The following is a 56909-nucleotide window of genomic DNA, read 5'->3' on the forward strand; positions in this document are numbered from 1 at the left end:
TCTCGGCCGCGGCTCGCTGACCGTGGACTACGTCGAGGGCGGCGTGGGCATCCCGCACCCCGAGACGGGCGCGATGGAGAGCCCGGAGGCCGAGGTCGCGCGCATCGTGACGCTCGTGGTGGAGCACGCGGTGCACCGCCCCACCGAGTCGCTCATGGTCGTCACGGCCAGCCGCACGCACGCCGAGCGGGTCTTCGCCGCGGTGTCGATCGCCTTCGCGGGCCGCAGCGACGTGGCCGAGTTCGTCGGCAGGGACACGCAGGAGCCCTTCGTCGTGCTGACGCTCGAGGAGGCGGCGGCCGAGAGCCGCGATCGCGTGATCTTCTCGCTCGGCTACGGCGTCACCAAGCACGGCCGCGTGCTCAGCGACTTCGGCGACCTGTCCTCTCCCGACGGAGACCGCCTGCTCACGATCGGCATGACCAGAGCGCGCCGCTCGATGGTGATCGTCTCGTCGATCCGCCCGTCGTCGTTCGACGAGGGGCGCCTGGATCACGGTGCGGCCACGCTCATGTCGATCCTCGGCGATCTCGCCGGGCATGTGCGCGAGGAGCGCGCGGAGGATCAGGCGGATCCGCTGACCCTCGCTCTCGCCCGAGAACTGCGCCGCATCGGCGTCTCGGTCGACGTGGACTACCGGGGACTGCTGCCGCTCGTGGCGCAGCACGCCGGCAAGGCGGTCGTGATCGAGCCGGATCCGGAGTCGCGAGCCGAATCGCTCCGGGAGACACTACGGCTCCGCCCCCAGGTGCTGCGGCGTCTGGGGTGGCACTACATCCGCGTGCACGCCTTCGATCTGTACAGCGATCCTGCCGGGGTGGCGCGCCGCATCGGCGAGGTGCTCGGCGTGCCCCTCGACGCGCCGCGCGTGGACGGCGACACGCAGCCGCTCGACGTGGACGATGCCTGACGACGAACCTCCCGTGTCGCCGGAACCGGCCGAGGCGACTTCCGGTGACTCCGGATCCCGGCAGCGCATCGTGCGCGTTCGAGGGGCGCGCCGTGCGCGTCTGACGCCCGCGCCCGGCACGCACGCGGAACCCGACGAGCGCGATCGCGCGTCCGGCGGGGAGCACAGGGGCGCCTCCGGCCCGAACGACGCGGCGCTGCGCCGTGAGATCCCGCCGCACTACTGAGGCGGCGGACCGCGCAGACGACGACGCCCCGGTCGCCACGAGGGCGCCGGGGCGTCGGTGCTTGGTCTTGTCGCTGCGTTCCGCGCTCAGCAACCCGTCGGATCAGGCGGACTTCTGCTTCTCGAGCAGGTCGCGAATCTGGATCAGCAGCTCCTGCTCGGTGGGCAGGGCCTCGGGTGCTTCCGTGGCGCCTGCATTCGCCTTCGCAGCCTGGCGCTCCTTGAACTTGTTCATCGGCATCACGAAGGCGAAGTAGACGATCAGCGCGATTGCGAGGAATTTGATGACGGCGCCGATCACGGCGCCGATGCCGAAAACGCCGATCTTGAACGCGTTGAGGTCGTCTGCGTTGAACAGCAGACCGATGAGCGGATTGATCAGGTTGTCGACGATGGTGGTGACGATTGCCGAGAACGCTGCGCCGATGACCACTGCGACGGCGAGGTCGATGACGTTGCCCTGCGCGATGAAATCTCTGAAGCCCTTGATCATGCTTTCTCCCCTGAAGTGTTCGGCCTCAGGATCCCGAGGCCGGTGCGGAGGCGGGCGCGGGTGCGGCGCTCGCCGTCGATTCCGACTTCGATGATGCCCCTGTCGAGGAGGAAACCCCCGATCCCGCGCGCGAGTCGGTGCGATAGAAGCCCGAGCCGTTGAAGGTCACGCCGATCGATCCGTACTCCTTGCGCAGGCGGCCCTGGCATTCGGGGCACTCGGTGAGAGCGCTGTCGGAGAACGACTGCACGGCGTCGAAGCGGTGCCCGCAGGCGGTGCAGGCGTAGGAGTAGGTGGGCATGGGGCCTCGCAGGTCTCGGTTCGGAGGGTCAGGTCAGGGGGAAGACGACGGTGCGCAGCGGCGTGACGGCACCGGTGACCGGCTGATCGTGCACATCGTGGGGCACGTCGTCGAGGATCTCGGAGTCGTAGACGACGGCGTACACGGGCGGGCACTTCTGCATCGAGCCGAGCGTGCGGTCGAAGTAGCCGCGTCCCCAGCCCATCCGCATCCCGGTGCGGTCGACGGCGGCTGCCGGGATGAGCAGCAGATCCACCTCGTCCAGAGCCATCGGGTTGAGGATCTCGCCGGTCGGCTCCGGCAGTCCGTGCAGACCCGTCGTGATCTCCTCGTCGGATCCGGCCACTGCCCAGTCGAGCAGGCCGTCCTCGCGGGTGATCGGCAGCAGGACCCGGATGCCCCGGGCGAGCGCGGCGCGGATGAAGGCCCGCGTGCCCGGCTCTGTCGTGGTGGAGAGGAAGCAGGAGATCGAACGAGCGCCCGTCGTGGCGATCAGCTCGTCGAGTCGTGCGGTGAGGGCGGTCTCGGCGGCGGCGCGCTGCTGATCGGACAGCAGGCTGCGGCGCTCGCGCAGATCGGCGCGCAGCGCGCGCTTCGCATGGTCGATGTCGCCCGGCATGGCCTCGATTCTACCGGGGAGCCGCGGAGCCCGCTCCGGCCCGAAAAGGCTCCGCGCCCGTAAGCTGAGCAGATGACGAAGGCACGTATCAAGGCGGTCATCCCCGCGGCCGGCCTGGGCACGCGCTTCCTGCCCGCGACGAAGGCGATGCCGAAGGAGATGCTCCCCGTCGTCGACAAGCCCGCGATCCAGTACGTGGTCGAGGAGGCCGTGGCCGCGGGCATCGACGACATCCTCGTCATCATCGGACGCAACAAGAACGCGATCTCCGATCATTTCGACCAGATGCCGGAGCTCGAGGGCAAGCTGACGCAGAAGGGCGACCACCGCCGGCTCGCCCGCGTCGTCGCATCCAGCGACATGGCCGACATCCATTACCTGCGCCAGGGCGAGCCCAAGGGCCTCGGGCATGCGGTGCTCCGCGCCCGCACGCATGTCGGGGACAGCTCCTTCGCGGTCCTGCTCGGCGACGACCTCATGGATGAGCGCGACCCGCTGCTGTCTGCGATGATCGCCGAGCACGAGCGGAGCGGCGCGGCGGTGATCGCGCTCATGGAGGTGGATCCCGACCAGATCCACCTGTACGGAACGGCAGACCCCGACGGCATCCCGGAGGGAGCGTCGGACGACGTCCGTCGCGTGACCGGGCTGGTCGAGAAGCCCGCGCGCGAGGAGGCGCCGTCGAACCTCGCTGTCATCGGCCGCTACGTGCTGCCGCCCTCGATCTTCGAGATCCTCGAGCGCACCCCGCCGGGCAAGGGCGGGGAGATCCAGCTCACCGACGCGCTGCAGGAGTTCGCCGCGGATCCCGACGGCCCCGGCGTGCACGGCGTGATCTTCCGCGGGCGGCGCTATGACACCGGCGACCGGCTGGAGTACATCAAGGCGATCGTGCAGCTCGCGGCGGACCGCGACGACCTCGGGCCGGACCTGCGGGTCTGGCTCAAGGAGTACGCGGAGAGGATCTGAACGGAACGTGGACGTCTCGGCACCGATGCGGCACGGACCGGTCGAGCTGCGGCTCATCCGGCCCAAGGACGCGCGCTCGCTGCAGCACGAGCTGCTCACCAACCGGAGCTGGCTGCAGCCGTGGGAGGCCACGCTGCCCGGTCTGCAGACCGGCATCGACATGCGGGTGAGCATCCGGCGGCTGCTGCAGCAGTACCGCGACGGCACCGGCTATCCGTTCGTGATGGAGTACGACGGCAAGATCGCCGGCCAGCTCAACATCTGGGGCGTCATGCGCGGATCCCTGTGCTCCGCGACGATCGGCTACTGGGTGAGCGAGCGCTTCGCGGGGCACGGGATCACCCCCGCCGCCGTCGCGATGGCGACCGATCTCGCGTTCAACGACCTGGGCTTGCATCGGATCGAGATCTGCCTTCGTCCGGAGAACCGGCCGAGCCTGCGGGTCGTGCAGAAGCTCGGCTTCCGCTATGAGGGGGTGCGCCGTCGGTTCATCCACATCGATGGCGACTGGCGCGACCACCTCGCGTTCTCCCTCGTGCGCGAGGACGTGCCGGAGGGCGTGCTGAACCGCTGGGCGATGGGGCGCGTCCCCGCGGACTGGGCGGCCGTGCCGGCGTCGGATCTGCCTTCGACCGCGGCGCCGGGCGATGCCGGGCTGCCGGGCGACGCCGGGCTGCATCGTCCGCACGGGATTCAGGGCTGACGACGGCTCGCACGAGCTTCGGATGCGTCGGCGCCCCCTCGCAGTGTCCGCGCCCCTCCGTATGGACGCGTGTACGAGGGGGCGTGGGCGCTGCGAGGGGGCCTCGACGTAAGTGGGCGCGGCGTGCCGGACGGGGGATCAGCCCTCGGCGGGCTCGGGCACGGCCTCGGGGACGGGACGGCGGATCCCGATCCACGACACGATCCCACCGATCGTGAAGAGCGCGGCCGTGACCCAGGTGGCGCTGTGGAAGCCGGCGAGGTTCAGGGTTCCGCCGACGATCGTGGAGAGCATCGCGACCACGAGCAGCCCGGCCACACGGGAGACGGCGTTGTTGACCGCGGAGGCGATCCCGGACCGGCTCTCCTCGATGGATCCGAGGATCGCCGACGTGAGCGGGGCCACGGTCAGCGAGAGGCCGATGCCGAGGACGATCATCGCCGGCAGCACCTGCCACCAGTAGTCGAAGTGCTCCGAGACCAGGAGCAGCAGGAGCGCGCCCGCGGCCATGACCAGCGGGCCGGCCGTCATGAACAGCCGGGGCCCGAGCCTGCCCGCCAGCCGGCCGACGCGCGAACTGAGCAGGATCATCAGGATCGTGATCGGCAGGCTCGCGAGGCCCGCCTCCGTGGCCTTGAGCCCGGCGCCCTGCTGCAGGTAGACGCCGATGACGAAGCCGTTCAGCGACAGCGCCGCGTAGACGAAAAGCGTCGACAGGTTGCCCCAGCCGAAGTTGCGCACGCGGAACAGGGACAGCGGCATGAGCGGGTGCGGGCGGCGCTGGCGCAGCAGGAAGAAGATCAGCAGCGCGGCGCCGCCGATCGCGGTGATGAGGATCACGGGGGAGGCCCACCCCTGATGCGGCTGCTCGATGAGCGCGTAGACGACGCCGCCGAGGCCGACGGCGCAGAGCGCTCCGCTGAGCCAGTCCACCTGAGTGGTGCGCACGTGTTCCGGAAGGTGGAGCCGGCCGAGGAGCACGAGCGTGACGGCGATCGGAAGCACGTTGATCAGGAAGACGAAACGCCACGAGAGCAGATCCACGAACAGTCCGCCGAGCAACGGTCCGACCAGCTGCGCGGCCGTGGTGAAGGCCGTCCACACCCCGATCGCCCTGGACTGCACCTCGCCGCGCATCACCGCGGTGATCAGCGCGAGCGAGCTCGGCACGAGCAGCGCACCGGCAGCGCCCTGCGCGGCGCGCGCGATGATCAGCACCAGGGGAGTGGGCGCGACCGCGACGGCGACCGAGGCGATCCCGAACGCGATCAGCCCGATCCGCATCACCAGCACGCGCCCGTAGGCGTCGGAGACGGATCCGGCGAGCAGGATCAGGGCGCTGAGCGTGATCAGGTAGGCGTCGACCGCCCACTGCTGGGTGGTGATGCCACCGCCCAGCTCACGGCTGATCGCGGGCAGGGCGACCGTGACCACGGTGCCGTCGAGGAACGTGACGAACGACGCGAGCACGGCGACAGAGATGACGAGCCGCTGCAGAGGGGTGAACGAGGCCACGAGCCCGACCCTACTCGCCGACGGGGGCATCGGGGCCGATGCGGGGTTCGCGGCGGGGCTGCATGGGGTCGGCGTGCGCGTGTCGGCACGGTCGCGGGCGGCCTGTCGCATACCGTGGAGGGCATGAACGGGCCGGTGCTGAGCGGGGGCGTGATCGTCCTGGTCGCGGCGCTGCTGTGGCTGCTCTATTTCCTGCCTTCGTGGCGGGGGCAGCATCAGTACGACGCCGCCGAGCGCAATGCGCTGCGCCTGAACCGCGCCCTGCGCGTGCTCGCGGAGACGAGCGAGGCGCCCCGTGAGGTGCAGCTCGAGCTGAACGCCCGCACCGCGCTCGCGCAGCAGAAACTCGCCAAGCGACTGCAGACGGACCGCGAGCAGGCCGATCTGCAGCGGCTGCGCGAGCAGCTCGCGGCCACGCACGCCGATCCCGCCTTCCGTCGCGCCCGGGCGCGACGTCGCACCCGGCTCACGGCCACGGTGCTCTTCGTCCTCGCTCTGGGGGTCGTGGGCCTCGGCGTCTGGCAGCTGATGGCCGCCGGATCCTCCGTCCTGCTCTGGGCAGGCGGCGCCGTCGCACTGCTTGCCCTGCTGATGCTGCAGCGGATGGCGGCGGTCGCCCGTCGTGCCGTCCGCCGTGTCGCGCGCGCCGTGGCGCAGCCCGAGGCGGTGGACGTGCCGTCCAGAGAGGCCGAGCTGCATGACCAGGGTCCGCGCACCTGGACGCCGCGGACGCTGCCCGAGCCGCTTGTCTCCGTCGCAGGATCCCGCGCGCACGCGGCCCGCGCCACGATCGACGCCCAGACCCTCGCCCGTGAGGCCGCCCGCGCCGCCGAGCTGCAGCGCAAGGCCGACGAGCTCGCCCCGCCGGCGCCGGCGGAGCTGCCCGCTCCCGCCGCAGCGGAGGAGTCGCCGTATGCGCGGATGGGCTACGTCGACGATGCCGAGATCGAGGCGCACGTGCGCCAGCTGCTCGCTCAGCGCGCCGCGGGCTGAGCGGATCCGACACGCCCGGCGGGTGCGATGACCGCCGTCGATGACGAGCCCGCCCGTATGCCCGTGCTAGGCTGATCTGGTTCACGGGCCCATGGCGCAGTTGGTAGCGCGCTTCGTTCGCAATGAAGAGGTCGGGGGTTCGAATCCCCCTGGGTCCACCGGAACAGAAGGCCCCGAGCAGTCGCTCGGGGCCTTCGTCGTGTTGTCTGCACCTCCGTTGGCGTCGAGGCGAAGCGAGCTGATGGCGGCCCGGGACGCGGCGCTGTGCTCGACTCTCGTCTCGTGATTGAATTGGTTAGCCTTACCTAACCAAGGAGATCACCATGTCTTTCGATGATGCCGTCGTCACCGCGGTGACCGCCCACATGAATGGCGACCACGCCGACGACAACGTACTGATCGCGCGTGCCTTCGGGCACCCCGCCGCCGCATCGGCGTCGATGATCGGGCTCGACGCCGATGCGGGGCGCTGGCGGGTCGCGGATGCCGACGGCGAGCATGAGCTCGTCGTGCCGTGGCCGGGCGCTCCGCTCGCCGAGCGATCCCAGATCCGCCGTGCCGCGGTGATGCTCTATCGCGCGGCCTGCGAGCGACTCGGCGTACCTGCGCGCGAAGAGCATGCGCCGGCGCCGCACGGGCACGGCGGCCCGGAGGGTGTTCCGGACGGTTTCGCCCGCCGGCTCCGCGAGGCGACGTGGAGTGATCATGGGGACAGCGAGGGCGCCACGTTCATGAGCGACATCATGCGTGGCCGGAGCGGCCTGCGCGAGTATGCGGAGCTGGCCGCTCAGCACTGGTTCCTCTATGAGGCGCTCGACGACGCCGCGCGCCTGCTCGCCGCCGACCCGCTCCTCGCGGCGCTGCACCCGGAGGGGCTCGGACGCGTGGGCGCGCTCGAGCGCGATCTCGCCCACCTGCTCGGCGCGGACTGGCGCGCCGGGATCAGGCCGGTTCCGGCGACGGCGGCGTACGCCGGGCGGATCCGTGATCTTGCGGGCGAGGGCTGGCTTGCGGGCGTCGTCGCCCATCACTACACCCGCTATCTCGGCGACCTATCCGGCGGTCAGGCGATCGCGCGTCGCGTGGCCGGACGGTTCGGTCTCGACGGCGACGGGATCGCGTTCTACGACTTCGCCGCCGTGGGGGATCCGGCCGTGTTCAAGAACTCGTACCGGCGCGTGCTGGACGAGCTGGGGGAGCGCCTCGACGCCGACGAGCAGCGGCGGATGCTTGACGAGGTGCGTGCGGCGTACCGATTCAACACGGACGTGTTCCTCGACCTCGGAGCAGCGCAGCTGTCCCCGTGACGCGGACCCGACTCGCGCTCCTCCACGAAGCCCCCGGCCCTGCGGTCGGGGGTTTCGTGGTTTGCGCCATTTGATTAGGTGAGGCTAACCTAACTAAAGGTTGAGAATCTGCTGAACCTCCATCCGCCCACTCTGAGATCGACCTCCTGTGAGGAGAACAGTCCGTCGTGAACACCATCAGTCCCGTGCGAAGGCCGAGAGCCTTGCTCACCCTCGTCACCTCTGCGGCACTCGCCGTCGGCGCGCTGCTGGCCCCCGTGGCCGCCGCTGCGGCACCCACCGACAGCACCGTGTCCGAAGCCACTCTGGACTGGGGGGTGAAGTCCTCGTTCGTCGGCTACGTGAAAAGCCCGATCGCCCACGGCCAGGTGCAGACCGTCGGGTCCACCGGTGCCGGTTTCCACTGGGCGGGCGGCAGCGGCAGCGCCTCCGCTGACCTGGCCGACGCCTCCGTCGAGTTCGGCGCGGGGGACGGCGTGCACTTCACCGGGCACGCGATGAACGGCGTGAACGCGCTGGATCTGACCTTCACGCACCCGCAGATCGTCGTGTCCGGCGGCGGGGCCACGCTGCTGCTCGACGTGACGGGACGCGAGTTCAAGAGCACCACCGAGCCCGGCGAGCTGTTCACCCGCAACGCCGTCGAGTTCGCCACGGTCGCCCTGGGATCCCCGCAGGTCTCCGGGGCGACCTACACCTGGGCGAACGCGGCGGTCACGCTCACCGCGGACGGCGCCGCGGCCTTCGGCGGCTTCTACGCGGCCGGAACGGCGCTGGATCCGCTCACCCTGACCGCGACCGTGAGTGCACCGGCCGCGCCGACCGCCACCGTGCTCACCGCAGCGCCCGACACGTTCGACGAGGGCGGCAGCACCCTGCTGACCGCCACCGTGTCGCCGGCTGCCGCGGGGACGGTGACCTTCCGCGACGGCGACGGCATCATCGGAACCGCGGCGGTCGCGAACGGATCCGCGTCGATCACCGCGTCCGGCCTGACGGCGGGCGCGCACGCCGTCAGCGCGAGCTTCGCTCCGGACGACCGGGCAGCGTTCCAGTCCTCCGCCTCGAACGACGTCACGGTGACGGTGAAGGGGCGCACGACCGAGCCCGAACCCGGCACATTCACCCCGGCCGTCCAGGTCTTCCTCGCCGACGGCGTCACACCTGCGGGTGGGACGCCGCTCTACACCGGTGACGAGATCGTGGTGAAGGGCACCGGCTTCGATCCGGCGGCCAACGTCGGCGGGCGCGGCGTGCCCGTGCCCGCGACCCTTCCGCAGGGCGACTACGTCGTGTTCGGCAGCTTCGGCGCCGACTGGCGCCCCTCGCAGGGAGCGGCGTCCAGCACGCGCAAGGTCGCCACCCAGGGGTGGGCGCTGACCGCCGCGACGCTGGACGCGATCCCGGCGCAGTACCGCGAGACGGTGCGCGCGCAGTGGGTGGAGCTCGCGTCCGACGGATCCTTCACCTGGCGGACGACGCTCAAGCCCGCCGACGGCGCGGCCGGTACCTACGGCGTCTACACCTACGCGGCGGGCGGACAGAAGAACGCCGCCCAGGAGATCGGCGCGACGCTCGACTTCCGCGGCGATCGTCCGGTGCAGCCCGAGCCTCAGCCCACGGCTGAGATCATCCTCCCCGTCGGTGTGCAGGCGCGCCCCGGCGACACCGTCACGTTCCGGGTCTCGAACCTGAAGCAGGGCGATGCGGTGCACTTCGAGGTGCACTCCGACCCGATCGATGCCGGCCGTGCCGTCGCGGACGCCTCCGGCGTCGCGCGCACGACGTGGACGGTCCCGGCCGACTTCCCCGCCGGCGCGCACGAGCTGCAGGTGTTCCGCGATGTCCAGCCCGCACCGGAGATCGCGTTCGTGACCCGCGCCTTCACCGTCGGCGAGGCGCCGAGTCCGAAGCCCCCGGTGGTCACGCCCTCGATTCTCGCGGAGACCGGCCCGACGATCCCCGCCTGCGTCGCACGGGTCGTCGACGGCGGCAGCCTCGACTGGGGTCTCAAGCAGAGCTTCCGCTCGTACGTCGAGGGCCCCATCGCGAAGGGTGCCTTCTCCGGAGGCTCCTTCTCCGCGAGCAGCGGCGCGCTGAACACCGACTCCGGCGCGCGAGGACGGATCGTCTTCTCCGGCGCGATCACCGCGACAGGGCACAACGGCCTGCTGGACTTCCGGCTCGCCTCGCCGACCATCGTGCTCAACGGGTCCGGATCCGCGGCGCTCTACGCGCAGGTGACCTCGACCGACACCACCGGCAAGCCGGCGACGAGCGGCACCGTGCACTTCGCCGACCTGTCGTTCGGATCCGCCGCGATCTCCGGATCGAGCGTGTCGGTGCAGGGCGCTCGTGCCACCCTCACCAGCGCGGGTGCGACGGCGTTCGCCGGGTTCTACGGCGCCGGCACGGCGCTGGACCCGGTCTCTTTCCGTGTCGAGCTCGGCGCGCAGACGCCCTGCGACGAGACGACGGATGCGGCGAGCGGAACGCTCGCGATGACCGGAGGCGACTCGCCGGCCTTCCCGATCGCGATGAGCGTCCTGATGCTCCTCGCCGGGCTGGCCCTGGTCGCCGTCCGCCGCCGTCGCGCGGCCTGATCGAACCGATGACGGATGCCCGCCCGACGGATGACGGGCGGGCATCCTCATGCATGGAGGCTTCATGAACATCACACGCCTGTCCGCCCTCGCCGCTGTTCTTCTCGGCAGCGCACTCATCGCCGCGCCCGCGGCGACCGCCGCGACGCCGGAGCCGACGACGGTCTCGTCGTCGCCCGCCTGCACGGTCCAGGGCGGCGTGCTCGCCTGGGGCGTCAAGGAGTCCTTCCGCTCCTACATCTCGGGCAGCATCGCCAAGGGGAGCTGGGAGACGAGCGCCGGCGCGACCTACGCCACGCCCTCGTTCGCCTTCACCGGGGCGACCGGCGAGATCGACCCCGTCGGCGGATCGGGACACGTGACCTTCCCCGGCGCCGTGCATTTCACGGGGCACGGAGGGATCCTCGATCTCACCATCTCGTCGCCGACACTGAAGATCGGCGGCGACGGGCGAGCGGTGCTGCTGCTCGACGTGCGCGGCACCGACACCTCCGGCGCTCCCGCCGTGGACCAGAAGCAGGCCGAGATCGGGATGCTGGCTGCTGCTCCCGCGATCGACGCGACCGCGGGAACGCTGACTCTCACCGCGACGCCGATGACGCTCAGCGCCGCGGGGGCGCCCGTCTTCGGCGGCTTCTACGCCGAGGGTGAGGAACTGGATCCGGTCACCGCGAGCGTCCAGCTCTCCTGCGCCGCCCCGGAGCCGACTCCGGCGTCGACCCCGTCGCCGACGCGCGCGGGGGCGCACGCGGACACGGCTGCGGCCGAGCCGGCCACCGTGCCGTGGATCCCGATCGCACTCGGCGCCGTCGTCGTCGGCGGAGGAGCGGTCGCCACCGCGGTCGCGATCCGCCGGCGTCGCTGAGGGCCCGACTCGACCACGGCACCCTGCCGCGGCGCCCCTCAGACCGGGCGCCGCGGCAGGATGATGCCGTGGCCGGTGACCGGGTGCGGGATCACCTCGACCGGCGTGCGATAGACGGCGGACACCGTCGCCTCGGTCAGCACCTCGGCGGGCGTCCCGCAGGCGGCGACCCGCCCCTCCTGCAGCAGCAGGATCCGGTCCGCGAAGGCGGCGGCCAGATTCAGATCATGCAGGATGATCAGCACGGCGTCCCCGGCCTGCGCGTGCGCTCGAGCGAGCGACAGCAGCGCCTCCTGGTGCCCGAGGTCGAGGGCGGCCGTCGGCTCGTCCAGCAGCAGCATGCCCGTGCGCCCGGCGATCACCCGCGCGAACGCCGTGCGCCCCCTCTCGCCGCCCGACAGGGTCGGTACGGCGCGTTCGGCGAGATGGGCGATGTCTGCGGCGGAGATCGCCTCGGAGACGGCTTCGTCGTCCTCCGCGGATCTCGGGGTGCGACGCCACGGAGCTCGTCCCATGCGCACCACCTCATGCACCGCGAAAGGGAATGCCGTGCCGTTCTCCTGCAGCAGCACTCCGCGTCGCCGAGACAGATCGCCCAGGCTCCAGGCCGTCAGCGCTCGATCGTCGACGAGCACATCACCGGCGTCAGGGCGCACGTCCCCGGCGAGCACGCCCAGCAGGGTCGATTTGCCGGCCCCGTTGGGTCCGAGCACGGCCAGCACCTCGCCGGCGTGCAGCGCGAGATCCACGCCGTCGAGTAGCGTCCTCCCGCCGCGCACGACCTGTACCGCGCGCAGTTCGCAGACCGTCGACGCGCTCATGCCCAGCCTCCCGCGGATCGCCGGGTGCGGCGCAGCAGCCAGAAGAAGAACGGACCGCCGATCAGTGAGGTAAGGATGCCCAGGGGCAGATCGGCCATCGGCACGATGATGCGCGCCCCGAGGTCCGCAAGAGTGAGCAGAAGCGCACCGCCCAGAGCGCTCGCCACGATCAGCGCACGGTGCGAGGGCCCGAGGATCATCCGCATGAGGTGCGGCACGACCAGACCCACGAACGCGATGATCCCGGCGAAGGCGACCGCCGCGCCCACCAGCAGCGCGACGAGCACGATCGTTCCGAGGCGAAGACGCTCCACGTGCACGCCGAGATGCCCGGCGGTGCGTTCTCCGAGCGAGAGCAGATCGAGCCGGTGCGCGATGAGCAGTGCGATCAAGATGCCGACGAGGAGGAGCGGCAGAATCACGGCTGCCTGCGGCCATCGGCTGCCCGCGAGGCTGCCGAGCTGCCAGAACACGATCTGCTCCCGCGACTGGGTGTCGCCGAGGAAGGTGAGCAGCGCGATCGCCGCACCGGCGACGGCGTTCACGGCGATGCCGGTCAAGATCAGCGTGACCACCTCGGTGCGTCCGCCGGCGCGGCTGAGCGCGTAGACGGCGAGGCTGACGCCGAGACCGGCGACGAAGGCGAAGACCGGCACGGTCCACGGACCCAGTGCGTTCAGCCCGAAGACGATGCAGACCCCTGCGCCGACCGCGGCCCCGGAAGACACGCCGACGACTCCCGGCTCGGCAAGAGGGTTGCCGAAGACCGCCTGCATCAGCAGGCCCGCGACGGCCAGCGCCGCACCGACCAGCATCGCCATCGCGACGCGCGGGAACCGGATCGACCACAGCGTCGCGGTCGCGATCTCGTCCGGCTGCCGCAACGCGGTCGCGCCGAGCGGGCGCAGCAGCGCACCGAGCACCTCGTCCGGAGGCACGGGGAGCTGGCCGATCCCTGCGGACACGACCACCGCGACGACGAGCGCGAGGCCGAGACCGCCGGGGACGAGAACTCGTGCGCTCCGGGTGCGCGGCTTCGACAGGCGCGGCGGGGAGACCGCCTCCGGAGGTGCCGGGGGAGAGGAAGGCATGGGTCTATCTTAGGATAGGCTTACTTAACTAACTTCCGAAGGGTGGACGCGTGAGTCGAAGAATCACGAGGATCGCAGCGGCGATCGGGTCCGCCCTCCTCGTGCTCGCGCTGGCCGCCTGCGATGCCGGAGCCGCGCAGGTCGCGGCCCCGGCATCGACCCGGCCCGCGCTGCCGGCCCTCACCTCGCTGACCCCGGTCGAGGATCCGCGCGCGGTCGAAGGCCCGTCCACGGTCGTGATCGGCGGACCGACGCTGCCGCCGATCGCGGCCCCTGCGCCGCAGCTGCCCGTCACGGTGCGTTCCGCCGACGGCGGAGGGCGCGAGGTGACCGTGCGCGACACCTCCCGCGTCGTGGCACTCTCGCTCAGCGGCACGGTCGCTGAACTCGTGCACGCCCTGGGACTCGGCGACCACCTGGTCGGACGCGACGTCTCCACGAATCTGCCGGAGACGGCAACGCTTCCGGTGGTCACCAAGAAAGGCCACACGATCGATGCCGAGGCCGTTCTCGCGCTGAAGCCCACGCTGATCCTCACCGACGGCTCGATCGGCCCCACCGACGTCGTGCTCCAGCTCGGCGACGCCGGGATCCCCGTCGTCACGATCGATCGAGCGACCGATGCCGAGAGCACCTACCGCGCGATCTGCCAGGTGGCGGCGGCACTCGGCATCGCTCCGGCCGCCGAGACGGTGAACACCGCCCTGCGCGCGGCGATGGAGAGCAAGACCGCGGAGGTCGCGCGGCTGCTGCCGGCCGACCCGGCCAGAAGGCCGCGCGTGGTCTTCCTCTACGTGCGCGGCGCGGCCGGCGTGTACTACCTGTTCGGCAAGGGCAGCGGAGCGGACAGCCTGATCTCGTCGGTCGGCGCCGTGGATGCGGCATCCGAAGCCGGGTGGGTCGGCGAACGGCCGCTGACGCCGGAAGCCCTCGTGAAGATCGACCCCGATGTCATCCTCGTCATGACGAAGGGATTGGAGAGCGCGGGCGGCATCGATGGTCTGCTCGCCGCGCAGCCCAGCATCGCACTGACCACCGCGGGCGAGCACCGACGGATCATCGATGCGGAGGACACCCGGATCTTCGCGGCGGGAACCCTTCTCCCCGACATCATGGACGGCCTCGCCCGAGCGCTCTACGCACCCGGCTCGGGCGCTCGGGGCTGAACCTGAGGGACAGCCGGGGTCGCGGCCGCACGACGGCTCGTCGACGCCGCCGCAGCGGATGCTCACCGAGCGCATCGTGCAGATCGCGTCGGAGGGGCACAGGCACAGGCTCTGGCTGCGACGTACCGATCGCGCACGATAGCGGATCCGCCGCGCCGATCGCACTGCGCTGAGCCCGCTCGACGCACGGAAGCCGCGCGTGTTCGCGCACGGCTGCGCCCGTTCCGCTACTTTCGAGGCAGCATCAGCATCCGCGGTTCTGGGGGCCACGGCACCGGTGCGCCCCCAGGATCGGACAGGAGAGAGATGAACGACGTGGTGGCCCTCGGCGCCAACGGCTGGCAGCGATTCTGGAACCGCGGCGGGTGGTGGAAGGCGTTGATCGCCGTGGTCGCCTACTACCTGCTCTACCAGTACGTGCCCCTCTGGACCCTCGGGCCGTTCGTCGGCGGTCTCAGGGAGCCTGCGGCGAAGATCCTGGTCGCGACAGGCGTGCCGATCGCGTTCGGCTGTGTGGTGCTGATCGTGTTCGCGTGGTCGCTCGGCTGGCTGCGTGAACTGTTCGGACGGCAGCCGATCCGGGGCCGCGGGTGGATGTGGATCGCCGTCGCGATCACGCTGCTGTTCAACGCGCTGCATTTCGCGACGATCGACTACGCGACCGCCGGGGCGGGGATCGTCCTCGCCTGGGTCATCACCGGCCTGTTCATCGGGTTCGCTGAGGAGGTGCTCACACGGGGCCTGGTGGTGAACCTCATGCGCAAGGCGGGGTACCGCGAACTCACCGTCGCCCTCGTCTCCGCGGCGCTGTTCGCGGCGATGCATGCGGGCAACATGTTCAGCGGGCAGGCGCTCCTGCCCACGCTGGTCCAGCTCGTCTACACCTTCGCCTTCGGTGTCTGCATGTATCTGACCCTGCGCGTCACCGGAGCCCTGATCTGGCCGATCCTGCTGCATGCCACGACCGATCCTTCGATCTTCCTGCAGTCGGCCTACCCCGCCGCGGGGCCGCTCACGGGCCTCGCGGCGTTGGGCAATCTCGTGGTGATCGTCGCCGGTCTGGTCCTCCTGATCTTCATCCGCGGTCGGGTCGCCGTCCCCGGCATCCGCGCCGGGTTCGTCCGCGGGCGTGACAGCGAGGAAGATGGAGCCCATGGGTGAATCGACCTCCTGCGGCCCGGACTGCGCGTGCGGCGCTCCGCCGCGCGCCGTGCTGTCCGACGGGCGCACAGCGCTTCCGCTGCTCGGCGCGCGTGAGGCAGGCGGGGGAGACGCCGGCGGGCGGCATGCGATCGCGCAGGCGCGGATCCCCGCCGGCTCCTTCGTCATGGGCGACTCCTCGGGCGATGAGAACCGGGGCGACGGCGAGACGCCGCGGCACCGCGTGGCGCTCGAGGGCTTCGAGATCGACGCGACCACCGTCACGAACGGCGACTTCGCCCGCTTCGTCGAGGCCACCGGCTACCGCACGGAGGCGGAGACCTTCGGGTTCTCGGCCGTGTTCCACCTGGCCGTGAGTGCTCCCGACGCCGACGTCATGGGCCCCGCGGCCGGCACCCCGTGGTGGTACGGCGTGCGCGGCGCGGACTGGGCGCACCCCGGCGGATCCCGCTCGGACCTGGACGGGCTCGCAGACCACCCCGTCGTGCACGTGAGCTGGAACGACGCCGCGGCCTACAGCGCCTGGGCCGGCCGCCGGTTGCCCACCGAAGCCGAGTGGGAGTACGCGGCCCGTGGCGGGCTTGACAGCGCGAAGTACCCGTGGGGCGACGAGGAGCCGGACGACGGCGGATGGCGCGCGAACATCTGGCAGGGGTCGTTCCCGCGCGAGAACACCCTCGAGGACGGCTGGCTGACCACCGCTCCGGTGCGCGCCTTCGCCGCCAACGGATATGGACTCTTCCAGCCGGTCGGCAACGTGTGGGAGTGGTGCGCGGACTGGTTCGACCCGCGCGCGTACGAGCGTTCCGCCGAGGCGGATCCGCGCGGTCCGTCGCTCGGCATGGCGCGCGTGCTGCGCGGCGGCAGCTACCTGTGCCACATCTCCTACTGCAACCGCTACCGGAACTCCGCGCGCAGTTCGAACACGCCCGACTCGTCGATGGGCAACGCCGGATTCCGCACCGTCTCGCTCCGAACGGAGAACGCATGAGCACCAGCCGCTTCCCCCGGCGCGTCTACGACCGCGGCGAGGAGCCGGATGCCCGGTTCACGCTCGCGAACGAGCGCACGTTCCTGGCCTGGATCCGTACCTCGCTCGCGCTGCTCGCAGGCGGAGTCGCGCTCGAGGCCCTCGGCCTGGGCATGCACCCCGGATTCCGGCATGCGGCCTCGATCCTGCTCATCGTGGCGGGGTTGCTGACCCCCGTACAGGCGTGGCTGGGCTGGATGCGCACCGAGCGCTCGCTGCGGGAGTCGACCCCGCTGGGTCCGCCGTGGATCGCGATCCCGCTCGCCGTCGTGGTCGTGGCGACCGGGATCCTGGTGCTGCTCGGGGTGCTGCTGGCGTGACCAGCGAACCGGAGCGGGTCTTCGACCCCGGCCTGCAGCCCGAGCGCACCGCCCTGGCGTGGCGGCGCACGGCGCTCGCGCTCGCCGGAGGATCCGTGGTCATCATGCGGATCCTGCCTGCGGTGATCGGCGGGGCGGCGCTCGTACTGGGGTTCGCGGGTCTCGCCCTCGCCCTCGTGGTGCTGGTCGGCTCGCACCGGCGCTACCGCCGCCAGCACCGGGCGCTCACCTCGACCGCGCCGATCGCGCTGCGCTCTGGCTGGCCCGTCGCCGCGCTGACCGGCGCGACGCTGCTCGTCGGGGTGCTCTGCCTGCTGTTCGTGCTCAGCCGGGTGTGAAGGCCGCGGCGGGACGCTGACGAGGATGCTCCCGCGCGCAGTGCCGATCCGCCACGACGAAGCGGCTCGCCTCCGAGGAGACGGGCCGCTTCGTCGTCCGACCGGGACGCTGCAGGGTCAGGGCGTGAGCGCGAGCCGGCGGGCCTCGAGCTCGTCGGCGACCCTTCTGACGTCCCGCGGGTAGGTGCGGTAGAGGATCCCGAGCACGGCCGCGTTCACGAGCATGAGGATCACGAGCACCCAGAGGAACACGGTCTGCAGACCGAGGGCGTTGGCGAGGAAGCCGGCGCCGATCGAGAACACGGCCCAGCCGATCGCCTCGAAGATCGTGATCATGATCGCGAAGGCCTGGCCGCGCAGCTCGGGCAGCGTGATCGCCATGATGATCGGCCGGTTCACGCCCGGGTTCATGCCCTGCGCGATGCCCATGAGCCCCCAGATCAGCGCGTAGACGCCGATGCCGGTGTACGCGAACTGGGTGCCGAAGAACGCGACGACCGCGAACAGCACCTGCGCGGCCTGGATGTAGGCGACGCGACCGCGCTGCGGCGCGCGGCGGTCGAGGACGCCGACGAGGAATCCTCCGCCGAGCGTGCCGAGGAAGTAGCCGATGCCGAACGGGAGCGCTGAGATCGCGGCGGTGGCGTTGTCGAACCCGCGCACCGTGACGAGGAACTGGATGCCGAACACGCCGATCAGCAGATGTCCGGAGAGCAGGCGGGAGACCATCATCACGACGTAGGAGGGGACCCGGAACAGCGACATCACGCTGCGGAACGTGGGCTTCACTTCGGCGCGCTTCTCGGCGTCGAGGCCGGCCAGCTGCTTCTCCGCGGCGCCGACACCGGGATCCTTGAAGAGGGTGAGGATCGCTGCACCCGCGAGGATGCAGACGCCGCCGAGCGCCCACATGCCCCAGCGCCAGCCGTCGGCGAAGTGCGAGAGCTGCGCGATGAGCGGGCTGAGAACAGCTCCGATGCCGGCCGCTGCGCCGTAGAAGATGCCGACGGCGCGGGCGCGGTTCTTATCGTCGAAGAGATCCGAGACCACGGCGTTGGCGATCGGCTGCGCGCCAATGAGCGCGGCGGCCATCAGGGTGTTGAAGATCAGGAGGGTCAGGAAGTCGCCCGAGAAGCCTGCGGCGATGCCGAAGACCCCCGCGAGGGCCGTGCTGAGAGCCAGGGCCGTGCGACGCGAGGTCCTGCTCGAGATCCAGACCCAGGCGGGTCCGAACGGCACCGAGATGATCTTCCCCGCCGCGGCGAGCAGGCCCAGATGGCCGTTGTCGAGACCGAGGGCCTTCGCGATCGTCGGGAACAGCGTCGTGGTCAGACCGCCCTCCGTGCCGTCGACCACGAGCATGCCGGTCAGGGTGAAGAGGTTGCGCCAGCGGTGCGGGACGTGCGCCGCCTTCTCGGCGCGGATCACCGAGGTGGGTGTGCCCGCCGGTGGTGCGAGGGGAGGGGCGGATTCGGGTGCGGACATAGGGGTCTCCTGGATCATCGTCGATCGTCGATCGTCGAGCGGGGCGGGGTGAGGGGTGGAGCGGGATGGAGGTCAGAGAGCGGAGAGCTCCTCGGCGACGCCGCGCAGCAGCGCCGGAGGCAGGGCGATCATCGCTGCGAGCTGGTAGAGCGACGTGCTGCCGAGCATGCCGAGCGTCTCGGTGTGCACGAGCTGCGGCACCGCGCCCCGCAGCACCTCGACCGCGAGCGGATGCGAGAGCAGCTCGGGCAACGGTGTGCCGAGGCCGAACCGGCCGGCCGGGAAGTCGCCGAGCGGCGGGAGCGGCTGCGCGGCGGCCGTCGCGAGCGCGGCCTGGGCGGCGACCAGGAGGTGCTCCTCGTCGGGCTCGGCGTGCGCGGGGATCCCGAGCCGCGCGTACTGGCTCTCCGGGGCGTCGTTCTCACGCAGGAGGCGGGCGAGCAGGCGCAGCATCCGCAGCTCCTGCGCGGGGTCGTCGAGAGGATGCAGCTGCTGCGGATCCTCCTCCAGGTCGAACAGCAGCGTGCCGTGCAGGAACGGGCTCACCATCGCCGAGCCGCGCAGTCGCAGCGGGCGCACGCCCTTCATGAACGAGAACGGCTCGGCGAGTTCGGCACCGGCGAACTCCGCGGGAGCGAACCGTCCGCGCATGTGCGTCGGCATGAGGGTGTACTCCTCGAGCGGCGCGTTCTGCGGGGTCGCGCAGGCGCGCATGTAGACGTAGCGCCCGTCCGTGACGTTGACGTGCCCTCCGTGGATGCCGAACAGCGCGCCCTCGTGGACCGCGGCGATCGGCGCGTCCGCCCCGTTTCGGGCTTCCGATCCGCCGGGGCGGAGAGCGATCCCCAGCATGTCGTCGGTGGGCGCGACGCCGAAGAGCTCGAGCAGGGTCGGCGCGATGTCGATGGTCTGCACCAGATCGTCGTTGCGGGTGCCGGCCAGGCCCGTGCGCGGATCCCAGAGGAAGGCGGGCAGGTGCACGAGCTCCTCGAACCAGGGCTGCACGCTCTTCGCCCACCAGCCGTGCTCGCCGAGGAGGAAGCCGTGGTCGGTGTTCACCAGCAGCAGGGTGTCGTCCCACATGTCGTGCTCGTCCATGAAGTCCAGCACCCGGCCCAGCGATCGGTCGCACATCGAGACGAGCGCCTTGTACTCGTAGCGCGCATGCTCGACCTGGTCCTCGGACTCTGTGACCTTCGCGTAGGGCGGCCAGTCGAATTCGGGGCCCTCGTAGCGATGCGGGTAGAGCCGGCGGTACTCCTCATACGTGAAGAACGGCTCGTGCGGGTCGAAGCACTCGATCTGCAGGAACCACTTGTCGGCATCCGCGTTCGTGGTGAGGAACTCCAGCCCCGCGTCGAACGTGCGGGTCTGCGGGTGATCGGCCTCGCGCGTGAGGTATCCGCGGTTGATGGCGTCCTGTCGCTCCAGGCGATCTTTGAAACCGTCTCGAGAGCCGGTCGCCGTGACGTCGGCCTTCCAGGGGTCGCCCTCCTGGCCGCGGAAGAACTCCCAGGTCGTGTACCGCGTGTGGTAGGTCGCGCCGCCGTCCTCCCAGTAGTGCGGATGGTCGCTTGCGAGGTGCGTGTGCACGCCCGCCTTGCCGAGCATCTCCGGCATCGAGTCGTCCCACGGCTCGAGCGGACCCCAGGAGCGGTGCAGGAAGTTGTGCCGCCCGGTGTGCAGCTCGCGACGGGCCGGCATGCACGGCATGGATCCGGCGTAGAAACGGTCGAACGTCACGGTCCGCTCCGCGAGGCGGCGGAAGTTCGGGGCGTGGATCTCGTCCGAGCCGTAGGGCGGCAGCAGATGCCGGTTCAGGCTGTCGAACATGACCATGATCGCGCGCATCAGCGGGTCGCTCCGCTCTCGGACGCCTCGGCGCGGATGGGTCGTTTCGAGATGGCCGGCGCGGATCCGATCACGCCGTCGAGCAGATCGCGGCGCAGCTCGCGCAGCATGTCCATGTAGTTGTCGATCGCGGCCATGCCGTACACATGCATGCGCTCGTTGAAGGCCGCGGCGAACTCGTAGTCGAAGTCGACGTCGGGGTCGACCTGCAGGGTGCGGTCGCGGAGGCGGAAGCGCGCGACCTGGTCCTCGCGGGCGGTGAGTTCGGTCTCGATGAGGTCGATGAGCTGTTCCCGGGCCATGAATCCCGCGAAGCTGAGGCGGGCTCCGAACTCCGGATCCTGGAAGCGGCTCGGCGGGCTGTACGGGCCGGTGAGCCAATCGAGCAGGACGGTCATGCCCTCGGGGGTGACCCGGTAGATCTTCGCGTCCTGGGCGCCGGGGCGGTCGTCGACCGTGAAGAGGACCCAGCCGCGTTCGACCATGCCGGCGAGCGAGCGGTAGACCTGGCTCATCGTGGTGTTCGAGCGCAGGAAGCGTCCGTGCGTGTCGAGGTAGCGCTTGATCTCGTAGCCGGTGGACGGCTTCTCGCCGATCAGGCCGAGGAGGAGGTGCTCGAGCTTCATTGATCCAACCTATGACTCTTGTGTCATCCTCGCGATGACAGACCGAGGATGACACAAGAGTCATAGACGCGTCAAGAGTCCCTCTCTGCGATGGCCGCCGAACTCCAGGGCGTACGGTGGCCAGGTGGAGACTCTCGACCCGCTGCCCGATCATCCCGCCCCCGACAACCCGCAGGGCAAGCTCGTGCTGCTGCGGCACGGCGAGACCGAATGGTCGCGGAGCGGCCGGCACACAGGGCGCACCGACATCCCGCTCACCCCCCGTGGCGAGGAGCTGGCCCGGCTGGCCGGGGCGCTCGTGACCGGCTACGACTTCCGGCTCGTGCTGTCCTCGCCGCTTCAGCGCGCCCGCCGCACGGCGGAGCTCGCGGGGTTGGACGCCGATGTCGATCCGCTGCTCGTGGAGTGGGACTACGGAGGGTTCGAGGGGCGCACGACCAAGGACATCCGCGCGGAACTCGGCTACAACTGGAGCGCCTTCACGCACGGCGTGATCCGCGGTGAGACCCCGGGGGAGACCGTCGAGGAGGTCGCCGCGCGGGCCTCGCGCGTGCTCACCCGGGTGCTGCCTGCGATGGTCGACGGCGACGTCGCGCTCATCGCGCACGGCCACTACTTGCGGATCCTGACCGCCGTGTTCCTGCGCCAGGCGCCGCGGTTCGGGGCCGCGATCACGCTGGACGCCGGATCCGTCTCGGTGCTCGGCTTCACCCGTGAGCAGCCCGCGATCCTGGCCTGGAACCACGGCCCGCAGCTGCCTCTGGTGCCCTCCGAGTCCTGAGAGGAGACCGGTGACCCCTTCCCTCATTCGAATATTTGTTCTATGATGAGGGTATGGCCATCACCGATCCGTATCTCGTCCGCAGCGACGGCATCGTGGATCGGTGCCGCGAGATCGATCGTCGGATCGCCGCCCTCGAAGCGGAGAAGTCGGCTCTGCTCGGAGAACGGGTGCAGCTGCTGCTCGACGAGGTTCCGCCCGGCCACGATGGGTACGAGAGCGCCGAACGGTCGATGTTCGCGGAGATCGCTGCAGGTCTGCACATCTCCCGGGCGGCGGCAGCACGAGCGCTCACGACGGGATGGTCGCTCAACGACCGTTTCCCGGTGACGAGGGCCGCGCTCGCGGCCGGCGAGATCTCCCTACGGCACGCCGTCGTGATCGTCGCAGGAGCGGCGGCGATCGATGTCGCCGACCATGATGCGGCGGCTCGGTACGAGCAGATGGTGGTGCCGTACGCGGCCGCGGAGACGGCGCCGCGGACGGAGGCCTTCGCGAGGTCGGCGGCGGCGTCGGTCGCGCCGGAGACCGCGGTCGAGCGGCATCGTCGTGCGCGGTCCGATCGTCAGGTGCGTGTCGCCGATGCTGACGACGGGATGTCCTGGCTCGAGATCCTCATGCCCTCGCCGCTGGCGCACGCGGCCTACGACCGGATGACCTCGATCGGCCGGCGGATCCGCCTGACGCGCGCTGCGCAGGACTGCGGGGCCTTCGCCGGTCCGCGAGCCCCGCAGCCGGGGCAGGAACTCACCGACGAGGACATGCGGCGGTTGACCGCCTTCGAGAGCATCGTCGAGGACGTGCAGGAGCCGCTGACGGATCCTCGCAGCCTCGATGAGATCCGCGCCGACATCGCCGCCGATCTGCTGCTCACGGCCGACACCGAGCTGCTGACCGAGGGAGGCGTGGACGGCATCAGGGCGACGGTCCAGGTCACCATCGCCGCCTCCACCCTGAGCGGGGCGGACGATCGTCTCGCCGAGCTCGACGGGCACGGGCCGATCGACGCGGAACTGGCCCGTGATCTCGCCGCGACGGCCGGAGTGTGGGATCGGTTGTTCCTGGATCCGCGCGGCATGCTGATGCGCACCGACACGTACGCGCCGACCGAGCGCATGCGCCGGCTGCTCCGCGCCCGCGACCGGCATTGCCGGTTCCCCGGATGCCGCATGCCGGCGCGCAGCTGCGACCTCGACCACAATCACGACCACGCCCGGGGCGGTCCCACCGACATCTGCAATCTGTGCTGTCTGTGCGAGGGGCACCATGCTCTCAAGCATCCGGATCTCGACGATCGCTGGCGTTGGACCGCGGCACAGGGGCCCGGAGGAGTGATCGCGTGGACGAGTCCCGCCGGCCGCGTCCACACCGATAGACCGGCGCCACGGGTGCAGTTCGTCTGATCGGCACGACCACGTGCAGACCGCGGCGACGTCGGACACGCCCGCCGCCGAGCTTTTCACCGTTCGTGACGGCCTCACCACTGAGCGCGTGCTCATCTTCGATCGCCTCTGCTACGGGCCGCCCTCGCGGGATCGAGTGGCGTGGACGCGGTCCTGCCGCGCCGGCGGAGTGCGCCCGAGTTCAGTCGGTGAGCTCCGGACCGCCGTCTTGCTCGATCAGCGGAGGCGAGGCCGGCGCGGGGATCGCGCCGGTGTGTCCCTCGCTCTCGTAGTCGGGGCGCGGCGGCTGGCGGCGCTGGTGCGCGCCCTCGCCGCCGAGGCGTCCGCCGTAGGGGCGGCCGTGGTCGGCGAACTCGTCGCGCACGAACACGAAGCGCCAGCCGCCCGCGGTGAAGCGCGCACCGGTGTGCAGCGTCTCGACGGGACGGCCCTCCTCCTCGGCGGCCTTTGCGATGTTCGCGCTGGTCTGCCCCGGACCCACCATCTCGAGATCGTAGTCGTCGTGCCCATCGTGACGGATGATCGCATGCACCGGGTCGATGCCCTCCAGGCGGATCTGGCAGTCCGCGCCGGATCCGATCCGCGTCACGTCCTCGGTGATCTCGTGCACCAGATGGGTGTCTTCGAGGGTGATCAGCAGATGAGGATGACCCGCGCCCCACTCGGCGTGCGTCGTGGTTCCGCGCTCCTGCGTGTTCATGTCGGACCTCCTTCGCGGAGGCCGGGCGGCGCGGATCATCCCTCCAAGAGGCTCAGCGGGGTGTCGCCCTGGTCTCTCGCATACCGCGATCGTAACCCCGCCCGCGCCCGCCGGCGCCGGATCCGGCGAAGCCGTGCGGATGCTCCGCTTCCGGGACGACCCCGAGCGGGCCTCGGCTGATCGTCAGCCGTGGTGATCGTGTTCGTGGCCCTCGTCGTGGGCATGCGCACCGCCGTGACCGCGGTCCTGGCCGTGGTCGCAGCGGCATTCCCCGCCGCCGCACGCGCACGCCGCGCCCTTGATCGTGCGGGGGGCGTCGAGCGAGGGGTTGCGATCGAAGAACCCGAACGGCTTGAGCCAGAAGGAGATGGTGTCCGCCGGCATGATCGGCCAGTCCTCGGCGCGCGTGATGTGGTGGATCCCGAAGTTGTACCAGAGCACGACGTCCTCGTCGACGAGGTTCTCGTCGTCCGCGATCCACGCCGTCATGCCGTTGCCGAGGTCGTCGACGGCCTGGGTGGGGTAGTCGCCCGCCGGCCAGAACTGGTCATCGTGGTGCCGCGTCACCCAGAGGGTCTTCCCGATGACGGGATTGCGCTTGAGGATCGGGGAGGACTCGTCGAACATCGCGGGGAAGGACGCCGAGGGGACGAGCTTGTACGCCACGGGTGCGCCCCACGCGTTGAGTCGGTTCGGGTTCTGCACCTTCCAGCCGCGCTGACGCTCCCAGTCGTAGCGCCGTCCCGCCTCCGCCTCGGAGCGGATGACCGTGGCCTGCGTGTGCAGGTCGAGGCCGAACGGATTGGCCTCCGAGATCGGCGCCGGCATCGAATCGGACTCGACGACCGTGTTGCCGTCCCCGTCGACGTCGAGGTCGAGCCGCGCGATGAGGAAGTGCTGGTGGAACGGCGCGTAGGTGCGCCGGTCGATCGTCGTGCCGGTGGGCTTGCCCTGCTCGCCCTCCGCCATGGGCGTCGTCACCATGATGCCGGTGGCGCGCACCTCGCACTCGATGTTGCCGTCCTGATAGAAGCGCCAGTACACCAGGTACTCGTAGTTGGCGACCGTGGCGTGCACCGACACCACGAACCGGCGCTGGCGGCGCACCTCGGTACCGGAGTCGGGGTCGACGTGCTTCCACAGCACGGCGTTGTCCTCCTCGTGCAGGCAGATCGCGTTCGTGATCGTCCAGGGCTGACCGGCGGTGTCGGGCAGCACGGCATCGAGGTAGGTGATCTCGCCGAGGCAGTCGCAGCCGAGCTCGAGCGAGGTGCACATGTACCCGAGACCCCACTCGCCGATGTCGAACGCGGTGCGCCGGTAGTGATCGAAGCTGGAGTCCCGGTACGGCACGATCATCTCGGCGAACGAGAGCCGGTAGGCGACCTCGCGCCTGGTGCCCTGATCGTCGAAGCCGACCTGGTAGATGACCGGTCCCTCGCGGTAGTTGAACCCGAGCCGGAAGTCCCAGTTCTGCCAGCGGATCCGGGATCCCTCGACGGTGAAGGAGACGCCCTCGGGCTGCACGATCTGCAGCGGCTTCAGGTCCTCCCGCGGCGTGATGCCGGCGAGCTCCGGCACGTACTCGCCGTGCACCTCCGGGAAGCCGAAGTCGTGGTGATCCTCGATCTCGAGCACCTCGAGCGTGTTCATGTCGACGATGATCTTCAGCCCGCTCACCGGGTGCGCGTAGGGGTTGCCGTCGGGCGTCGCGCGCATCCACAGGTCCACCCAGCCGAGGCGGCGGTCGCGCCATTTGTCCGGGATCACGGCCCCGCCGTACGTCCAGACGTCGAACAGGACGAGGTCGACGTCATCGATCCCGCGGGCCGCGAGCGCCGCACGGACCTCGGGGTTCTCCTTCATGGCGTGGTCGCAGTCGTGGTACTCGTCGATCGTGAAGTTCGGGGTGACGCCCGGCACGTGCGTCCACGACTCCACGGCGTCATCGGTGAGGTTCACGACCGCCTCGTAGACCTCGTTGGTCTGCTTGCGCCAGAGCACCGAGAGCGAGCGGCGCATGATCGGATCCCCCTCGCGCCAGGCCTTGACCTCGGCCTTCGGCGGCTCCTTGAGGATGATCGAGGCATAGCGCCACCCGGCGTCGATGCCGTGCTCGCGGGTGAGCACGGCGGCGGTGGCGGAGAACTCCTCGCCCGTGAGCGAGTCCAGGGGGTGCGACGGCGTGGGCTGCGACGACATGTGAGTCCCGTTCGTTCGATCCCGGGTGCGCCACGATGCGCGCCCCGGCGGACTTCGAGTCTGCCATTCCGGCGCGGAGTTCGCATCGCAGGATCAGCCGACCGGGATCTCCGCGCCGGTCCCGGCGTCGAAGCGCCGGGTGGTCGTCTTGTACACCCCTTCGCTGTCGACGTCGATGACGAGCGGCCCCTGCAGGCGACGGATCATCACATTCGAGATCACGATGCCGGGGTCGTCCGCGCGGACGGTCGCGACCGCTCGGCGCACGACCTCCGCCTTCACCTCGTCGATCGAGAATCCGCCCTGGGGCGAGGTGAGCTCACCGGTCCAGGACAGGCTGAGGGATCCGTTCCGAAAGGCGTAGCTGTCCTCGCCCTCCGGATCCGTCGCGCTCATCGCGTCGATCGACCAGTAGGTGTCGAAGATCACCACGGACTCCAGGCTGCGGCCGTGCAGCTGACGGCGCAGGTCCGTGAGGTCGAGATCGAGGACGGCGGAGTCCCAGATGCCCTGGACCTGTCCGCCGATGCGCTGCGGCATCTCCCCGATGAGCGCGGCCGCGCGCGCGGGCGTGGAGAACGCCCAGATCGTGCCGAGCGCGAATCCGCTCACGACGCAGACCACGATGATCACGGTGTTCGCCAGGATCCGTCCGACGCGACCTGCGCCCGAACCTGGCTCGGCGGACGACGGTTCCGCGACTCCGGCACGGGGAGCGGTCTTCGCCGCGCCGGTCGCAGGGGCCACCGCGTCGTAGCGCGACGGCGCGGCGCGCAGCTCCGCCGCCCAGTGCGCGTCGGGTGCCGGGTCCAGCACGGGGCGCGCCTCCGGGGCCGGCGTCGCCACGACGACATAGCGTCCGGTGAAGAAGCCCGGCAGCTCGCCCATCGTGATGAACTGCGAGAACACCTCCTGCCGCGGAGAACCGGCCCGCGGGAACACCGTGACCGTGAACTCGTACAGGTGGTGGAAGTTGCGCACGGTCAGGCCCGCCTCGCGCAGGGACTCGATGCGGGCGATCTCGCGGGGCGCCGTGGGCGCGAGCACGGGGGGAGCGCCGAGTCGTGCGCCGCGTCGCGCCCCCGAACCCGAACCCGAACTCGCGCCGAGCTTCGACACCATGCCGAAGACCAGCGCGGTCGGCACGACGGTCGTGGCGACGATGAGGGCGATCACGAACGCGATCGTCGCGGACTCGGTGCTGCCGAGCGTGAACCCGACGACCGAGGCGAGGATGGTGCCGATCGCCATCCAGAAGAGGACGAGGATCCCTCGTCGCACCCAGCGGTTCATGTCGTTCTCCTCGTTCTCCGGTCTCTGGACCATAGTGGTTGGGGAAGGCGGGCGCCCTGCGGGTAAGGCGCGCGCCCTGCGTCATCCGAGCATCAGAGCCTGCGGATCGTCGGGCGAGACGCGGAACGGCAGCACGGCACCCGGACTCCAGTTGTGCCGAGCGCCCTCGGCGATGACCGTGCGGTAGGTCGCCCGATAGGGCTCGCGGCCCTCGATCCGCACGTCGAGGAGCACCGCGTACATCGTCAGCCCGTCGATCGAGGATCCTTCGGGCGTGCACGCGATCACCGTGCCGGAGGCGGGCAGGCCGTTCTGGTGGAAAGCGAGATTCGCGAAGGGATCGGCCGTCGCCGCACCGTACGGCCCGCCGGGCCCCGTCGGGGCCGCCTCGGTCGGGTTCGCGAAGGCCTCCGCGACGCGGCCCCACTGCTCCGCGATGTCGGCGGACTGGCGGATCGCCTCCCGCGCGGTCGGATGCGGCGGCAGCTCGCGCGCCGCGCGCATCAGGCGCAGCAGATCCCGGATCACGCCCATGCCGCGCTCAGCTCGTCAGGGCGATGTTCTGCGGATCGGCCGGGTCGACGGTGACGCCGTGCGCGGATCCGATCGCGTAGTTGCCGAGGAACTGCACGGCGACCATCTCCCGCTTGGCGACCGTGTACGGCGCGGCACCCGGGATCGTCACCTCGACGTCGATCCGGTACCAGGCGTTGCCCGCGGTGCGCTCTCCCGTGTCGACGGCGCCCGTGATGATCCCGGTCGCCGGCGTGCCGACCGCGATCACGCGGTTGAGCTCTTGGCCGTAGGCGTTCAGCACGGCGTGATCGGCCTGCATCCGCTCCCGCAGGTCAGCGCCTTCCGCGGCCGTGGGCAGGGTGCCGTCGGAGTATCCCGCCTGGGCGAGCTGCTGCGCGGCCAGCTGCTGCGCAGCCTGCGCCTGCGCCGCCATCGACTGAGGATCCATGCCGGTGAGTGCGTTCTTCGCACGATCGAAGAGTCCCATGATCCGTACCTCCTGTGTGTCTGTGGATGCCCTCAGACTGCCGGTCGGTGAGCGCTCCCGATCACAGGTTTCCGACGATCAGGGGTTGTGACGAGGCGGCGGAGACCAGGTGGTGGAGATCGCCGCCCACATCAGAGGTGAGTGCTCGACGGCGCCGGTGCGCGCCCAGGTCTCGGCGCAGGCGCGCTGCCAGGCGTTCAGCGCCGCGACCGGATCCGTGCTGTCCTGGGCTGCGTCCACCGCGTCGATGGCCGCGGTGAAGGCCGGGGCGTCCGTACCGGCGGCGCGCGCGAACCCGGCATCGGTGGGCAGCGTCCACCGTGCGGCGGCGACGTGCTCCGCACCGCCGCGGGCGAGTGCCGCGACGAGCGCCGTGGGCTCCGCGAAACCGGAGTCTCCGCCGGACTCGCAGGCCATCAGTGCGACGCGGGCCGGGATCAGCCAGCCGCCATCGGCGTCGTTCTCCGGTGCTCCATAGGCGATGTCGGCGGCCGTGAGCGGGCGATGGGGGCCGAGCGGCGCGGCACGGCCCGCGACGGCGGGGCCGTCGGACAGGTGCATGCGCACATCCAGGCCGTGGTCGGACGACGAAACGTGCCCGACGTAGAGGAGGCGGGACGCATCGGCGAGCAGCGCGCGAAGTCGCACCCGGTCGATCGCCCCGCCGAGGAGGGGGTCGGCGCCACGGGCCCGGGATCCGAGGCGCTTCTGCAGCGCGTCGAGCCCCGCGCCGGTGCCCGCCGGCCCGAGCACCGGCGCGAGCATCCCTCCCGGCACGGGAGGATCCAGCACCGCGACGACCGGACCGCGCGGATCCCAGGCCGAGACGCGCCGCGACGGCGCGTTGCGCACGCCGGCCGGCACGAGCAGCGAGACCTCCGCCTCATGCACCATCCGTCGCTCCGCGTCGACGAGCAGCGCCTCCCAGGGCACCCGACCGAGGGAGGGGGAGCCCTGGATGCGCAGATGCGGGCGCCGCCCCTGCACGAGCATCGCGTTCAGCTCCGTGGCGAGCGGGGCGGGCAGCAGCGCACCGGCCAGCTCCGCGGACAGTCGCCGCTCCCGCGCCGGATCGGCGAGCGGTCCGCGGAACGCGCGGTCGAGAGCGGCGATAACGCTCTCCCCGGGCAGGGGCGAGGGCAGCGACGCGTCCAGCCGGTCGAGCACCGGCTGCACGGCGCTGCGGGGGATCGCATACGCGCGCGGACGCTGCAGCGCATGCTCCCACCGCCACGTGACGTAGAGATCGCCGACGTCGGCGAACTTGACCTGCACGCGAGGCCGATCCGGTGCGCCCTCGGCGAGGTCTCCCACGGCCACGCCCTCACCAGGCATCGACGGCCTCCGCGGAGCGGATGGCGACGCCGTAACGGCGCTCGGATTCGGCGATCCACGCCCGGAACGACTCGTCGCCGGGCAGCGCTCGCACGAACAGCGGCGGCGCCCCTCCGCCCGAGGCCGTCGGGGAAGCGGTCCCGGCCTCCCCGGATGCGGCCAGGGCGTAAGGCTCCTCGAGGACCGCGAAGCCGCCGCGGCCGTTCCCCGATGCGCGCTCGGACGCCGAGGCAGCGGGTGCGAACGCGTCGAGCGAGGGGGAGGAGCACAGGAACTCGATCACCTCGACCGCGAGGCGGGTCTCGGCCAGGGCGCTGATGCTCTGCAGAGCGACCTCGAAGGCGACCGTCGAGACCGTGCGGATCCACCGCTCCCGCATCGGTCCCGCCGCGAATCGCCCGCGCAGCGCATCCGTCGCAAGCGCTGCGGGCAGCGCGAGATCGAGTGCGGCGCGCCGCATGCGCTGTTTCTCCGCGCGGAACAGCGAGCGCTCGGCGGCCGTGAGCGCGGCGACCGCCCGGCGCACGTCGACCCGTGCGGCCTCGTGCGGAGCGCCCGTCGACACGGAGACCGCGCGTGCCCTCCGGTAGGCGGCGTCCGCAGCGGGGAAGCGCCACTGCGCGACGAGGATGTCGCCCTGCAGTAGCTCCGCCTGGAACTGCGCCCACACGTCGCCCTGCGCGAGAACGTCCGCGCCCACCCGCTCGGCGAGCCCGCGTGCGGCGGCGAGTTTGCCGCGGGCGAGCAGCACGGCGGCACGCCCGAGGCGGGACACCGAGGCCGAACGAGGATCGCCGCCCTGCCGGTAGCCCTCCTCGGCCGCGAGGAAGCGCTCTTCGGCGGCATCGACCTCGCCGCGCTCGAGCAGCAGCCGCGCGAGGTTCTCCTCCGCGCGAGCCGCGGCGAGCGGACCGGTCGCCTGAAGCTGCCGAGAGATCTGCAGCTGCTCGGCGGCCAGACGCGGGTCCCCAGTCCGGTGGGCGAGTGCGCCGAGGCCGGCGTACGCGTAGGAGGCGAGACGCGGTTCGTGCATCAACGCCGCGCTCAGGGCAGCCCGGAAGGCGACCTCGGCGTCGGCGAAGCGCTCCCGATCGAGCAGGATGCCGCCGAGCGTGTTGTGGCGCCCGAAGAGCAGCAGCGGCGGCGTCGTGCCGTCGAACTCCGCATCGAGGGCCTCGAGGTCCTGCAGCGCCTCCGCCGAGCGGCCGACCAGCGCGAGCGTCTGCGCGCGATTGATCACGGCGCCGAAGCGGACCTCCCTGGTCCGGCGCGCGGATCCGATCGCGGCCTCGGCGGCCGCGCAGGCGGCGATCGCCCTCGTAGCGAAGTCGATCGCCGTACGAGCATCCCCGCGTGCTTCGGCGATCGCGGACAGATTGGACAGCGCTCGGCCGCGCAGATCGAGGCCGACCCCGTCGACGTCCTCGACCTCTGTGGCCGCGAGGAGGCGGCGGGTGGCCGGCTCGGCCGCGATCGGGCCGCCGGACACGTACGCGGCGCTCAGCTCGGCGAAGAGCGGCTCGACGTGCCGCCACCGGTCCGGCAGGCTCCCGGAGCCGGGCAGGCCCAGGACCCGGGCGTCGAAAGTCCCCGCCTCCCCGCCCGTCGGCTCGGCCGTCGTCATCGCCTCACGGCCTCCTGCTCGGCGAGCAGCACGGCGTGATCCGGGATCCCCGTCTCGTCGAGCGCGGTCTCCCGTGCGCGGTCGAGCCGCTCGCGGGCGAGGGCGAGGAGCGCTCCCGCGTCCACGTCGTGGCGGCTGCGATACCCCGGCGAGGCGAGAGCGAGCGTGCGCGCGGCGGGAGGCGTGAGCAGGATCGTGGCGGGGGCGGCGACGCGGCCCGCGAAACGTCCGCCCTCGGGTCGGAGGGCCAGCGCGACCCCCGCGAAGACGGCATCGAGCGGTTCCGGGCCTGCGGCGGAGGTCGACGGCGCACGCGGTACGGAGATCTCCAGCACGACGCCGGATTCCCCGGAACGCACCTGCCAGTGCGCGGATCCGGCGGCGTCGACCGTGCCCGGCGCGAATGCGGAGAGGTCCAGGGGCTCCGAGCCCTCCGCGAGCACGCCTGCCGCGGAGCGGGCGGTCGCGGAGGCGGCGAGAGCGAACTCCTCGCGCGCCGGCAGCGCCGCCGCTGCGCTGCCCGCGGTGACGCCGCGGTCCGCGGCCGCCTCCTCGACCCGGTCCTCGAGCGCGGCCAGCGCGGGGTGCACGGCGGCGTCGATCCCCGGGGCGGACCGGAGGGCCCGCACGGCGGCCAGGCCGTCGGTGAGCACCGCGAGCAGGAGCTCCTCGCCGTCGAGCAGGTGCTCCACCGCGACGAGCGCGTCCGCCCGTTCCACGGCGAGGATCCTCGGATCGAGCGGCGGGATGCCCGCGAGCGACGAGGCCGGCCACCACGCCGCCGCCCAGGTCGCCAGCGCCGCGCGCCGTGCGTGTTCGAGCGCGGCAGCGGGAGCCGGCGTGAAGGCGCTCGCCTGCTCCAGGAGCACCGGAACCGCGTCGGGGCCGTAGATCTGCCAGGCGACGTCGACGGCGAGCGCGGGATCCCACACCGTCGCCGTCGGAGGCCCGGCAGGATCGGCGGCGTCCCAGACCAGGAGCGCCCCCGTCGTCTCGAGCAGCGCCGCATGCGCGGGGGCGGGTGGCACAGGGCCGATCCGCAGACCCTCCGAGGTGCGCGTCGCGGGGAGGGTCATGCGGCCTCCTCGAGCGCATCGCGGGTGAGCGACGCCTTCACGATGCCGCGCCGGTCCAGGATCACGGAACGCAGCGCGCCGTCGAGCAGAGCCCAGACGTCGTCCGCCTGCACCGCGTCGCCGCGCAGCTCGCGTCCGTGCAACCGCACCCAGAGGCGGCGCAGCACGGCCTCGCGCACGCCGCGCGCCGTGGCGGGGGTCTCCTCAAGACGCAGCGCGTGGTGCACGAACGGTTCGCGGCGCCATCGTCCGCGCAGGCGTCGTGCGGCATCGGTCATCGCGGCCGGCGCCGGATCGACGGCGAGGGCAGGGCCCCCGGGCGCGGGGTCCGCGAGCACGGTGGACGCCTCGGCGGCGGCGAGCAGCACGACCCTGCTCTGCTCCTCGGTGAGCTGCCACGCGCCGGCGGTGCGGCGGATCTCGTCGCGCACGACGTCGTCGAGGACGTCGCCGCTGTCCGCGACCGCCGCGAACGAGGCGAACAGCCGCTCGAACAGCGATCTGTCGAAGGGCGGCGGCATCGCGGTCTTGGTGGCGCTCGTGCCCGGTTCCGGCGGCAGCGGGAGATCCTTCTCCGTCAGCCCCAGCACCCTGGCGGCTCCCGGCCGATCTGCCGGCGGCGAGCCGGCGGATCCGCTGCGGGAAGCGACGAGCGCGGTGAACGCCTCGGCTCCGGAGCCGTTCGCGCAGGAGTCCAGCAGCAGCCGCAGGGCATCGTGCGCGACCGCGTCCGCGGGCGGCGTCCTGCGCGCCCATGCGTCCGCGATCTCCCGGCCCACTCGTGCGGCGACCGCGGGGTCGCTCAGATGCGCGCGCAGCTCGGCGAGTCCTGGCCGGTTGTCACCGTGCACCTCGGCGAGCGTCGTGGCGGCGATGTCTGGGGCGTCGTGCGCCGGGGGACCATGGCGCCGGGCCAGTTCGAACGCGCGCTGGAAGTAGAGGTCCTGCGGGTTCCCCTGAGTGATCCCGGCGCGGCGGCGCGCGCGCTTGAGCGCGGTGAACCAGGCGGCCGTCGCCGCGAGATCCGAGCGCGCGGCGAGGAGAAGCGCCTCCAGCTCGCCGGCGGACTCGTCCGAGAGCACGGCATGCGCGAGATGCGGGCGCACGGACGGCCGGATCACGAGAGGATCGATCAGGAGTTTGGTCGTGCGGGCCAGTGGAACCCCGGTGGGATTCGTGAGAGGGCCGACTCCCGCGAGCTTTCCCCAGGCGCGCGCGATCACGAGACTGCGCGGCAGACCGCGCACGGGCGCACCGGGCGGTCGGGCGTCGGCGGTCATGCGGGGATCCTATCGAGCGCTCCGGTCAGTCGGTCAGCAGCGCCTCGAACTCGGCCTTCACGTCGGCGCGATAGGCGTCCGTGTCGAGCGACGCCGGGGGCACCTCGCCGTCGAGGACCGCGGTCATCCCCGCCGCGAGCGCGTCGTCGTCCTGCTCCACGATCCGGATCGCGCCCTGTGGCAGGGCGCCGTAGACGGATCCGAACGACGTGGACACGATCGGCAGCCCGCAGATCGCCGCTTCGATGAGCACCATGGGCTGCCCCTCGTAGAGGCTGGACAGCACGAAGCAGTCGGAGGCGGCGAGCAGCGCGTAGGGGTTCCGCTGCACGCCGGTGAGGAAGGCTGCATCGGAGAGTCCCGCCTCGTCGATCTGACGCTGCAGCTCGCCCTGCAGCGGACCTCCGCCGACGATGAGCAGCCGTGCCTCGGGATGCGCGCGGTGCACGGCGAGGAACGACCGGATCAGGCGTGCGTGGTTCTTCTCCGGGGAGAGGCGACCCACGGTGACGAACCAGTGCAGCTCGCCTTCATCGGCCTGGAGCGCCTCGTACCACGCCGGGCGGGGCGGGATCTCACGGTCCGCCGCCTCGTACTGGGCATCGGACTCGGAGAAGAACTCGCTGAGCGGCCGGCGCGCGCCGCGGACCACGTGCTCGACGTCGGGGAAGTTGCGCACGGTGCGGAAGCGGTCGGCGGGCGCGTACTCGGCGAGTTCGATGCGGTTCAGCTCGGTGAGCTGGTGCGACACCGAGACCAGCTGGTCGTATTCCGAGTACATCGAGAACACGGCGCCGAGACCGCGCTTCATGCTGGCCTTGCCGTTCACGGTGCGCTCGCGGTCGGACGCCATCTCGTTGTGCATCCAGATCGCGCGCACGGGATCCGGCCCGCCCTCGCTCACGGCGGGGGCGTGCAGCAGCAGGGTGGTCCATACCGGACCGTAGCCGCTGAAGTCGGCGACCCAGTCGAAGCGGGCGTCGCCGAACACGCGCATCCACTCCGCCGTCCACAGCTCCTCGTGCCACGGCTCCGCGCCCGGGGTGCGTGGGGCGCCGCGCCATTCGTCGATGCGGCGGCGCAGGTGCACGACCTTCGAGCCGTTCATCCCGCCGATGCGGAACACCTGCCGCACCTCGGCGGGGATCCGCGCCTGCGTGAGCGGATCCGTGCTGAGCCGCCTCTTGGGCAGCAGCGCGGTCACGTCATAGCGGGTGTGGTCGATCTCGCCGAGGAGGTTGAGCGCGCTCGTGGTGATGCCGTTCGGCTTCATACCGCCGAGGTACACGAGCAGGCGCTTGCGGCCGTCATGCGCCGTGGGGCGGGCGCGGTAGCCCTCCCGGGCGCCGCCGAAGACGATGTCCACCACGCGGGCGGTCGCCGCGCCGTCCTCGAACGGCGCGAAGCGCTCGGCCCAGGAGGCGTACTGCGGATGCGGATCGGCGCCGTCCAGCAGTGCGCCGAGCGCGCGGCCGGTCTCTGCGGCGTCGTCGGCCACCGGCCCCGGCAGCGTGTCCAGGGGCATGTAGGTGCCGCGGCCCGAGGAGTACAGATCGGCGTCGGGAGTGAAGAACGCGAGGGGGCGGCCGGTGGCCAGGTAGTCGAAGAAGATCGAGGAGTAGTCGGTGACGAGCCCCGCCGAGGCGCCCAGCAGGACGTTCGAGGGGATCGAGTTGGGCGCGAGCGAGCGCGCCAGCTCGGGCCGTGCCGAGGCGTGCGCGTGCACGATCTGGTGGGTCTTCAGCACGACGACGCGCTCGTCGCCGACGCCCGCCTGCAGCGCCGCGAGCTGGGCGGCGAGCTCGTCGATGTTGTCCTCCGGGTCGTCGAAGGACGTGCCGCGCCAGGTGGGGGCGAACAGCACGATCGGCTTGCCGCCGAGCACGACGCCGCTGCCCTCCAGCTCCGCCCGCACGGCCGCTTCGGCGGCCGCGTCGAGGCGCTGCCGGTCGATGCGCGGGTAGCCCTCCTCGATGAGGGTGCCGGGGTAGACGTTGGTGAGCCGGTAGGCGCCCTCGTACATGGTCTCGGCCATGAACGGGTTCGCCGCGAGGAGGTAGTCCGACATCAGGAAGTTGCGCAGGGTATTCGCCGACTGCACGGCGCCCGACGGCATGTCGAAGCCCATGAGCTTGAGCGGCGTGCCGTGCCAGGTGTTCAGGTACACCTGGCCCTCCCTCTTGCTGAACCAGGTCGGGAACGTGGCGTTGTTGATCAGCCAGCCGCTCACCGCGAGCGCCTGGCGGTAGGAGGCGGATCCGCGGCGCACGAACGAGACCCGCCGGTCTCCGGCGAACTCGGCCCGGAAGCGCTCGATCGCGTCGTCGTCGGCGAGCGCCCAGACGTGCGTCAGGCGGGCGTACGCGGGGTCGGCCAGCAGGCGGCGGAAGATCGCTTCCGGATTGCACAGCATGCCGTTGCCGGCGAAGGACTCGTACAGCACCTGATCCGGGCGCACGGGACGGGAGCGCCAGAAGGCGATGCGCTCCGCATCGACGGCGCGGTTCAGGCGCCGGGCGGTGGAGCGGAAGCGTCGCACGGACGAGAAGAGAGACACAGATCAAGGATATTAGGAGCACGCCGGGCGAACACTCGGAGAACGATGGGTGACCGCCCGGTGACGGGCGCGGCCCTCGCTCGGGAGGAGCGGCTCGCCCGGCGGGGCCTCGGAGGGGATGCCAAGACGCACACGCTACGCTCGGGCGTCGTGACCAGTCAGGCCCTGCACCGCGCGGCGGCCCAGGAGACCCCTGACGCCGAGGAGCGGCTCGCCGGTCCTCGCCGTCTCGGGCTGTGGGCGGCGCTCGTCGGGCTGTTCGCGGTCGCCGCGAGCGCGGCCGGATCCTGGATCCCCTCGCTGTGGGGCGATGAGGCCGCGAGCCTCATGTCGGCGACGCGGCCGCTGCCGTCGCTCGTGCACATGCTGAGCTACGTCGACGCGGTGCACGGGCTCTACTACCTCGGGCTGCACGTCTGGATCGACGTGTTCGGTCCCAGCGCCTTCTCCATCCGCTTCCCGTCGGCCCTCGCGATGGGCGTGTGCGCCGCCGCGGTCGTGTGGATGTGCGGACGCTTCGGGACGCTGCGCTTCGCGGTGCTGGCCGGCGTCTTCGCGGCGATCCTGCCGCGGCTGATCTTCTCGGGGGAGGAGGCGCGCTCCTATGCGATGACGGCGGCGCTCGCCGCGGTCCTGTGCGCGATCCTGATCGAGATCGGCCGCCGGGAAGGCCGAGCGCTCGGCGGGTGGATCGCGTACACGGCCGTGCTCGCGGTCGGGATCTGGCTGTTCCTCTACGTCGCGCTCATGGTGCCGGCCGTCGCCGTGATCGTGCTGTGCTGTCCGCCCCTGCGGCGGCGCTGGCGGGCGGCGGCGGTGAGCACCTCCGTGGCGCTCGTGCTCGCCTCTCCGCTGGCCTGGTTCGGGTTCCTGCAGCGGCGGCAGATCGCGTTCCTCGCCGTGCGCGAGTCGGTCACGCCCGAGGTCGTGCTGCGCAACATGTGGTTCCAGGAGTGGTGGTTCGCCGTCATCGCCTGGGCGCTGATCCCCGTGGCCGTGATCTTCTTCGCCGCGGAAGCGGTGCGCGTCCGCCGGTCCGGCGCCCGGCTGGGCCTGCGGCTCGAGACCGTCGCGCTGTGCTGGATGGTCGTGCCGATGGGGATCCTGATCGTCGCGAGCCCGTTCGTTTCCGGGTACACCGCCCGCTACGGCACGTTCTCGGCACCCGCGGTCGCGATCGTGATGGCGCTCGGCGTGCGCCGTCTCGCCCGCCTCGAGCGCCGTCGGCTGGGCAGGGTGCTCGCGGCCGTCTCGGTCGCCGCGGTCGTGATCGCGGCGGTGCCCGTGGCGGCGCTGCAGCGCGGGCCGTACGCGAAGAACCAGTCGGACTGGAACGACATCGCCGCCTTCATCAGCGCGAACGCCGTGCCGGGCGACGGCATCGTGTTCGACGACGGCGCCCGGCCGTCCCAGCGCACCCGGCTCGCCAAGGCGACGGACCCCGCGGCGTTCCGCAACGTCACCGACCTGCTGCTGAAGACGCCGTTCCAGAAGTCCCACACCTGGTACGACCAGACCTACGGCATCCCGCGCGCGTCCGGGATGGGACGCTTCGAGGGCGTGGACAGGATCTGGGTGGTCGAGCTGAAGTTCGACGGCGTCGAGGACACCTGGGGTCTCGGGCAGCTGCAGTCGCTCGGCTACCACGAGACCCGCCGCGTCGACGGCGCCGGGAGCGTGATCCTGCTCTACGAGCGGTGATCCGCGGAACCTCCCGCCTCCCGGGGTCGTTGAGCGAGCCCCCGGGGCCGTTGAGTGACACATCGACGGTCGTCCTGCTGACCCTGCTCGAGCCGGACCTCGCGCTCGACGTGCCGCCGGCCGAGCACGGCGCGCTGATCGTGCGGACGTCGACCGGGGGGCTGAGTCCGCTCGGGCCGGCGAGCGCCCCGGATCCGTGGTCAAGTCCGGAGGACGTTCGCACCTTTGCAGGACGCTCCCGGCGTATCCGTCCTGCAAAGATGCGAACGACCTGCGGAGTGGATCCGGATCCGCGCCGTGGATCCAGGCCGGACTTCCGGATCCACGACTCGCGGACCCACCGCTCCCGGTGGCGCAGAAACCGAGTCGTCCCCGTCAGCGCACCCAATAGGCGCCGCTGGCGGGGACGACTCGGAGAGATCGGGTCGGGCTCAGAGCTCCGGGACGATGCGGATCGCGCCCTTGTCGGCGGACTGGGCGAAGTGCGCATAGGCGCGCAGCGCCGGGCTGACCTCGCGGACGCGGTTCTTCGGGCGGTAGCCGCCGTTGGCCTCGAGGTGCTCGCGGCGGCGCTCCAGGACCTCCCAGGGCACGTCGAGTTCGAGCGTGCGGGTGGGGATGTCGATCGAGATGATGTCGCCGTCCTCGACGAGTGCGATCATGCCGCCCGCGGCCGCCTCGGGCGAGACGTGTCCGATGGACAGGCCCGAGGTGCCGCCGGAGAAGCGCCCGTCGGTGATCAGCGCGCAGGCCTTGCCGAGGCCGCGGCCCTTGAGGAACGAGGTCGGGTACAGCATCTCCTGCATGCCGGGGCCGCCCTTGGGGCCCTCGTAGCGGATGACGACGACGTCGCCCTCCTTGACCTGCTTGTTCAGGATCTTCTCGACCGCCTCGTCCTGCGACTCGCACACCACGGCGGGGCCGGAGAACGTCCAGATCGACTCGTCCACGCCCGCGGTCTTCACCACGGCGCCGTTCTCGGCGATGTTGCCGTGCAGCACTCCGAGCCCGCCGTCCTTCGAATAGGCGTGCGCGACGTCGCGGATGCAGCCGCCCTCGGCGTCGGTGTCGAGCGAGGCCCAGCGCTCGGACTGCGAGAACGCGGTCGACGAGCGGCGCCCGCCTGGGGCCGCGTGCCACAGGTCCTGGGACTGCTCCGAGGCCGAGCCACCGCGGATGTCCCACTCGTCCAGCCACTCGCCGAGCGTCGCCGCGTGCACCGTGTGCACCTGGTCGTCGAGCAGGCCTCCGCGGCGCAGCTCGCCGAGGAGGGCGGGGATGCCGCCCGCGCGGTGCACGTCCTCCATGTAGTAGATCCGCCCGCCGGCCGAGTTCGGGGCGACCTTCGCGAGGCACGGCACGCGGCGCGAGATCGCGTCGATCTCGGCGAGGCCGAAGTCGACGCCGGCCTCGTGCGCGGCGGCCAGCAGGTGCAGGATCGTGTTGGTGGATCCGCCCATCGCGATGTCGAGCGCCATCGCGTTGCCGAACGCGGCGGGCGTCGCGATGCTCTTCGGCAGCACGCTCTCGTCGTCGCCCTCGTAGTAGCGCTGGGCGATGTCGACGACGAGGGATCCCGCCTTCTCATACAGCGCCTTGCGCGCGGTGTGGGTCGCGAGCACCGAACCGTTGCCGGGCAGGGAGAGCCCGATCGCCTCGGTGAGGCAGTTCATCGAGTTCGCGGTGAACATGCCGGAGCAGGACCCGCACGTCGGGCAGGCCGACTCCTCGATGCGCAGGATGTCGGCGTCCGAGATGTTCTCGTTCACCGCGTCGCTGATCGCGTCGACGAGGTCGAGGGAGCGCACGGTGCCGTCCACGAGCGTCGCCCGCCCGGCCTCCATCGGCCCGCCAGAGACGAACACGGTCGGGATGTTCAGGCGGAGGGCCGCGAGCAGCATGCCCGGGGTGATCTTGTCGCAGTTGGAGATGCAGACCAGGGCGTCGGCGCAGTGCGCGTTGACCATGTACTCGACGGAGTCGGCGATGAGGTCGCGCGAGGGGAGCGAGTAGAGCATGCCGCCGTGGCCCATCGCGATGCCGTCGTCGACCGCGATCGTGTTGAACTCGCGCGGGATCCCGCCGGCCTCGGAGATCGCCTCCGACACGATGCGCCCGACCGGGGCGAGGTGCGTGTGGCCGGGGACGAACTCGGTGAACGAGTTCGCGACGGCGATGATGGGCTTGCGACCGAGATCCTTGCCGTCGACCCCGGCGGCGCGGAAGAGGGCGCGGGCGCCGGCCATGTTGCGTCCGTGGGTGACCGTGCGAGAGCGATAAGCGACCATGGTGACCATTGTGGACCTGCCGCGTGCTTCTGCCGAGCCCGGCCGCGAGGAGGCTTTGTACTAGTACGCGGAGTACTGTTTCGACATGAGCTGCATTCACCGCGGAGCCGCATCCGCTCCGCCGTCCCGGGCGGGTCGCACCGGGTGCCGGCCATGATCCGTCCGCGCACGCCCCGGCGCGAGCAGCTGGGGGAGTTCCTCGCCTCGCGCCGCCGGGCGGCGAGCCGCTCCGCGCTGGGCCTGCCGCAGGCGGCGCGGCGCGGCGACACGGGCCTCAGCCGGGAGGAGGTCGCGGCGCTCGCCGGGGTCAGCGCGAGCTGGTTCACGTGGCTCGAGCAGGGGCGCGACATCGGCGTCTCCCGCCAGGTGCTGGGCGCGGTCGCGCGCGTTCTGCAGCTGAGCCCGGCCGAGTTCGACTATGTGGTGCGGCTCGCGGGGCCGGAGGAGGACGGGCCGGCAGAGGAGGCGGAGCGGATCCCGGATCATCTGCAACGGCTCGTCGACGCGCTGGACTTCCCCGCGTTCGTCGTCGCGAGCGACTGGGCGATCGTGGGCTGGAACGCCCCCTATGCGCACCTCTACGAGCCGATCGCCGCCGTGGATCCCGGGGATCGCAATCTGCTCTGGCTGATCTACACGGATCCGCGGCTGCGCCGCATGCTGCCGGACTGGGACCAGGAGAGCCGACGCTTCCTGGCCGAGTTCCGTGCGGAGTCGGGGGTGCGGCTCAGCTCGGATCGGCATCGCGCGCTGATCGAGCGGCTGCTCGAGGCCAGCGACGACTTCCGGATCCAGTGGGCCGAGCACGCCGTCGAGCGCTTCGCCTCCCGGCAGCGGGTGTTCGAGCACCCGAAGGACGGACGGCGCGTGTTCGAGCACCACAGTCTGGTGCCGGCGGACGCACCGGGGCTGACCGTGGTGATGTACGTGCCGGCCTGAGATCCCGGGAAGGCCCTCGGGCGCAGCAGCGGAGGGCGTCAGCGCTCCAGGTGCAGCACCGTCGTGACGTTGATCCGGTGCGACGAGAGGATCCGGTAACCGAGCGATTCCAGGTGCCGGACGTCGGGGGAGCCCTCGGGATCGGGGCCGCGCTCGAGCGCCCAGACCCGAGGCGTGAGGTCGGCGCCCGTGAGCGCGTCGTTCGGGCGGGTGCGGTCCCACAGGCCCGGCTGCGTGCGGAACGGGGCGAGCAGGGCCGGGTCGCCCAGCCTCGCGACGTCGGCGGGGTGGACCGCCGTGATCAGGCGGGGCTTCTCCGAATCCTTCGGGCGATCGTCGTACACGACCGCGTCGCCCCGGGCGGCGTGCGCGTGCAGGTAGCCGGCGGCCTCGCGCCAGTCGCTGCCGTCCTTGGCGTACGGACCGCGCAGCACGAGGAGGTTCGGGATGAACGCGACGAGGCCGACGGCGAGCAGGATCCCGGTTGCGGTCGTGGCGGCCAGAGGTGTGCACCGCGCGATCCATCCGGCCGCGGTCCGCACGCCCATCGCCACGAGGATCGCGGCCGCCGGGGTGCAGAACGACAGGTAGCGCACGGTGTACATGGGGGTGAGGAGCACGCTCCCGATGAGCACAGCGGCGGTCGGCAGCCCGAGCCAGAGCAGGGCCAGCGCGTTCAGCCGGAAGCCGTCGGGATCCCGCCGGCGACCACGGACGGCGACGATCGCCCCGATCGCGATGAGCGCGCCGCACGGCCAGGCCGTCACGGGGTCGAACCACTGCAGCGCGAGCACGTTCAGGGGCGTGATGTAGTCGCGGTACGCGAGGAAGCCGATCTGGTTCCGCTCCGCGTCCGCGACCAGCACGATCGGCAGGGCAAGCAGGACTCCGGCCGCAGCGCCCGCCAGCCAGCGCCCGAGGGCCCGGCGGTGGAAGAGCAGCACGAAGACCCCGTGCACCACGAGCAGCAGCGCGAGATAGAGGAAGACGTAGATCGCGGCCGCCATCCCTGCGGCGTAGGCGACCCAGAGCCACCACGGGCGCCGGCGTTCCAGCAGCGCGAGCAGGAGCACGGTGAGCCAGACGGCGATCGCGGATCCGATCGCGTATGAGCGGGCCTCCGCCGCCATGACCGCGGTGCGCGGCAGCAGTGCCACGACGAGCCCCGCCGTGAGCGCGAGCCGGGGCCCGCAGAGCCGGCCGGCGAGGACAGCCGTCCCTGCGGCCAGGAATCCTGCGGCGATCGCGCTCGGCAGGCGCACCGCGAATTCGCTCGCGCCGAACAGGCCGATCCACAGGTGCAGGAAGGTGTAGTAGGCGCCGTGCACGCCGTCGACCGTCTGCAGCATGCGCCACAGCTCGGGCCAGGTGCGCGACGCCGACATCACGCTCGCCGCCTCATCGCCCCAGAACGACGGGATCCAGGATCCGATCACGCCCGCGACGAGGCCGACGGTGCCCGCGACGAGGGCGGGGCGCCGCAGCCGCGCAGGATCTGCCGACATCCGCACGGACCGATCCTCCCGCCCAGGCCTGTGCGGGAGCCGTGCACCCGTCGACCGCCTCTGGTTCCTTCGTTCCCTGTTCCCGTCGCAAGAACTGTCGCTGAGAAGACGGGAAGGCGGCAGTTCCTGCGACGGGAGCCCGCAGATCCGCCGCGCCGTGCGCCGGGGAAGCGCGGCGCGGAAGGTCAGGCGCCGGGGCGTCCGCCGTAGCCCAGCCGGCGCTGCAGCTGCCGGGCCGTTCCCGTCACCGCGTCCACGATCGCGGATTCGTCGACCGACGCCTCGTCGCCCCAGGTCACGGCCACGGCGGCGACGGGCCAGTCGACGTGGTCGCGCACCGCGACGCCCACCGAACGGAAGCCCGCGGTGACCTCGCCGTCCTCGTGCGCGACGCCGGCGCGGCGCACCTCGCGCAGAAGCTCGTTCAGCTCGCGGGGCCGGGCGGGGCCGCCGCCGGCGCGCTGTGCGAACGCGGCGGCGTCGGGGTACAGCGCGCGCACCTGCTCCCGGGGGAGGGCGGCGAGCATGGCCCTGCCGGTCGCGGTGAGGTGCGCGGGCAGGCGCACGCCCACGTCGGTGATGAGGGCGGGGCGGCGCAGGGCGCGCTCCTCGACGATGTACAGCACGTCGCGGCCGGTCATCACCGCGAGGTGCGCGCTCTCTCCCAGCCGGTCGGCGAGCCCGGCCAGCAGTGGGCGTCCGAGCCGGGCCAGCGGTTCCTGCCTGGCGTATCCGCCGGCGAGCTCGAAGGCGCTCGTGCCGAGCCCCCAGCGGCGCTCCTGCGGAAGGTGCACGACGAAGCCGTGCGCCTCGAGAGTCGCGAGCAGGTGGTACACGGTGGAACGGGGGATGTCGAGCTCGCGGGCCAGGGCGGACGCCGCGACCGGGCCCGCACGTCGGGCCAGGAACCGCAGGATCCGCAGCGTGTGCTCGGCGGCGGGAACCTGAGGACGGTCGTCGCGGGCGCTCGTCAGCGAGCCCGTCCCGGCGCCGTCGTCCGTGCGATCCGCGTTCACGCTCCCAGGATCCCATGCTCGCGTCGTGCCGTGACGCCGCCGCCCGTCGCAGGGGCCAGCACAGCGCGACAGGCGAGGTGGATCGCGAGACGGGTCTCCGGATCCGTCAGATCGACGCCGAGGAGCTCCTGCACCCTCCGGATCCGCACCGCGATCGTGTTGCGATGCAGGTTCAGCGCCTCGGCGGTCGCGACCAGGCTCGACTCCTGGTCGAGGTAGGCGGAGAGCGTGCGCAGCAGGTCCCCTGTCGCGCCCTGCAGCGGTGCGAGGAGCGATTCCGCCGCCGGCACGAACGTGTCGTTGCCGGTCCAGGCCAGCAGCAGCTGCTCGAGGCCGAGGCTGTCGACGCGGACGAACCAGCCCGTCGCCGAGCGCGACGCCGCGATCCGTGCCGCGTCCGCGGCTTCGTCGAGCGTCATGGCGAGTCCGGCGGGACCGCGCTGCAGCGATCCGACTCCTGTCGCGATCGCGAAGGAGCGCCCGACCTCGCGATGCAGAGCGCGCAGTCCGCGCGCGAGCCGTTCGACGGTCGCGGGATCCGGCGCCTCGGAGAACGCGAGCCACCCGCTCAGCCCGCGGCCGGCCGTGGTGACGTGCGCCTCCGCCGCGATCCCGCCGAGCGCCGCGCGCACCGCGCGGAGCAGCGGCAGCGGGTCCGGACGGCCCCGCCCGACCATCCGGAAACCGAGATGATGCCCGCTCGTGCGCCAGCCGCGTTCGCCCATGCGGCGCTCGATGTCGTCGTCGGCGAGACCCCGCGCGTCGACGAAGTCGCGGAGCAGGGCGGACGAGGCCGAGACGTCGTTCACCTCCGCGACCTCGTCGATGAGGATCCGCGCCGCGACGGCCGGCATCGCGACCTCGGCCGCGACCGAGAGCGCGGCGAGCTGGCTCTCGCTCAGCCCCTCCCCGAAGACGACCAGGCGCAGGCCCGGCCGGCTCGGGCTGTCCACGCGGACGGAGGCGGCGGTGTGGCTCCCCACGCGGGCGATGTCCACCCAGGGGCGGAAGTCGATCGCGGCGTGCAGAGCGGGATCGAGCTCGCCGCCCGAGGCGTGCAGCACGTCCGTGCCGTCCACGAGGGCGAGCGGATGGCCGAGGGTGGCGGAGACCTGGCGCAGCAGATCCGGCAGATCCCGGGCCGGATACTCGAAGGAGCGCGCCACCTTGCGCACGTGCGAGAGCGTGAGCGCGTCCTGCGCCTGCACGAGCATCCAGCACGCCTGGGCGAGCACGATGGGCCGCTGCACGTCGAGCAGGCAGATCCCCAGCCGATCCGCGAGCCGCTGCGCGCCGGGATCGAACTCCGCGGCGCCCGGCACCGCGACGCCGCGGAAGCCGCGCTCGCGGATGCGGCGCAGCATCGCGTCCTGCTGCCAGGGGGTCGCGGGCGCGGCGTCCAGCAGCACCGCGAGGCCGCCGTCGGGCAGTGCAGGCAGGTCCGCCTCCGCCGACTCCACGGCGACCGCGTCCCACGAGGCTTCCTCGGGCCCTGCGATCCGGCGCAGGCCGCCGTTCTCGGGGTGCGCGCGAAGGCCCGTGAGCGACAGCCGCGCGGTCATGCGGCGTCCAGCTCGGCGAGGCCGTACGACGACGGCAGCACCCGGCGCAGGCGCTCAGGGCGCTCCAGCCACCAGTCCGGCGCCGGCAGCGAGAGCACGACCACGCGCCGTCCCGGGACGAGGTCGGTGACCTGCAGGATCTCTCGCGACGCGGCGTCGAGCACCGCGATGATCTCCGGAGCGGAGGCGAGCAGCGCGCCATCGCTGAGCACCGCGAGAGCCTCCGATCGGGTCACCAGGCGGTCGACCGCGCCGCCGGGGCCGGAGATCTCGACGGACTGCACGTGCGGATCCGCGTGGTGCGGGGAGATCCGGTCGATCCTTCCCTCGGTCAGCAGGCGCGCACCGAGCGTCGCGGCCAGCTCGGCCGGCGACGTGAAGCGGGCCGCGAGGAAGGCGCACCCCAGCGCGAGCGCGCGCCGCTGATGTCCGGGCATCGCGTGCTCGCGGAGATCGCCCACGGTGAAGCCGGCGAGCACGGCCGCGCCGCTGCCTCCCGCCTGGATGATGGCGGAGCGGACGATGCGCTCCGCGTCCACGGCGCGGTCCGTCTCGACGAGTGCGACGCCGCCGGCACCGCTCTCGCATGTGAACAGGAGTCCCGGCACCCGGTCGACGAAGAGCGACATCTGGTCGAGCTCCGGCACGGCGCGGCCGGTGCAGTCGGCGTCGACGATCGTGCGCTCGCCGGAGAACAGGAACGGGACGAGGCTGTTCAGGCCCCCGCCCTCGATCGAGCAGACGGCGGGGATCCGGGTGCCCAGCCAGCGCTCCGCGGCGGCCACCAGACGTCCGAACGGCGCAAGGCCCGGCGTGCGCTCGCCGAGCAGGATCGTGGATCCCACGAACGCGGCGCCGAAGCAGGGCGTCGAGGGATCCAGCTCGTCCACGTCCGCCAGCGGACGCGGACCGGAGCCGTCGGCGGCGAGCATGAGCTCGAGCATGGTGGTCGTGCCGCCGCCGCCCGAGCCGAGCAGCGCGCAGCCCAGCGCGAGCGCGGTCACGTCCTCGGGTCGCAGTCGCCACGCCATCGTCCCAGAGTAGCTTTCCGGGTTTGTTCGCCGAGACCCCCTCACGCCCCCCAGACCCCTCGTCCGTCGCGTCGCTGCGGAGGGGTCTGGGTGCGCCGAGGGGGCCTCGGTGCACCCAGTGCGGAGAGGGCCGGTCTCAGCCGCCGAGCCGCTCGACCGGGCGGAACGGCTCGGCGAGACCGAAGGCGGAGGGGCCGAAGGCGGCGAGGGCGCCCTCGGTGCGCATCATGTCCGGGGTCGAGATGCCGAGCACGCGCACGCGCTGGCCGTAACGCAGCCCCTCGGTCGTGATCGGCTCGGCCGTCTCGTGGTCCACGACGCAGATGAGGTCGGGCACGATCGCGACGACCTCGCCGTCGCGCCGCGCGATGAGGTTCTCGTTCTGGAAATGGATCTCGAACACCCCTTGACCCTCGAGCGGCGCGATCAGGGCGCGTCCCTTCGCGAATCCCTCGGTGGTGCGGCGCTCGACGTCGACGACCTTGCCCACGGCGAGCTCGCGCAGGTGGGAGTAGAGCGTGCGGGAAAGGGTGGCGGCGATCGCCTCGAAGGGAGAGCGGTGCTGCTCGCGGGCCTCGCGGATCGCACGGCCGAGGGCGAGTGCCATCGAGATCGTGCGGGGAACGGCGGTGTGCCGCACGTCGGCACCGGACATCGCGTATTCGGCGATGTGCCCCACGCCGCCGAGGCGGATGGTGATCGCGCGGGCGAGCCACTCCATCTGGCGGTCGTCGTCGCCGGTGTCGATGATGACGGTCTCTCCGCGCTCGCCGGCGAGGGCGAGGGGCGAGCCGTGCACGCCGTACACCGCGAACGTCTCCATGGACAGCTCGGGGAAGGCGCGCCCCATGCCGTCCGCGTCCACCACGGGAAGCCCGGTCTCGGCGGCGACGACGAGCGGGATCATCGAGTTGATCCCGCCGCACTCGATCGGCATGGTGGCGTCGGCCGTACGGCCCAGATGCGCCTCGAGCGCCCGGAGCGCGAGCGTGGGTTCCGTGCCCGCCGGGATCTTCTCGACCATCACGGTCGGCGCTCCCATCTGCGCCGTCGGGATCACGAAGAGGTCGTCCGGAAGCTCCTCCGGATCCAGGATCGTGATCGCGCCGTCGCCGAGCACCCGTTCGACGAGCTTGCTGCCGATATAGGGATCGCCGCCGCCGCCGGTGCCGAGCAGCGTGGCGCCGCGGGCGAGGTCGGGGAGGTCCGCCGCCGTGAGCAGCCAGCTCATCTCGCCTCGATCCGCTCGCGCGGGGCTTCGTGCGCCGGCTCCGCTCCGCTCGATGCGGTGCCGTGCGAGACGGTCCCGTCGAAGCGATGAGCGGGCATGTCGTAGCCGAAGTAGCCGGGACCGACCATCGCGAGCGCCTCGGCCGAGTGCCAGCGCTCGTCGGCCGGAGCCGCGAGCACGCGCACGCGCTGGCCGTAGCGCAGGGCCTCAGTCGTGATCGGCTCTCCGGACTCGCCCTCGACGACCATGATGAGATCGGGCGTGGTCGCGAGGATCCGCCCGTCGGCCTCGGCGACGAGGTGCTCGTTCTGGAACTGCAGGGTGAGCGCGGCGCCGCCCTCGCCCTCGATACGGGCGCGACCACGGGCGAAGCCGGTCGTCGTGGTGCGCTGCACGTCGACGACCTTGCCGTCGAAGAGCTCGCGGCCGGAGAGCTCGCGGACCGTGGCCTCGACGGGATCCGTCTTCGCCGCGCGGGCCTCCGCGATCGCCCGCCCCACCGTGATGCACCGCGAGAGCGATCCGCCGACGAGTCCCGCACGGGCCTGCGCACCCGTCATCGAGAACCCGGCGATCATCGTGGAGCAGCCCATCTCGACCGTCGCGACGCGCGCGATCCGCTCCGTCCAGGTGTTGTCGACGGTCTGCAGCACCGCGACGTTGCCCTTCTCGTCGGCGAGCGCGAGGGGCGAGGCCGTGACGCCGAGCAGCGTGGGCAGCACCATCTGGAGCTCGGGAAAGGCGCGACCCATGCCATCGGCGTCCACGAGCGGCAGCCCGAGCGCGGCGGCGGCCGCGACCGGGATCGTCGAGTTCACACCGCCGACCTCGGCGCACGCGATGTGGGTGACGGGCCGGCCCAGGTGGGAGCCCAGGGCGCGTACGGGTTCGACGACCTCGTCCAGGCTCGGGAGCTTCTCGACCATGACGGTCGGGGCGCCCATCATCGCGACGAACAGCACGTGCGCGTCGTCGGGGACCTCGGCGAGGTCGAGGACCGGGACGGGACCGCCCGACAGCGCCTGTCGGGCGAGGAGGGATCCGATGTAGGGATCGCCGCCGCCGCCGGTGCCGAACACGGCGGCGCCTCGGGCGAGGTCCTCGATCTGCGCGGTGTTGATCTGCCAGTCCACGTCAGGCCCCCATGTCCAGGTCGCCGACGGCCTTCGCGCGGATGCGCGTCGCGTTGCCGGGCAGATAGGGGATCGGGACCTCGTCGAAGTCGATGATCGCGACCGTGGACGGCTTCGCACCGGCCGCGATCGCCTTGTCGACGGCCTCGGCGCGGACGGCGGCGATGGTCTCGTCGCGCGCGCCGGGGGCGATCGCGTAGACCTTGTCGATCTCGCCGCCGACCTGGGCGATCGAGGCGCCGATCGCGTTCGCGACCGCGTAGTTCTCCGGGCGGTGCACGGGGCCGAACGGCTCCAGCACGTCCGGCAGCAGGATGGATCCGCCGCCGACCGCCACGACCGCGATGGGATCGGGGGAGGTGCGCATGCGGTCGACCGCCTCCGCGACGCGCTCGGCGATGCGGGCGAGCACGCGTGCCACGAAGGCGGGGTCGAGGTGCGCGACCTTCTCCGGGTCGCCGACCTGGGCGCGTCCCGCCGCGACGGCGATGTCGGTCGCGGTGAGCGTCGAGCCGCCGAAGACGAGCGCCTCGGTGCCCAGCCGGTATCCGACCGACGAGGGTCCGACCTCGGCCGTCTCGGTGTCGACGATGCTGCCGCCGCCGATCCCGAGCGAGAGCACGTCCGGCATGCGGAAGTTGGTGCGGATGCCCGCGACCTTGACCTCGTTCGCGGTCTCGCGGGGGAAGCCGTTCACGAGCAGGCCGATGTCCGCGGTGGTGCCGCCCACGTCGATCACGGCGCAGTCCTGCAGTCCGCTCGTGGCCGCGGCGCCGCGCATCGAGTTCGTCGGACCCGAGGCGAAGGTCGCCACGGGATAGCGGCGCACGTACTCGTCGTCCATGAGCGTGCCGTCGTTCTGGCTGAGGAAGATCGGCGCCTCGATGCCGTGCGCGCGGACGGCCGCGGTGAGGCCGTCGACGATCTCGGAGGCGAGCTCGCGCAGGGCGGCGTTGATGATCGTGGCGTTCTCGCGCTCGAGGATGCCGATCCGGCCGATCTCGTGCGAGAGCGAGATGGCGACATCGGCGCCGAGTACTTCGCCGAGGATCTCCGCGGCGCGCACCTCGAGGTCGTGGTTGACCGGGCTGAACACGGCCGAGATCGCGACGGAGCGGATCCCGTGCGCCTTCATGTCCTCGGCGATCCCGCGCAGCTCCTCCGGGTCGAGCGGCGAGATCGGACGTCCGTCGAACTCGTAGCCGCCGTGCGCGAGGTAGCTGCGCGCCTGCGCGGCCTCGAGCAGCTCGCCGGGCCAGTCCACGAGCGGGGGCAGGGCGCGTGTTGCGGGCAGGCCGAGTCGCAGGGCCGCGGTGGGCGCGAGGCGGCTGGCCTGCACGAGCGCGTTGATGAAGTGCGTCGTGCCGATCATGACGGCCTCGATGTCGGGCCCCTCGAACGGGTGGTGCGCGCGCAGATCCTCGATCGCCTGCACGATCCCGTCGGTCACGTCCGGGGTGGTCGAGTGCTTCACCCCGGCGAGGGTGCGGGCGCCGTCCATGAGGACGGCGTCCGTGTTGGTGCCGCCGACGTCGATGCCGATGTGCATGGTTCTCGCTTTCTCGGTGGTTCTGGGACGAATGGTCCCGTCGCGGGGCGTCGGAAGGCGCCGCACCCCGCGACGGAGTCTGAGGTCAGGCGGCCGCGGCCTCGGCGGGATCGGCCTGACGGGTGGGGACGGCGCCGACGCCGCGGACGAGGCCCAGCCTGCCCGCCGCGATGTACAGGACCATCGAGAGGAACAGGCTGATGAGGGACGGGATCCCCCAGGTCACGAAGTAGCCGACGAGGGAGGAGAGGAGCCAGACCACGATCGTGGCCGGCACGATGCGCGGGGCGGAGGCGGGCAGCACGCCCTCCTCTCGGCTGGCGTCGAGCTCGCCGCGCCAGCGGCGGACGATGAAGTACTCGGCGACCATGATGCCGGCGATCGGCGGGAACGCGACGCTCAGCACGATCAGGAACTGGGTGAACTGTCCGAGGATCCCCGCGGCCGCGAGGACGGATCCGACGATGCCGAGGACGATCGTCGTCGTGACGCGGTGCAGGTTCTTGCCGAACGTCGTCGAGACGAAGTTCACCAGGCCCAGGGCCGAGGAGTAGAGGTTCCAGTCGTTGATCTTGAGCGTTCCCGTGATGACGATGATGAGGCCGACCAGGCCCACCGAGCTGGTGACGATCGCGACGATGTCGCCCGACCGTGCGGCGTGGGCGAGGAGCACGCCGGCGAGGCCGATGACGAACTCACCGAGGGTCACGCCCACGACGGTCTGCTTGACGACGTCCGCGCGGGAGCGGTTGAAGCGCGTCATGTCGCCCGTGATGATGGCGCCCACGATGAGGCCGCCGGCGACGATGCCGGTACCGGCCCAGACGCTGATGTGCGGGCCGGGGGCGGGGCTCGTGAGCGGCGTGCCGAGGTCGTGGCGGCTGAGCTCCGAGATCACGGACCAGCCCACGAGCACGAGGAACAGGGGCACGGTGATGTTCGCGAGCCACTGCATGCCGAGGAAGCCGAACGCGACGATCGCGGTGACGGCGAGGCCGAACAGCAGGCTCCACAGCCAGGTCGGCAGCACACCGGGCATGAGTGCGTCGAGCGACTGCGCGGAGATCGCGGACTGGATGCCGAACCAGCCGATGAGGCTGATGCCGATCGCGAGACCCACGAGCGCGGCGCCGATCTCGCCGAAGCCCGTCCAGCGGGCCAGGAGCGCCGTGTTCAGGCCCTCGCGCTGGCCGATGAAGCCGACGATGCACATGATGAGCTCGAGGATGACGGATCCGAGCAGGAACGCGAGTGCGGCGTCGCCGAAGGTCATCCCGTAGCCGAGCGTGGCGCCGAGCAGGAACTGCGACAGTGCGGAGACCTGTCCGAAGCGCTGCACGGCGATGCCGAACCAGGGCTTTCGCGCTTCGGGAGTCACGCGGGAGAGGGCGAAATCGTCGTGCGGCGCGATACGGGCCATGGTGGTTCCCTTCGGGCGGGGAGGATGATTCCGCTCACGCTAGTGACACGCGGTCGGGTCCACCATGTGCGATCTGCACTGATCTGGCTATTCATTCGACAGTGCGCACACCTTGCCCTGCTGCGTCGTGGTGTTGCTTGCGGCCGCGGGCCGTGTGCCTCTCGCTCCTGCCGGTGGCACGGGTTGCTGCCGGGTGCACGGGTTGTTGGTGCCGGGTTCCTGTGCGGTCGGCGGGATCCGGTGCACTCGAGCTGGGTTTGCGGGCTCCGGGCGGTTGTCTGGAATACCAGACAGGACGTCGCCCTGCGCCCTGTCCGAGCGGCAGGCGAGGGTGTGGAATCGTCTCATGCCCCACACTTCCCCCGTCACGATCGGTGCGGCGCCGCTGCGCCCCGAGGACGTCGTCGCCGTCGCCCGCCACCACGCCACCGTCACGATCGACGCCGGAGCGCTGGATCGGGTCGCCGCCGCCCGCGGCGTGATCGACGGCCTGGCCGCGGATCCGCACCCGCACTACGGCGTCTCCACCGGCTTCGGCGCCCTCGCCACCACGTTCATCGCCCCCGAGCGACGCCGCCAGCTGCAGCAGAGCCTCATCCGCTCCCACGCCGCCGGCACCGGTGCCGAGGTCGAGACCGAGGTCATCCGCGCGCTGCAGCTGCTGCGCCTGCAGACCCTCGCCTCCGGCCACACGGGCGTGCGTCCGCAGGTCGTCGAGACCTACGCCGCCATGCTCAACGCCGGCATCACCCCGATCGTCCGCGAGTACGGCTCGCTGGGCTGCTCGGGCGATCTCGCCCCGCTCGCGCACATCGCGCTCGCCAGCATGGGAGAGGGCGACGTGCGCAACGCCGTGGGCGATCTCGTACCCGCCGCCGATGCGCTCGCCACGGCGGGCATCGCGCCGCTCGAACTCGTGGAGAAGGAGGGCCTCGCCCTCATCAACGGCACCGACGGCATGCTCGGCATGCTCGTGCTGGCCCTGCACGACCTCGAGGATCTCCTGATCACCGCCGACATCTCCGCCGCGATGTCGATCGAGTCGCAGCTCGGCACCGACGCGGTCTTCGCCGCCGATCTCATGGCGCTGCGTCCGCAGATCGGTCAGGCCGTCTCCGCCTCGCACCTGCGCGCGTTCCTCGGATCCTCCCCGATGGTCGCGAGCCACAAGGGCCCCGACGACGGTCGCGTGCAGGACGCCTACTCGCTGCGCTGCTCGCCGCAGGTGCACGGCGCCGCCCGCGACACCGCCTCCTACGCGACCACGATCGCCGAGCGCGAGCTCGCGAGCGTCGTGGACAACCCCGTCGTGACGAGCGACGGCCGCATCGAGTCGAACGGCAACTTCCACGGCGCCCCTGTGGCCGCCGTGCTCGACTTCCTCGCGATCTCGGTCGCCGACGTGGCCTCGGTCGCCGAGCGCCGCACCGACCGCGCCCTCGACCCCGCCCGCAGCCACGGCCTGCCGCCGTTCCTCGCGGACGAGGTGGGCGTGGACTCCGGCCTCATGATCGCGCAGTACGCCGCGGCAGGTATCGTCTCCGAGCTCAAGCGCCTCGCGGTGCCCGCATCGGTCGACTCCATCCCGTCCTCCGCGATGCAGGAGGATCACGTCTCGATGGGCTGGGCCGCGGCCCGCAAGCTCCGCCGCGCGATCGACGGCCTCGGCCGCGTGCTCGCGATCGAGATCCTCACCGGCGCCCGCGCACTCGACCTGCGCGCGCCGCTCGAGGCCGGCCCCGCCACCGGCGCGGTCCGCGACCTCGTCCGCACCGTGGCCGGCGGCCCCGGCCCGGACCGATTCCTCAGCCCCGACATGGAGGCCGTCGCTGCGCTCGTGCAGTCCGGCCGCATCGCTGCGATTGCGAAGGAGCACGCGAATGACTGACACCACCACCACGGGCCCGACCCTTTCGGACCCGACCCGGTCGATCCGCGCGATCCGCGGCAATGAGCGCACCGCGAAGAGCTGGGGTGCGGAGGCCGCCAAGCGGATGCTCATGAACAACCTCGATCCCGAGGTCGCCGAGCATCCAGAGGACCTCGTGGTCTACGGCGGCACCGGTCGCGCCGCGCGCAGCTGGGAGGCGTACGACGCGATCGTGCGCACCCTCGACGAGCTCGAGCCCGATGAGACCCTGCTCGTGCAGTCCGGCAAGCCGGTCGGCGTGTTCCGCACGCACGAGTGGGCGCCGCGCGTGCTCATCGCCAACTCCAACCTCGTCGGCGACTGGGCCACCTGGCCCGAGTTCCGCAAGCTCGAGGCCGAGGGCCTGATGATGTACGGCCAGATGACGGCCGGATCCTGGATCTACATCGGATCCCAGGGCATCCTGCAGGGCACCTACGAGACGTTCGCGGCGGTCGCCCGCTCGCTCGGCAAGGACTCCCTCAAGGGCACGCTGTCGCTCACCGGCGGCGCGGGCGGAATGGGTGGCGCGCAGCCGCTCGCCATCACGCTCAACGACGGCGCCTGCCTCATCGTGGACGTCGACGAGTCGCGCCTCGCGCGCCGGGTGGACCATGGCTATCTGGATGTCTACTACACCGACCTCGACGAGGCCATCGCGCGCGCCGTGGCCGCGAAGGAGGCCGGCGAAGCCCTGTCCGTCGGCATCGTCGGCAACGCGGCCGAGGTTTTCCCGGAGCTGTTCCGCCGCGGTGTCCCGATCGACATCGTCACCGACCAGACCAGCGCCCACGACCCGCTCGCGTACCTGCCGCTCGGCATCTCGGTGGCCGACTGGAAGGCCGAGGCCGAGCGCGATCCCGAGGAGTTCACCCGCCGCTCCCGCGAGTCCATGGCCGCGCATGTCGCCGCCATGGTCGCGTTCCAGGACGCCGGCGCTGCGGTGTTCGACTACGGAAACTCGATCCGCGCCGAGGCCGTCCTCGGCGGCTTCGACCGCGCGTTCGAGTTCCCCGGCTTCGTCCCGGCGTACATCCGCCCGCAGTTCGAAGAGGGCCGCGGCCCGTTCCGCTGGGCCGCGCTCTCGGGCGACCCCGAGGACATCTACAAGACCGACCGTGCGATCGCGGAGCTCTTCCCGGAGGACGCCGCTCTGCACCGCTGGCTGGAGAAGGCCGGCGAGAAGGTCCATTTCGAGGGCCTGCCCGCCCGCATCTGCTGGCTGGGCTACAAGGAGCGCCACCTCGCGGGCCTCAAGTTCAACGAGATGGTCGCCTCCGGCGAGCTCGCCGCGCCCATCGTGATCGGCCGCGACCACCTGGACTCCGGTTCGGTCGCCAGCCCGTACCGCGAGACCGAGGCCATGAAGGACGGATCCGACGCGATCGCCGACTGGCCGCTGCTCAACGCGCTGCTGAACACGGCCTCCGGCGCGAGCTGGGTGTCGCTGCACCACGGCGGCGGCGTCGGCATCGGCCGCTCGATCCACGCCGGACAGGTGACCGTGGCGGACGGATCCGCCCTGGCCGCCGAGAAGCTCGAGCGCGTGCTCACGAACGACCCCGGCACGGGCGTCATGCGTCACGTCGACGCGGGCTACGACCACGCGAAGGACATCGCGCGCGAGCGCGGTCTCAAGGTCCCGATGGGCCTCTGAGCCGGGCTCGGACACAGACGGCGTCCCGCTCTGCGCACCTCGTCGGGGGATGGGGGAGTGCAGGGCGGGGCGCGACCACCCACCGTGTCCCACTTCTGGTCGACGGCGTCCCGCTGCCGGGTACCGTGTCCCACTTCTGGCGCTTCAGAGTCGGATCCGGGAACAGAAGTGGGACCTACTGCGACCAGAAGTGGGACATGATCGGCGTGGAGGACGCATGAAGACCCTGATCACCAACATCGGCGAGCTCACGACGAACGCCCCGGCCCCGGAGCACGCCGAAGGGGGCGACGACCTCTGCGGCACCAGGCGTGATGCGGCGGTCCTCATCGACGGGGACCGGATCGCGTGGGTCGGTCCGGCGGCGGAGGCACCGGACGCCGACGAGACCGTCGACGCCGAGGGCCGCGCGCTGCTCCCCGGCTTCGTGGACAGCCACAGCCACCTCGTCTTCGGCGGCGACCGCGCCGCGGAGTTCGAGGCGCGGATGCAGGGCCAGAAGTATGCCGCCGGCGGCATACGGTCCACGGTCGCCGCGACCAGGGCCGCGACCGACGAGGAACTGCGGATCCGCCTGCGCGGATTCCTGGACGAGATGCTCGCGCAGGGCACCACGACCGTGGAGATCAAGAGCGGCTACGGCCTCGACGTCGTGACAGAGGAGCGCCTGGTGCGCCTTGCCGCCGAGGTCACCCCCGAGGTCACCTTCCTGGGCGCGCACGTCGTACCGGCCGAGTACGCCGATCGCGGCGACGAGTACGTCGCGCTCGTGACAGGGGAGATGCTCGACGCCTGCGCTCCGCATGCCAAGTGGATCGACGTGTTCTGTGAGACCGGGGCGTTCACCGTGCCCCAGTCGCGCCGCGTGCTCGAAGCCGGCATCGCCCGCGGGCTGCAGCCGCGCGTGCACGCGAGCCAGCTCGGCCCCGGCGAGGGCGTACAGCTGGCCGTCGAACTCGGCGCCGCGTCGATCGATCACGGCACCTACCTCACCGACGACGATGTGACAGCGCTCGCCGGATCCGAGACCGTGCTCACGCTGCTGCCCGGCGTCGAGTTCTCCACGCGGCAGCCCTATCCCGACGCGCGCCGGCTCATCGACGCCGGCGTGACCGTGGCGATCGCCTGCGACACGAACCCAGGTTCGAGCTTCACCTCGTCGATGCCGTTCTGCATCGCTGTCGCCGTGCGCGACATGCGGATGACGGTCGCCGAGGCGATCCACGCGGCCACGGCCGGGGGAGCGGCGGCCCTGCGCCGCACCGACATCGGTCGCATCGCCCCGGGCCTGCGCGCCGACGTGGTGCTGTTGAAGAGCCCGA

Annotated in this window: 48 protein-coding genes and 1 tRNA gene (2 of these 49 cut by a window edge); 21 read left to right on the forward strand and 28 right to left on the reverse strand. The window is 71.7% G+C overall.

The annotated features are described in order from the left end of the window. A protein-coding gene (locus ACFC1J_RS16010; RefSeq protein WP_375908386.1) for an AAA family ATPase crosses the window boundary here: on the forward strand, positions 1 to 910 show its end. 2747 nt of this gene lie to the left of the window's left edge; the window shows 910 of its 3657 coding nt (coding positions 2748–3657); its start codon lies beyond the left edge, outside the window; its stop codon occupies positions 908 to 910. Continuing rightward, entirely contained in the window at positions 903 to 1136 is a 234-nt protein-coding gene (locus tag ACFC1J_RS16015) for a hypothetical protein (RefSeq protein WP_375908191.1), read from the forward strand. Before ACFC1J_RS16010 ends, ACFC1J_RS16015 begins: the two co-directional genes overlap by 8 nt. A gap of 102 nt (positions 1137 to 1238) precedes the next feature. Here ACFC1J_RS16015 and mscL read toward each other — a convergent pair whose 3' ends face one another. Genes mscL through ACFC1J_RS16030 form a run of 3 tightly spaced genes read right to left on the reverse strand, consistent with a single transcriptional unit; the run spans position 1239 to position 2548 of the window. Then, the gene (gene mscL, locus ACFC1J_RS16020) at positions 1239 to 1628 is read right to left on the reverse strand and encodes a large conductance mechanosensitive channel protein MscL (protein WP_375908195.1); all 390 of its coding nucleotides are present in this window, start codon (positions 1626 to 1628) and stop codon (positions 1239 to 1241) included. A 25-nt stretch (positions 1629 to 1653) separates the two neighbouring features. Beyond that, entirely contained in the window at positions 1654 to 1929 is a 276-nt protein-coding gene (locus ACFC1J_RS16025) for an FmdB family zinc ribbon protein (protein ID WP_375908197.1), read from the reverse strand. Between the two features lie 28 nt (positions 1930 to 1957). Then, positions 1958 to 2548 carry a 5-formyltetrahydrofolate cyclo-ligase gene (locus tag ACFC1J_RS16030; RefSeq protein ID WP_375908199.1) on the reverse strand — a complete coding sequence of 197 codons (591 nt, stop codon included), beginning with the start codon at positions 2546 to 2548 and terminating at the stop codon, positions 1958 to 1960. A 72-nt stretch (positions 2549 to 2620) separates the two neighbouring features. Between ACFC1J_RS16030 and galU the strand changes: the two genes are divergently transcribed. Together galU and ACFC1J_RS16040 are read left to right on the forward strand one after the other, a co-directional pair. Beyond that, on the forward strand, positions 2621 to 3517 hold the full coding sequence (gene galU, locus ACFC1J_RS16035) for a UTP--glucose-1-phosphate uridylyltransferase GalU (protein ID WP_375908202.1): 897 nt from the start codon (positions 2621 to 2623) through the stop codon (positions 3515 to 3517). A gap of 25 nt (positions 3518 to 3542) precedes the next feature. Next, positions 3543 to 4220, forward strand: coding sequence for a GNAT family N-acetyltransferase (locus tag ACFC1J_RS16040; protein ID WP_375908389.1), 678 nt, complete (start codon positions 3543 to 3545; stop codon positions 4218 to 4220). A gap of 138 nt (positions 4221 to 4358) precedes the next feature. On the opposite strand, the gene ACFC1J_RS16045 is transcribed toward ACFC1J_RS16040, so the two are convergent. Further along, positions 4359 to 5735, reverse strand: a complete 1377-nt coding sequence (locus tag ACFC1J_RS16045; RefSeq protein ID WP_375908205.1) for an MFS transporter — start codon at positions 5733 to 5735, stop codon at positions 4359 to 4361. A 123-nt stretch (positions 5736 to 5858) separates the two neighbouring features. On the opposite strand from ACFC1J_RS16045, the gene ACFC1J_RS16050 reads away from it, so the two are divergent. The 5 genes from ACFC1J_RS16050 (at position 5859) to ACFC1J_RS16070 (ending at position 11503) form a co-directional block, all read left to right on the forward strand. Beyond that, the gene (locus tag ACFC1J_RS16050; RefSeq protein ID WP_375908207.1) at positions 5859 to 6728 is read left to right on the forward strand and encodes a hypothetical protein; all 870 of its coding nucleotides are present in this window, start codon (positions 5859 to 5861) and stop codon (positions 6726 to 6728) included. A gap of 85 nt (positions 6729 to 6813) precedes the next feature. Further along, positions 6814 to 6886, forward strand: a tRNA-Ala gene (locus ACFC1J_RS16055). Positions 6887 to 7051: 165 nt separating this feature from the next. Then, a complete protein-coding gene (locus tag ACFC1J_RS16060; RefSeq protein WP_375908209.1) occupies positions 7052 to 8035 on the forward strand; it encodes a biliverdin-producing heme oxygenase in 984 nt (327 codons plus the stop codon). 167 nt (positions 8036 to 8202) lie between these two features. Next, positions 8203 to 10638, forward strand: coding sequence for an HtaA domain-containing protein (locus ACFC1J_RS16065; protein WP_375908211.1), 2436 nt, complete (start codon positions 8203 to 8205; stop codon positions 10636 to 10638). A 64-nt stretch (positions 10639 to 10702) separates the two neighbouring features. Beyond that, positions 10703 to 11503: an HtaA domain-containing protein gene (locus tag ACFC1J_RS16070; RefSeq protein WP_375908214.1), complete on the forward strand. Its 801-nt coding sequence runs from the start codon at positions 10703 to 10705 to the stop codon at positions 11501 to 11503. A gap of 38 nt (positions 11504 to 11541) precedes the next feature. On the opposite strand, the gene ACFC1J_RS16075 is transcribed toward ACFC1J_RS16070, so the two are convergent. Beyond that, on the reverse strand, positions 11542 to 12324 hold the full coding sequence (locus ACFC1J_RS16075; protein WP_375908217.1) for a heme ABC transporter ATP-binding protein: 783 nt from the start codon (positions 12322 to 12324) through the stop codon (positions 11542 to 11544). Further along, positions 12321 to 13415: a FecCD family ABC transporter permease gene (locus ACFC1J_RS16080; RefSeq protein WP_375908219.1), complete on the reverse strand. Its 1095-nt coding sequence runs from the start codon at positions 13413 to 13415 to the stop codon at positions 12321 to 12323. Before ACFC1J_RS16080 ends, ACFC1J_RS16075 begins: the two co-directional genes overlap by 4 nt. Before the next feature lie 50 nt (positions 13416 to 13465). On the opposite strand from ACFC1J_RS16080, the gene ACFC1J_RS16085 reads away from it, so the two are divergent. From ACFC1J_RS16085 to ACFC1J_RS16105, 5 genes are all read left to right on the forward strand, one after another. Next, positions 13466 to 14581: a hemin ABC transporter substrate-binding protein gene (locus ACFC1J_RS16085; RefSeq protein ID WP_375908222.1), complete on the forward strand. Its 1116-nt coding sequence runs from the start codon at positions 13466 to 13468 to the stop codon at positions 14579 to 14581. 306 nt (positions 14582 to 14887) lie between these two features. Next, complete coding sequence (locus ACFC1J_RS16090) at positions 14888 to 15742, forward strand: lysostaphin resistance A-like protein (protein WP_375908224.1); 855 nt, start codon at positions 14888 to 14890, stop codon at positions 15740 to 15742. Continuing rightward, positions 15735 to 16733 carry a formylglycine-generating enzyme family protein gene (locus tag ACFC1J_RS16095; protein WP_375908227.1) on the forward strand — a complete coding sequence of 333 codons (999 nt, stop codon included), beginning with the start codon at positions 15735 to 15737 and terminating at the stop codon, positions 16731 to 16733. Before ACFC1J_RS16090 ends, ACFC1J_RS16095 begins: the two co-directional genes overlap by 8 nt. Beyond that, positions 16730 to 17092 (forward strand): YidH family protein, encoded by a 363-nt coding sequence (locus tag ACFC1J_RS16100; protein ID WP_045273506.1) that lies wholly within the window; start codon positions 16730 to 16732, stop codon positions 17090 to 17092. The genes ACFC1J_RS16095 and ACFC1J_RS16100 overlap by 4 nt, the downstream gene beginning before the upstream one ends. Beyond that, positions 17089 to 17430 (forward strand): YidH family protein, encoded by a 342-nt coding sequence (locus tag ACFC1J_RS16105; protein ID WP_375908230.1) that lies wholly within the window; start codon positions 17089 to 17091, stop codon positions 17428 to 17430. The genes ACFC1J_RS16100 and ACFC1J_RS16105 overlap by 4 nt, the downstream gene beginning before the upstream one ends. Positions 17431 to 17547: 117 nt before the next feature. Here the strand turns inward: ACFC1J_RS16105 and ACFC1J_RS16110 are convergent, their stop codons facing one another. From ACFC1J_RS16110 to ACFC1J_RS16120, 3 genes are all read right to left on the reverse strand, one after another. Then, complete coding sequence (locus ACFC1J_RS16110) at positions 17548 to 18915, reverse strand: MFS transporter (protein ID WP_375908233.1); 1368 nt, start codon at positions 18913 to 18915, stop codon at positions 17548 to 17550. 72 nt (positions 18916 to 18987) lie between these two features. Then, on the reverse strand, positions 18988 to 20754 hold the full coding sequence (locus ACFC1J_RS16115) for a sulfatase (RefSeq protein WP_375908236.1): 1767 nt from the start codon (positions 20752 to 20754) through the stop codon (positions 18988 to 18990). Positions 20755 to 20765: 11 nt separating this feature from the next. Further along, a complete protein-coding gene (locus ACFC1J_RS16120) occupies positions 20766 to 21392 on the reverse strand; it encodes a PadR family transcriptional regulator (protein ID WP_375908239.1) in 627 nt (208 codons plus the stop codon). A 124-nt stretch (positions 21393 to 21516) separates the two neighbouring features. Between ACFC1J_RS16120 and ACFC1J_RS16125 the strand changes: the two genes are divergently transcribed. Together ACFC1J_RS16125 and ACFC1J_RS16130 are read left to right on the forward strand one after the other, a co-directional pair. Beyond that, positions 21517 to 22173, forward strand: coding sequence for a histidine phosphatase family protein (locus tag ACFC1J_RS16125; protein ID WP_052680355.1), 657 nt, complete (start codon positions 21517 to 21519; stop codon positions 22171 to 22173). 53 nt (positions 22174 to 22226) lie between these two features. Then, the gene (locus tag ACFC1J_RS16130) at positions 22227 to 23576 is read left to right on the forward strand and encodes a DUF222 domain-containing protein (protein WP_375908243.1); all 1350 of its coding nucleotides are present in this window, start codon (positions 22227 to 22229) and stop codon (positions 23574 to 23576) included. Positions 23577 to 23757: 181 nt separating this feature from the next. Here the strand turns inward: ACFC1J_RS16130 and ACFC1J_RS16135 are convergent, their stop codons facing one another. The 10 genes from ACFC1J_RS16135 to ACFC1J_RS16180 form a co-directional block, all read right to left on the reverse strand. Next, entirely contained in the window at positions 23758 to 24276 is a 519-nt protein-coding gene (locus tag ACFC1J_RS16135; protein ID WP_375908245.1) for an FHA domain-containing protein, read from the reverse strand. A 183-nt stretch (positions 24277 to 24459) separates the two neighbouring features. Further along, complete coding sequence (locus ACFC1J_RS16140; RefSeq protein WP_375908248.1) at positions 24460 to 26478, reverse strand: primary-amine oxidase; 2019 nt, start codon at positions 26476 to 26478, stop codon at positions 24460 to 24462. 93 nt (positions 26479 to 26571) lie between these two features. After that, complete coding sequence (locus ACFC1J_RS16145) at positions 26572 to 27771, reverse strand: hypothetical protein (RefSeq protein WP_375908251.1); 1200 nt, start codon at positions 27769 to 27771, stop codon at positions 26572 to 26574. An 81-nt stretch (positions 27772 to 27852) separates the two neighbouring features. Next, on the reverse strand, positions 27853 to 28305 hold the full coding sequence (locus tag ACFC1J_RS16150; protein ID WP_375908253.1) for a hypothetical protein: 453 nt from the start codon (positions 28303 to 28305) through the stop codon (positions 27853 to 27855). Positions 28306 to 28312: 7 nt separating this feature from the next. After that, entirely contained in the window at positions 28313 to 28774 is a 462-nt protein-coding gene (locus ACFC1J_RS16155) for a hypothetical protein (RefSeq protein WP_375908256.1), read from the reverse strand. A 78-nt stretch (positions 28775 to 28852) separates the two neighbouring features. Then, the gene (locus tag ACFC1J_RS16160; RefSeq protein ID WP_375908259.1) at positions 28853 to 30109 is read right to left on the reverse strand and encodes a CHAT domain-containing protein; all 1257 of its coding nucleotides are present in this window, start codon (positions 30107 to 30109) and stop codon (positions 28853 to 28855) included. Next, positions 30099 to 31733: a hypothetical protein gene (locus ACFC1J_RS16165; RefSeq protein ID WP_375908262.1), complete on the reverse strand. Its 1635-nt coding sequence runs from the start codon at positions 31731 to 31733 to the stop codon at positions 30099 to 30101. Before ACFC1J_RS16165 ends, ACFC1J_RS16160 begins: the two co-directional genes overlap by 11 nt. After that, positions 31730 to 32809 carry a hypothetical protein gene (locus ACFC1J_RS16170; RefSeq protein WP_375908265.1) on the reverse strand — a complete coding sequence of 360 codons (1080 nt, stop codon included), beginning with the start codon at positions 32807 to 32809 and terminating at the stop codon, positions 31730 to 31732. The genes ACFC1J_RS16165 and ACFC1J_RS16170 overlap by 4 nt, the downstream gene beginning before the upstream one ends. Further along, positions 32806 to 34089 (reverse strand): hypothetical protein, encoded by a 1284-nt coding sequence (locus tag ACFC1J_RS16175; RefSeq protein ID WP_375908267.1) that lies wholly within the window; start codon positions 34087 to 34089, stop codon positions 32806 to 32808. The genes ACFC1J_RS16170 and ACFC1J_RS16175 overlap by 4 nt, the downstream gene beginning before the upstream one ends. Positions 34090 to 34114: 25 nt before the next feature. Then, positions 34115 to 36646 (reverse strand): CDP-glycerol glycerophosphotransferase family protein, encoded by a 2532-nt coding sequence (locus ACFC1J_RS16180; RefSeq protein WP_375908270.1) that lies wholly within the window; start codon positions 36644 to 36646, stop codon positions 34115 to 34117. A gap of 150 nt (positions 36647 to 36796) precedes the next feature. Between ACFC1J_RS16180 and ACFC1J_RS16185 the strand changes: the two genes are divergently transcribed. After that, positions 36797 to 38347, forward strand: a complete 1551-nt coding sequence (locus tag ACFC1J_RS16185) for a hypothetical protein (RefSeq protein ID WP_375908272.1) — start codon at positions 36797 to 36799, stop codon at positions 38345 to 38347. A 431-nt stretch (positions 38348 to 38778) separates the two neighbouring features. Here the strand turns inward: ACFC1J_RS16185 and ilvD are convergent, their stop codons facing one another. Continuing rightward, positions 38779 to 40635, reverse strand: a complete 1857-nt coding sequence (gene ilvD / locus ACFC1J_RS16190; RefSeq protein ID WP_375908275.1) for a dihydroxy-acid dehydratase — start codon at positions 40633 to 40635, stop codon at positions 38779 to 38781. Between the two features lie 153 nt (positions 40636 to 40788). Between ilvD and ACFC1J_RS16195 the strand changes: the two genes are divergently transcribed. Next, a complete protein-coding gene (locus ACFC1J_RS16195) occupies positions 40789 to 41574 on the forward strand; it encodes a helix-turn-helix transcriptional regulator (RefSeq protein WP_375908278.1) in 786 nt (261 codons plus the stop codon). Between the two features lie 38 nt (positions 41575 to 41612). On the opposite strand, the gene ACFC1J_RS16200 is transcribed toward ACFC1J_RS16195, so the two are convergent. From ACFC1J_RS16200 to ACFC1J_RS16235, 8 genes are all read right to left on the reverse strand, one after another. Continuing rightward, entirely contained in the window at positions 41613 to 43079 is a 1467-nt protein-coding gene (locus ACFC1J_RS16200; RefSeq protein WP_375908281.1) for a glycosyltransferase family 39 protein, read from the reverse strand. 185 nt (positions 43080 to 43264) lie between these two features. Beyond that, positions 43265 to 44053 carry an IclR family transcriptional regulator gene (locus ACFC1J_RS16205; RefSeq protein ID WP_375908392.1) on the reverse strand — a complete coding sequence of 263 codons (789 nt, stop codon included), beginning with the start codon at positions 44051 to 44053 and terminating at the stop codon, positions 43265 to 43267. 38 nt (positions 44054 to 44091) lie between these two features. Beyond that, a complete protein-coding gene (locus ACFC1J_RS16210; RefSeq protein ID WP_375908284.1) occupies positions 44092 to 45657 on the reverse strand; it encodes a PucR family transcriptional regulator in 1566 nt (521 codons plus the stop codon). Continuing rightward, complete coding sequence (locus ACFC1J_RS16215) at positions 45654 to 46688, reverse strand: DUF917 family protein (protein WP_375908287.1); 1035 nt, start codon at positions 46686 to 46688, stop codon at positions 45654 to 45656. Before ACFC1J_RS16215 ends, ACFC1J_RS16210 begins: the two co-directional genes overlap by 4 nt. Before the next feature lie 136 nt (positions 46689 to 46824). Continuing rightward, a complete protein-coding gene (locus ACFC1J_RS16220; protein WP_375908290.1) occupies positions 46825 to 47919 on the reverse strand; it encodes a DUF917 domain-containing protein in 1095 nt (364 codons plus the stop codon). Beyond that, the gene (locus ACFC1J_RS16225) at positions 47916 to 49052 is read right to left on the reverse strand and encodes a DUF917 domain-containing protein (protein ID WP_375908293.1); all 1137 of its coding nucleotides are present in this window, start codon (positions 49050 to 49052) and stop codon (positions 47916 to 47918) included. Before ACFC1J_RS16225 ends, ACFC1J_RS16220 begins: the two co-directional genes overlap by 4 nt. A gap of 1 nt (position 49053) precedes the next feature. After that, positions 49054 to 50601: a hydantoinase/oxoprolinase N-terminal domain-containing protein gene (locus ACFC1J_RS16230; RefSeq protein WP_375908295.1), complete on the reverse strand. Its 1548-nt coding sequence runs from the start codon at positions 50599 to 50601 to the stop codon at positions 49054 to 49056. A gap of 85 nt (positions 50602 to 50686) precedes the next feature. Beyond that, positions 50687 to 52021, reverse strand: a complete 1335-nt coding sequence (locus tag ACFC1J_RS16235; protein WP_375908298.1) for a purine-cytosine permease family protein — start codon at positions 52019 to 52021, stop codon at positions 50687 to 50689. A 346-nt stretch (positions 52022 to 52367) separates the two neighbouring features. Between ACFC1J_RS16235 and hutH the strand changes: the two genes are divergently transcribed. From hutH to hutI, 3 genes are all read left to right on the forward strand, one after another. Continuing rightward, positions 52368 to 53909 carry a histidine ammonia-lyase gene (hutH, locus tag ACFC1J_RS16240; RefSeq protein ID WP_375908301.1) on the forward strand — a complete coding sequence of 514 codons (1542 nt, stop codon included), beginning with the start codon at positions 52368 to 52370 and terminating at the stop codon, positions 53907 to 53909. Continuing rightward, entirely contained in the window at positions 53902 to 55587 is a 1686-nt protein-coding gene (gene hutU, locus ACFC1J_RS16245; protein WP_375908304.1) for a urocanate hydratase, read from the forward strand. The genes hutH and hutU overlap by 8 nt, the downstream gene beginning before the upstream one ends. Positions 55588 to 55804: 217 nt before the next feature. Beyond that, positions 55805 to 56909, forward strand: the 5' portion of a protein-coding gene (hutI, locus tag ACFC1J_RS16250) for an imidazolonepropionase (RefSeq protein WP_375908307.1). The gene runs 77 nt beyond the window's last position; only the first 1105 of its 1182 coding nucleotides appear in the window; the start codon lies at positions 55805 to 55807; its stop codon lies beyond the right edge, outside the window.

Origin of the sequence: Microbacterium sp. NPDC056052 (assembly GCF_042266785.1) — a bacterium.
Lineage (GTDB): Bacteria > Actinomycetota > Actinomycetes > Actinomycetales > Microbacteriaceae > Microbacterium.

Bases quoted from the DNA above. Each gene is read 5' to 3' on its own strand.
- ACFC1J_RS16015 (WP_375908191.1), top strand. From the start codon at position 903: ATGCCTGACGACGAACCTCCCGTGTCGCCGGAACCGGCCGAGGCGACT.
- mscL (WP_375908195.1), bottom strand. From the start codon at position 1,628: ATGATCAAGGGCTTCAGAGATTTCATCGCGCAGGGCAACGTCATCGAC.
- ACFC1J_RS16025 (WP_375908197.1), bottom strand. From the start codon at position 1,929: ATGCCCACCTACTCCTACGCCTGCACCGCCTGCGGGCACCGCTTCGAC.
- ACFC1J_RS16030 (WP_375908199.1), bottom strand. From the start codon at position 2,548: ATGCCGGGCGACATCGACCATGCGAAGCGCGCGCTGCGCGCCGATCTG.
- galU (WP_375908202.1), top strand. From the start codon at position 2,621: ATGACGAAGGCACGTATCAAGGCGGTCATCCCCGCGGCCGGCCTGGGC.
- ACFC1J_RS16040 (WP_375908389.1), top strand. From the start codon at position 3,543: ATGCGGCACGGACCGGTCGAGCTGCGGCTCATCCGGCCCAAGGACGCG.
- ACFC1J_RS16050 (WP_375908207.1), top strand. From the start codon at position 5,859: ATGAACGGGCCGGTGCTGAGCGGGGGCGTGATCGTCCTGGTCGCGGCG.
- ACFC1J_RS16060 (WP_375908209.1), top strand. From the start codon at position 7,052: ATGTCTTTCGATGATGCCGTCGTCACCGCGGTGACCGCCCACATGAAT.
- ACFC1J_RS16070 (WP_375908214.1), top strand. From the start codon at position 10,703: ATGAACATCACACGCCTGTCCGCCCTCGCCGCTGTTCTTCTCGGCAGC.
- ACFC1J_RS16075 (WP_375908217.1), bottom strand. From the start codon at position 12,324: ATGAGCGCGTCGACGGTCTGCGAACTGCGCGCGGTACAGGTCGTGCGC.
- ACFC1J_RS16080 (WP_375908219.1), bottom strand. From the start codon at position 13,415: ATGCCTTCCTCTCCCCCGGCACCTCCGGAGGCGGTCTCCCCGCCGCGC.
- ACFC1J_RS16090 (WP_375908224.1), top strand. From the start codon at position 14,888: ATGAACGACGTGGTGGCCCTCGGCGCCAACGGCTGGCAGCGATTCTGG.
- ACFC1J_RS16095 (WP_375908227.1), top strand. From the start codon at position 15,735: ATGGGTGAATCGACCTCCTGCGGCCCGGACTGCGCGTGCGGCGCTCCG.
- ACFC1J_RS16100 (WP_045273506.1), top strand. From the start codon at position 16,730: ATGAGCACCAGCCGCTTCCCCCGGCGCGTCTACGACCGCGGCGAGGAG.
- ACFC1J_RS16110 (WP_375908233.1), bottom strand. From the start codon at position 18,915: ATGTCCGCACCCGAATCCGCCCCTCCCCTCGCACCACCGGCGGGCACA.
- ACFC1J_RS16115 (WP_375908236.1), bottom strand. From the start codon at position 20,754: ATGGTCATGTTCGACAGCCTGAACCGGCATCTGCTGCCGCCCTACGGC.
- ACFC1J_RS16120 (WP_375908239.1), bottom strand. From the start codon at position 21,392: ATGAAGCTCGAGCACCTCCTCCTCGGCCTGATCGGCGAGAAGCCGTCC.
- ACFC1J_RS16130 (WP_375908243.1), top strand. From the start codon at position 22,227: ATGGCCATCACCGATCCGTATCTCGTCCGCAGCGACGGCATCGTGGAT.
- ACFC1J_RS16135 (WP_375908245.1), bottom strand. From the start codon at position 24,276: ATGAACACGCAGGAGCGCGGAACCACGACGCACGCCGAGTGGGGCGCG.
- ACFC1J_RS16140 (WP_375908248.1), bottom strand. From the start codon at position 26,478: ATGTCGTCGCAGCCCACGCCGTCGCACCCCCTGGACTCGCTCACGGGC.
- ACFC1J_RS16145 (WP_375908251.1), bottom strand. From the start codon at position 27,771: ATGAACCGCTGGGTGCGACGAGGGATCCTCGTCCTCTTCTGGATGGCG.
- ACFC1J_RS16150 (WP_375908253.1), bottom strand. From the start codon at position 28,305: ATGGGCGTGATCCGGGATCTGCTGCGCCTGATGCGCGCGGCGCGCGAG.
- ACFC1J_RS16155 (WP_375908256.1), bottom strand. From the start codon at position 28,774: ATGGGACTCTTCGATCGTGCGAAGAACGCACTCACCGGCATGGATCCT.
- ACFC1J_RS16160 (WP_375908259.1), bottom strand. From the start codon at position 30,109: ATGCCTGGTGAGGGCGTGGCCGTGGGAGACCTCGCCGAGGGCGCACCG.
- ACFC1J_RS16165 (WP_375908262.1), bottom strand. From the start codon at position 31,733: ATGACGACGGCCGAGCCGACGGGCGGGGAGGCGGGGACTTTCGACGCC.
- ACFC1J_RS16170 (WP_375908265.1), bottom strand. From the start codon at position 32,809: ATGACCCTCCCCGCGACGCGCACCTCGGAGGGTCTGCGGATCGGCCCT.
- ACFC1J_RS16175 (WP_375908267.1), bottom strand. From the start codon at position 34,089: ATGACCGCCGACGCCCGACCGCCCGGTGCGCCCGTGCGCGGTCTGCCG.
- ilvD (WP_375908275.1), bottom strand. From the start codon at position 40,635: ATGGTCGCTTATCGCTCTCGCACGGTCACCCACGGACGCAACATGGCC.
- ACFC1J_RS16195 (WP_375908278.1), top strand. From the start codon at position 40,789: ATGATCCGTCCGCGCACGCCCCGGCGCGAGCAGCTGGGGGAGTTCCTC.
- ACFC1J_RS16200 (WP_375908281.1), bottom strand. From the start codon at position 43,079: ATGTCGGCAGATCCTGCGCGGCTGCGGCGCCCCGCCCTCGTCGCGGGC.
- ACFC1J_RS16210 (WP_375908284.1), bottom strand. From the start codon at position 45,657: ATGACCGCGCGGCTGTCGCTCACGGGCCTTCGCGCGCACCCCGAGAAC.
- ACFC1J_RS16215 (WP_375908287.1), bottom strand. From the start codon at position 46,688: ATGGCGTGGCGACTGCGACCCGAGGACGTGACCGCGCTCGCGCTGGGC.
- ACFC1J_RS16220 (WP_375908290.1), bottom strand. From the start codon at position 47,919: ATGAGCTGGCTGCTCACGGCGGCGGACCTCCCCGACCTCGCCCGCGGC.
- ACFC1J_RS16230 (WP_375908295.1), bottom strand. From the start codon at position 50,601: ATGCACATCGGCATCGACGTCGGCGGCACCAACACGGACGCCGTCCTC.
- ACFC1J_RS16235 (WP_375908298.1), bottom strand. From the start codon at position 52,021: ATGGCCCGTATCGCGCCGCACGACGATTTCGCCCTCTCCCGCGTGACT.
- hutH (WP_375908301.1), top strand. From the start codon at position 52,368: ATGCCCCACACTTCCCCCGTCACGATCGGTGCGGCGCCGCTGCGCCCC.
- hutU (WP_375908304.1), top strand. From the start codon at position 53,902: ATGACTGACACCACCACCACGGGCCCGACCCTTTCGGACCCGACCCGG.